Consider the following 55,951-nt stretch of genomic DNA (forward strand, 5'->3'; position numbering starts at 1 on the left):
GAGCAAGCTCTTAATCCATTCGCTCGACTTGCATGTATTAGGCACGCCGCCAGCGTTCATCCTGAGCCAGGATCAAACTCTCCAATAAAGTTAGTTTGTCTAGCATCTAAAAATAAAAATTGACGTTCACGTTGTTTGTTTCGTTCAGTTTTCAAAGAACTACTTGGTCGCTCATTTGCGACTTCCTTATGTTAACATCTTCGTTTTTCGATGTCAACTAAGTTTTTCAATTTCTTTTTTGTCGTTTTCTGCGTTTCCGCATCAGCGACGGTTATTAATATATCATGTGAAAAAATGAAATGCAACACCTTTTGAAAACTTTTTTTAAACCAACTACATTTCTTTTTTAATATCATATACTTAAACGAAATATCTCTTTCATTTCTAAGTAATTCCTACATATATTCTATATAAAGTCACTCTGCCAAAAAACGTTTCTTTCTATATAAACGTTTTATTCATATACCATATCATACAAGGAGGAATATACATGGACTACACCGACTTATTAATAAAACTAGGTCTCTCTGCTATTTTAGGATTCGCTATCGGTTTAGAGCGTGAATTAAAACGTAAACCACTCGGTTTAAAAACATGTTTAGTTATTTCTATTATTAGTTGCCTCCTAACCATTGTTTCTATTAAAGCAGCTTACAACTTACCACATACCGATCATATGAATATGGATCCACTTCGACTTGCCGCTCAAATCGTATCAGGAATCGGATTTTTAGGTGCCGGTGTTATTTTGCGAAGAGGAAACGATAGTATTGCGGGACTAACGACTGCCGCTATGATTTGGGGTGCTTCTGGTATTGGTATTGCCGTTGGAGCTGGTTTCTATATCGAGGCTATTTTCGGAATGTGTTTCCTTATGATTAGTGTAGAACTTATCCCATTAACTATGAAATTTGTAGGCCCTAGATCATTTCGTCAACGTGATATCGCAGTGAAACTTGTTGTACGAAATATGGACAATATCCCCATTGTAATTGAAGAAATAAAAGAAATGGATATAAAGGTTAAAAATATGAAGCTCAAAACATTAGAAAGCGGTTCTCACTACTTACATCTTAAATTATCTATTGATCAAAAGAGACATACTGCAGATGTTTACTATGCTCTCCAGCATCTTGAAAGTGTTCAGCAAACTGAAGTTGAAAGTATGTATTAATTATGAAACGAACTCTCTTTTTAATTGGAGAGTTTTTCTTTTTTCTATAATGGTAACAATGAATGTAGTCCTGCAAAATAAGGAGGAATACAAAATTGAAATCACGTCCGAACTTAGTAGATACATTTCGTGATTCCATTATTTTTCGTTTAATTTGTTTTATCGTTGTACTCACTGCTTTCTCCGGCTTTCTTATACATATATTAGAACCAGCTCACTTCACCACATGGTTCGACGGGGTTTGGTGGTCAATCGTTACAATTTTCACTGTTGGCTATGGTGACTTCGCACCGCATACAACGATAGGAAAGATTATCGGGATAGGAATAATTTTATTAGGAACCGGATTTTGTTCTTATTATATGGTTCTATTCGCTACTGAAATGATTAATAAACAATATATGAAGGTTAAAGGAGAAGAAGCCGCTACTTCTAGCGGACATATGATTATCGTGGGCTGGAATGAACGTGCCAAACATGTTGTGAAACAAATGCACATATTACAACCGAATCTTGATATCGTTTTAATTGATGAAACACTTTCTTTACTTCCAAAACCATTTCATCATTTAGAATTTATAAAAGGTTGTCCACATCACGATCAAACTTTACAAAAAGCAAACATTACAACAGCACATACAATATTAATAACGGCTGATAAAGAAAAAAATGAAAGCTTAGCAGATACACAGTCCATTTTAAATATTTTAACCGCAAAAGGACTTAACCCAAGCATTCACTGTATTGCTGAACTTCTTACTTCTGAGCAAATCCAAAATGCAACGAGAGCTGGCGTATCAGAAATTATAGAAGGAAATAAATTAACGAGCTATGTATTTACCGCTTCGCTTTTATTCCCTTCCATTTCAGGTGTTTTATTCTCACTCTACGATGAAATCTCTGATAATAAATTACAACTGCTGGAGCCCACACCTTCATGTATAGGACAAACTTTCGCTAATTGCAGCTACACTCTTTTAAAACAAAATATCCTCTTATTAGGTATAAAGCGTGATGAACAATATATGATTAATCCGGTTCATTCCTTTATTATCATTGAAAGTGACACACTCATTGTTATTCGCCATTAAAGAAATGCTTTTCTAGTTCTTGTACTAGCACTTTACCAATATCGACATACTTTCTTTTCACGTCTCCATCTGGATCTTTCGGCTGGGCAAACTGATCTAAGCTCGTCCCAGCAGCTAACGTATTTACTTCATCATCTAGTTCGTCTTGAAATACGTGCGAAATAATATAAGGCGTTTCAAGACGAACTATTACACCAGGCACATCTAATTCCCCATCCACCGCTGTAAATGGGACTCGTAAAAATTGATACCCATCTTCTTCGTCGATTTTATAGTCAAAGCACCCTTTATCGTAATCCCAATTGCCACCAACGCTATACCCAAGTGGTTTCATAACTTCTTCTAACTTATATAACGCATATGTATGTCCTTCTAACTTTGATTGAATCGGAATCAAGCCCATCCCTCCTAGACTTTTCCTTTAGCATACCCATTCTAGTTTGAATATACCGATGTACTTTTCAGTAAAATAATAAAAAGCGATCGGAGACCCGATCGCTTTTTATTATTTTAAACGCTCTTCTAATTCTGCTTTTAATTCTTCAAATCCTGGTTTTCCAAGTAAAGCAAACATATTTTTCTTGTACGCTTCTACTCCTGGTTGGTCAAATGGATTTACGCCTAATAGGTAGCCGCTCATCGCACATGCTTTTTCGAAGAAGTATACAAGGTAACCGAATGTGTACTCGTTTAGTTCTGGAATGTTTACGATTAAGTTTGGTACTCCGCCATCGCTATGTGCAAGTAATGTACCTTCGTATGCTTTTGTGTTTACGAAGTCTATCGTTTCACCAGCAAGGTAGTTTAATCCATCTAAATCGTTGTCATCTAATTCGATTTTTAGTTCATGTGTAGATTTACCTACTTTAAGAACTGTTTCGAATAAGTCACGACGACCTTCTTGAATGTATTGACCTAATGAGTGTAAGTCAGTTGAGAAGTTTGCTGAAGATGGGAAAATACCTTTTTGATCTTTTCCTTCACTTTCACCAAATAACTGTTTCCACCACTCAGAGAAATAGTGAAGTGCTGGCTCATAGTTAACAAGCATTTCAATCGTTTTCCCTTTATTGTATAGGGCATTACGAACTACTGCGTATTGGTAAGCTGGGTTTTCTTCAAGTTCTGATTTCGCGAAATCATTATGACCAGCAGCTGCACCGTTCATCATCTCTTCAATGTTTAGGCCACTTACTGCGATTGGTAATAATCCTACTGGTGTTAATACAGAGAAACGACCGCCAACATCATCTGGAATTACAAATGTTTCGTAACCTTCATTGTCAGCTAATGTTTTTAATGCACCACGCGCTTTATCTGTAGTTGCATAAATACGTTTGCGAGCTTCTTCTTTTCCATACTTTTCTTCTAATAATTTACGGAAAATACGGAATGCGATTGCAGGCTCTGTTGTTGTACCTGATTTGGAAATAACGTTAATAGAAAAGTCTTTACCTTCTAGTACGTCCATTAAATCTTTCATGTAAGTGGAGCTAATGTTTTGTCCAACAAATAGCACTTGTGGAGTTTTACGTTGTTCTTTAGAAAGCGTGTTATAGAAAGAATGGTTTAACATTTCGATTGCTGCGCGTGCTCCTAGGTAAGAACCACCAATACCTACAACAAGTAAAATGTCAGAGTCATTTTTAATTTTTTCTGCGCATTTTTGAATGCGAGCAAATTCTTCTTTGTCATATTGAAGCGGAAGCTCTACCCACCCAAGGAAATCGTTCCCAGCTCCAGTTTTTTCATGGATTGCATGATGCGTTACTTTCACTGCATCACGTAAATAAGTTAGTTCATTTTCACCGATGAAGGATAACGCTTTAGAATAGTCGAACGTTACATGTGTACTCATCTTTTTCCCTCCAATTATGTATATGTATTTCTGTATTCACTTTAGCGAAACTAAAGTTGTAAATCAAGCGATTCAACAATTGTAAACGTAACCATTATTTATTTTTTAGAAAAAGTTCATTTTTTGCATAAAAATTCGCATTTTTCGGTATAGATGTATATACATCCTTTTTTCGTACATTTTTCATGTATAAAAACAACAAAACTATACCATTCTATAAAGGAGTTAAATTTTCTTATTAACTCAGCGCTTGCTCACGCTTCATATTAAGGGGGACTTTTCATGAGTACTCTACAACGTATCGCATTAGTCTTCACTGTAATCGGCGCTGTTAACTGGGGACTGATCGGGTTCTTCCAGTTTGACTTAGTAGCAGCCATTTTCGGTGGACAAAACTCAGCCCTTGCACGTATTATTTACGGCATCGTTGGTATTTCCGGGCTTATCAATCTCGGCTTACTATTTAAACCATCCGAGAATCTTGGTACTCACCCAGAAACACATGAAATTCAATAGTCAGTATGTCTTTTTCGCCTCCGACATACGAATATGATTGCATGCAATCATATTTGCAAATATATATATCATAAGTCACAGTAAAAGAGGAACGCTCATATGCGTTCCTCTTTTACTTTATTACCTCCGATTCTTCAATCCATTCTGCTAGCTTTTCTCGCAGCGTATTAAATCCGTTCTCAGATGGATTCGGTATAAGAATTCGTCCTTGCTTTCTTTTCGCCGCTTTTAACGATAAACTCATTTTTCTGTGTTCTTCATCAATTGAAAGTACTTTTACTTCTACTGTATCTCCGACCTTTAAAAAGTCATGAATGTCTTTTACATACCCATTTGTGATTTCAGATATATGCACAAGTCCTTGTGTTTCTGCATCCAAAGCTACAAATGCACCGTAATCTTGAATTCCAGTTACTTTCCCTGTTACAACCACTCCCGTTGTATATTGTTCTGACATGTGAAACACTCCCATACGTTTACCATTTTCTCTACACTTGTAAATAGCAAAGCAGATGTATTTATTGTTAAATATCCGATTAGTGAGTAAGTATCCTAAGTAAAACACCGAGGATACTCCCACCTTATATTAGTAAATTATACCACTTTGATAGAACTCATTCAAAATTCACGAAAAAATTTTCTATAATACGTATAATTATCCAATATTAGGATAGAATGCTAACACATGGCTTTCTAGTATTCCCCCCCCTTTTATGGACAAAACGTATTGTGTTTTGTCCTTTTTTTATTCTCTATGAACCGTTCCATTCTCTTCATTGCTTCCATAAGTTGCTCAAGCGATGTTGCATATGAACAACGAATAAATCCTTCACCACTCCCGCCAAACACATTTCCAGGAACAACAGCCACTTTTTCTTCTAATAATAATTGTTCTGCAAATTCTGCTGAAGATAGTCCGGTTGAAGCTATAGAAGGGAAGACATAAAATGCCCCGCCTGGCACATGACATGTTAAGCCCATTTCATTGAAAGATGTCGTCATAAAATTACGACGTTTTTTATAGCTATCTCTCATTCGAATTACTTCATCATTTCCCCCGCGTAACGCTTCAAGTGCTGCAAATTGAGACATCGTCGGCGCACACATCATTGAATACTGGTGGATTTTGAGCATTAATTCTGAAAATTGCACAGGGGCTGCAATCATCCCAAGACGCCATCCCGTCATCGCAAACCCTTTTGAAAACCCTGAAATTAAAATCGTATGATCACGCATATTTTTAATACTCGCGAAACTCGTATATGCTTCGTCATATACGAGCTCTGCATAAATTTCATCAGATAACACGATTAAATTATACTTCTCAACAATAACTTCTAGCTTTTCTAATTCGGATTTATTTAACATTGCGCCTGTTGGGTTATTGGGAGAACAAAGTAATATTGCCTTTGTTTTCGTTGTAATAGCTGCTTCAATTTGCTCTGGTTGTACTTTAAACTCGTTTTCTAAAGTAGTCGCCACAGGAACTGGCACTCCTCCAGCTAACGTCACAAGCGGTGCATATGAAACGAAGCTTGGTTCAATAATGAGCACTTCATCATCAGGATTTATAATGGCGCGCATCGCTACATCTAACGCCTGGCTCGCTCCAACTGTAACAATAATCTCTTTATTTGGATCATAAGATACTGCAAATTGTTTTTTTAGATACTTTGCTATTTCTTGACGGAGCTCCAATAATCCTGCATTTGCTGTATATGACGTATATCCTTGTTCTAAAGAACGAATACATGCTTGCCTTACATTCCAAGGTGTAACAAAGTCAGGCTCTCCTACTCCAAGAGAAATAACCCCTTTCATATTTGCTGCTAAATCAAAAAACTTTCGAATCCCTGATGGTTGTAAAGATTCTGCTGTTCTAGATAGTTCAAATTGCTTCATGGTGTCACCACAATTCTCTTATCATCATCGTCTTTTTCATAAATAATTCCTTCATGTTTATACTTCTTCAAAATAAAATGTGTTGTCGTAGAAACGACAGATTCAATTGTTGCTAATTTCTCAGAAACAAACATCGCTACTTCTCCCATCGTCTTCCCTTCTAATGTGATAGAAAGATCATATGTCCCTGACATTAAATACACGGATTTCACTTCTGAATAGCGATAAATTTGTTCAGCAACTGCATCAAACCCAACGCCACGCTTTGGCGTAACTTTCACATCAATCATCGCCGTTAAACCCGTATGTTCTTTCACCTTCGTCCAATCAATATGTGTTACATAGTCCACGATAATCTTTTCACTTTCTAATTTCGCAACCATTTTTTTCGCTTCTTCTACTTCTATATTTAACAACTTCGCTAATGTATCTACAGATAAACGACTATTCTTTTCAAGACAAGCTAATAATTCTAATTCTTTCTCTGTCACCATATAAATCATCCTTCCTTTTAGTTTGTGTCTAAATTATACAAATACTCTTTCCAGTTTGAAAAGAAGATTTTTTTCGAGAATTATGTCAAAATAAAGTGAAACTTTAATCAGTGGAAAGATTCACCTCCACTGATTATTAACCTTCACCAATCGGGCTTTTACGGGCAGTTAATCTCCCACCTAACCTCTTTGTTTCAGCCGTTTTTTGAGGTGGGCGTCTTACTGCCCGTTAATAGCGGGGTAAAGTGAAACTTTAATCAGTGGGAGGGTTCATCCCCGCTGATTATTAGCACACACCAATCCGGGTAAAGAGGAAAGGGGATGGAACCGTGAAACCAAAAGTATATATTGCCGAACCAGTTCCAACATTTGTAGAAAACTATTTATCAGAACACTGTGATTTTGAAAAATGGGATCAAAATGAGAAAGTACCTCGTGATGTTCTATTAGAAAAAATAAAAGATAAAGATGGGTTATTAAATTTCGGATCTACTATAAATGAAGAGTTATTGCAGGCTGCTCCTAATTTAAAAGTAGTAAGTAACATTTCTGTTGGCCATGATAACTTTGATTTAAAAGCGATGGAAAAACAAAATGTTATCGGAACGAATACTCCATATGTGTTAGATGATACAGTAGCCGATCTCGTTTTCGCTCTTATGTTATCTGCTGGTCGCCGTGTTTGCGAACTCAATTCCTATGTGAAAAATGGTGAATGGAACGCTGAAATCGGAAAAGAGCACTTCGGACTAGATGTACATCATAGTACGATCGGCATTATCGGAATGGGACGAATTGGAGAAGCTGTCGCAAAACGAGCGAAATTCGGATTTGATATGAATGTTCTTTACTATAACCGTCGCCGTAAAGAAGAAGCTGAACAAAAATTTGATGCTACATATTGTGATTTACAAACTCTAATCAAACAATCTGATTTTATTATTCTCCTTACTCCATTAACAGATGAAACGTATCATCTTATCGGTGAAAAAGAATTTTCACTAATGAAAGAAACAGCAATTTTCATTAATGCTTCTCGCGGGAAAACAGTAGATGAAACTGCATTAATTCATGCGTTAACAGAAAAGAAAATATTTGCAGCCGGCATCGACACATTTACACAAGAGCCGATTCAAAAAGAGAATCCGCTCTTATCATTACAAAACGTTGTAACTTTGCCGCACATCGGATCTGCAACATTAAAAACTCGGCAGCAAATGGCAATGACCGCTGCTGAAAATTTAGTGGCAGGATTACAAGGAAAAACACCACCTAATATTGTGCGTGGGTAATTATAAATACGCGAAAGGCAAGATGACGATGTCATCTTGCCTTTTTTTGTTAACATATTTTGTTTCTTGCCTGGAGATGATATGAACAAAAATCAATGGAGTGACAAAAAATGAACCATGAATGCAAATGCCCTTACTTCACTTTTTCCACTCGCGGGACTACTATTCATTACGAATTGTATGAACATAATACTAAAAAAGAACGACCTACTTTCGTACTCGTTCACGGCTTCCTCTCTTCCTCATTTAGCTATCGACGACTCATTCCTTTACTAACAAAGGAAGGTACAGTAATTGCCCTTGATTTACCACCATTCGGAAAAAGTGATAAATCTCATCTCTTTAAATATTCTTATCACAATTTAGCAGCTATTATTATCGATTTAATCGAACATTTATCGCTCTCGAATATTGTATTAGTTGGTCATTCTATGGGCGGACAAATTTCACTCTTTGTAAACCGCCTGCGCCCTGAATTAATTTCAAAGACGATTTTACTATGTAGCTCTAGTTATTTAGCACGCGCAAACTTCCCTTTACTGTACTCCTCTTATTTACCGTTCTTCCACTTATACGTGAAGAACTGGATTATTCGAAGAGGCATCGTTCATAACTTAATGAATGTCGTTCATGACCATTCATTAATTGACAATGAAATGATGGAAGGCTATGCTGCTCCTTTTTATGATGATCGTATATTCCCTGCTTTAACTCGAATGATAAGAGACCGTGAAGGCGACTTATCTTCAACTGAATTACAAAAAATCGAAACCCCAGTATTACTCATTTGGGGTGAAAAAGATCGTGTCGTCCCTGTACATGTAGGACACCGTCTCCATAAGGACCTACCTAATTCAACTTTCATTTCTTACGAAAATACAGGGCACTTACTCCCTGAAGAAAAGCCCGATCATGTTTATGAAGAAATTATTGCGTTTGCGGCGCAATAAAGTGAAGCTTTAATCCGTGGTGGTTCCTATCCCCACGGATTATTAGCCTTCACCAATCGGGATTTTACGGGCAGTTTGGTTTCCCTCCTAGCTTCTTTGCTTCAACCGAATTTTGAGGCAGGAGTCTTACTGCCCGTTAAAACGGGATAAAGTGAAGTTTTAATCCGTGGGAAGTTCTATCCCCACGGATTATTAACCTTCACCAATCGGGATTTTACGGGCAGTTTGATTTCTCGCCTAACCTCTTTGCTTCAACCAAATTTTGAGGCGGGAGTCTTACTGCCCGTTAAAACGGGATAAAGTGAAGTTTTAATCAATCCAAACGAAAATAAACAAAAAGGCTGTCGTAAATTCCGACAGCCTATAATGAACAACTTCCGCCTTCTTTTAGTACGAGTAACTCTACTGCTAATTTTTCGCATTTTTCAAGTGCAGGTACTTCTTCAAAAGACATAAAGTATATATGTTGAATTTTCTTTGCGATGTATTTCGGATCATCAAACACACTTACGACGTTTACAACATCGCTCGCTTCTGTTTCATAAAACTCCGGTCCCATTTGAAACGGATCCCAATTTTTCACAACCTCAATCATTTTGTCATATGCACCCATCTACTTCCCGCCTTTTCACTTTTTAATGCTTTTCTTTATCGTATCATATCAGCTATTCTATAAGAAGAGTGAGAATTTTCATAACTTAACAGTTTGACAGAAGAAAGGAGCAAACATATGCAACTATTTCATAAAACGGTAAATCGGCGCGGAACACATAGTACAAAATGGGATACATATAAAAATGAAGAGCTCATCCACGCTTGGATTGCCGATATGGACTTTGAAGTACCAAAACCAATTCAAACTGCATTACAAAAACGCATAGAACATCCTATTTTCGGCTATACACTTCCTCCTGAAAATATTGGGGATATCATTTGTAATTGGACGAAAAGCCAATACAATTGGGAAATACAAAAAGAATGGATTGTATTTAGCGCAGGTATCGTTCCAGCTCTTAGTACGAGCATACAAGCTATAACGAAAGAAGGAGATGCCGTACTCGTACAACCTCCTATTTATCCACCATTTTTTGAAATGGTCAAAACAAATAATAGACAATTATGTGCGAGTCCCTTGTTTAAGCAAAATGGCATATATAAGATAGACTTCGAGCATCTAGAAACTCAATTTAAACAAGGTGTAAAACTAATGCTTCTTTGCAGCCCTCACAATCCTATCGGGCGCGTTTGGACGAAAGAGGAGCTAATAAAACTCGGTACGTTATGTACGCAGTATAATGTAACCGTTGTCGCGGATGAAATTCACGCCGATATTATTTATAGAGGCCATAATCATACACCGTTTGCTTCTTTATCTGAAGAATTGGCAGCACGCACTATTACTTGTATGGCTCCGAGCAAAACATTTAATATCGCTGGATTGCAAGCATCGATCATCATTATTCCGAATGAAAATCTCCGTAATGCCTTTATGTCTATCCAATATAGACAAGGATTCCACGGATTAAATACATTTGCTTATACAGCAATGCAAAGTGCCTATACAGAATGTAATGATTGGCTAAATGAAATTCGATTGTACGCTGAAGATAACGCTCAATTTGCTTGTGAGTATATTCAAAATCATATACCAGCTCTTTCTGTAGTTAAACCAGAAGGTAGTTTTTTACTATGGATTGATTGTTCCCACTTGGACCTTTCTCAAGATGAACGAACAGCATTGCTTGAAGAGAAAGGTAAAATCATCGTTGAGCCTGGTGAGAAATACGGAACAGGCGGGGAAGCCCATATCCGAATTAACATTGGCTGTCCTAGATCTGTTCTAGAAGAAATTTTAAACAGACTACACCATACATTCTCATAATAAAAAAGGAGGCTATCCCAAAATAATTTTGGGATAGCCTCCTTTTTTTCGATAAATCGATATAATTCCACTTACTATCATGCGGTTTTACAACAAAATCTACCATTCACGGTAGCTTCTATTTTTTCTTCATATCCGACGCTTTTTTTACGATAACACCGCAAGCAATTCGGCCACCAGATTTACCCGTTGGCTGTGTCATACCATCATCAGCGTTTTCTGTAATAATAATAGACGCTCCATCTTTTCTATGAATCGTCGTTTTTCCTTCTTCAAGCGTTATATGCGGTGCATCGATTTCTGCTTTAACCTTTCCAGAACCATCTGCAACTACGTTCGGTAAATCACCATTTTCCGCACCTTTCGGATTCAAGAGCCCATGTTTTTTATTATCCGGATTAAAATGATTCCCAGATGATTCGAAACTTGGCGCTTTACATTCTCCGATTTCATGTACATGTATCCCGTGTGGTCCTGGTGTAAAGCCTTCCGCTTTAATCGTAATTTTCACTCCACTTGTTTGCTGAGCTACTTTTGCAGTCCCAACTTCATCACCTGAAACATTATGTAATTTCACATCAATTTCTTTCGGCTTCCCTTGGTCACAACCCGCCATTAGAAATAATAAACAACAACTGAAAAAAAGCCGTCTTTTCATTCAATTCCCTCCAAAATACTTTCTGCCCTTAGATTGTCCGAGCATAGAGGGAAACATGCAAAAATGAATTACTGTTTCTTTTCAGCTAAAAGCTTTTCTTCTACTTTCTGTAATCGCTCTGCTTCTCGTTTTGATACACGAATAAACATACGCCACGTAGCAACCGCACCGATGATAAATAGAACGCAAACAATACCCGGAATAATATACTCCGTTTTATCTTCAGGAAAATATAAAGGCATCATACAGAACACTCCTTATCAGGGAATTTATGAAAAGAATTATCATCAGAATTTTCTGTTTTATCATCTTAAATTATAATTGAAGCCTGTCATATTCTCAAGGGGAGCGTTCCGAAAGCGAATGATTTCTTTGACTCCTTCGCGCACTTTCCTTACTATAAACTTGAGGTGAAAAATATGAGAGAAACATTTGAAATTGGTGAAATCGTTACTGGTATTTATAAAACTGGAAAATACATCGGCGAAATTACAAATAGCCGTCCTGGCAGTTACGTCGTAAAAGTATTAGCTGTTTTAAAACATCCAGTGCAAGGTGATTTACATAATGTAAATCAAGCTGACGTACCATTCTTCCATGAAAGACGCGCTTTAGCTTTTCGTGAACAGACGAACATTCCAGAGCAAATGGTGAAGAAATATGAAGGAGAAATTCCGGATTATATAGAATCACTAAAATTAGCATTAGAGACTCAAATGAATTCATTTTCTAAAGATGATTCACCTTTTGCGGTGCGAAGTCTAGAAACACTTCAGCAATTGAAGCAAGATTACAAACTTTAAAAAAACAAAACGACCAAATTACATGTTTTGCAATTTGGTCGTTACTGTGTACTCACTTTCTTTAACACTTTCGAAAAATCAACAAGTTCCCCTAATGTCGGAGGTGCTGGTTTGACTAAATACTCTTTATCTTTTTCTACTAACTTAAAAATATTATATGTCGTCATCGCATCATCAAGCGCACAATGATGCTTTCCTGTTCCTGCTTTTCCATAAGCCTCAATTGCTTTCCACAGCCCTGTTTGATTTCTCTCTCCAAAAAACTTCTTATACTCAAGCGATAAATCACGACACTGTCCAAAGAATGGAAATTCTACTCCCGCCATTTCGCAGTTTTGCTTTAAGACTTTCATATCCATATTTCCCCACGTTACAATTGTCGGTTTACACCTCTTTTCATATTCTGCAAGTTTCTCAACAAGTTCATGAAAAGAAATTCCTTTGTCCACTACTTCCTGTTTAATTCCTAAAAATTTTTTACATCGATCCGTTAAAGACGGAAATGTTTTCGGTCTAACATGCGATGAATACGTATCTTCCACCTTACAACCAACAACTGAAACGAGTCCGACCTCAATAATTTCCGGGAAAAAACCTTTTGGCTTTTTTCTATGCTGGGGCATCGTAAACTCAAAGTCTAAAAACAAAAATCGTTGTTCATCCATACGATCCCTTCCTTATCATCTTTGTCATTCCTTTCTATTTGACACTCCTACACGAACAAGCTCGAATGCTGATTCTATTTTAAATATTCAGATTGGATGTATCTTATATATATGTCAGATGCCCACAAATATTTTTAAAAATAAGAAAAAATGACCTATACAGAAAATATGACAAAATAAACCCTTTCATTTACATCCGCCATTTTTCTACTTTATAATGACGTTATGTGTGTTTCATCTAGTTAATTTTTTGACACACTAAGCAAAGTGAATGAAAGGAGATGAGATTTTTGCACGAAACAACGCAAGAACTCGCAAACTGGCAGTATTATTTCGCTATCGCAGTCTTTTTAATTACATATGCCATTATTATTTCTGAAAAAATTAACCGCGCTGTCATCGCACTTCTTGGTGCAGCATTCATGGTAATTGCAGGGGTCGTTGACCTACACAATGCCTTTACGAAACATATTGAATGGGGAACAATTACATTACTCATCGGTATGATGATCCTAGTGAACATTACAAGTAAGTCTGGGGTATTCCAATACGTTGCCATTAAAGCAGCTAAACAAGCACAAGGAAATCCAATTAAAATTTTAATTTCACTTTCCTTACTTACCGCGCTTGGCTCCGCATTTTTAGATAACGTTACAACAGTACTTCTTGTTGTTCCAGTTACTTTATCTATTACGCGCATCTTGCAAGTAAATCCTGTTCCATATTTACTTTCTGAAATTATTTTTTCAAATATCGGAGGAACAGCAACACTAATTGGTGATCCACCAAATATTATGATTGGTTCTGCAAATAAGCATTTAGATTTCAATGCTTTCTTATTCAACTTAGCACCTATCGTAATCATCATTATTGCTGTTACAGCAACAATGCTTTACTTCATGTACCGTAAACAATTAATTGCTGATCCTGTACAAATTAAAAAGTTAATGAGCTTAGATGAAAAACAATATATTAAAGACCCAGTATTAATGAAGAAATCTTTAACAGTACTTGGCCTTACTATTTTAGGCTTCATGACTCATTCTATTTTCCATATTGATGCAGCTATCATTGCCTTAACTGGTGCTACTGTACTTATGCTAATCGGTGTGAAAGAACATGAAATTGAAGAGGTATTCGCTAGCGTAGAATGGGTAACTATCTTCTTCTTCGCGGGACTATTCGTACTCGTTGGAGGACTTATCGACATCGGCCTTATCAAAACGTTAGCTCAAAAGGTAATTGGAATAACAGGTGGAGATATTTCTCAAGCATCTATCCTTATTCTATGGGTATCTGGTATCGCCTCTGCAACAATCGATAATATTCCATTCGTTGCAACAATGATCCCACTAATTAACGATATGGCAGTTGGGCTAGGTTTATCACCTTCTGACGCACAAATCGACGTACTATGGTGGGCGTTAGCATTAGGTGCTTGTCTAGGTGGAAACGGAACATTAATCGGTGCTTCTGCTAACGTAATCGTAGCCGGAATCGCAAGTCGTGAAGGACATAAATTCAGCTACATGGAATTCCTTAAAGTCGGCTTCCCAATTATGATCGTTTCATTAATCATTTCTCATATTTATATTTATTTACGCTACCTTATGTAGTAGAAAAAGCGCCCTGTTAAGCAGGGCGCTTTTTTATATCTCATTCAGTACCAATTTTTAGAAAATTCACTCGTTATACCTCATCGGCTCATTTCGAATAATGAATAAATGAATCGGCAAGAAAACCGAAAATGTGATTACATGAATAATCGTAAATAATATCGCATTCGTTCCATATCTGTCCAAAATAGCGTAAATGAGATAAATAGACAGTACAATCGACACAGCCGCTGCTAGCAGACTTATAATTGGTACATAATTAAAAATAAAGCATGCGACATATATACCGAATACTTTCCACCCTGCTTCTTCTTTCAAGAAATCCGGCAATTTATCTTTCGCTAAGTCACCCCATGTCTTACTATTTATAAAAGGAATAAAAGCAAGAACACCATCATTTGCACCATCATTTTTCGCCATCGTATAAAGTGCAAAAGCCGTTAACAAGTACGAAATAATTGCCCAAATTATTATAACAAGAATAAACGCAAAACTAAGAGCAAAGAAACCTGCTAGTACGCTTTGATCTTCCATCTTATCCTCTCCTCTCTCTTCTCAACATATTTCATTACATTGCAAGTTATGTTTTAAAATTCACCCAAACTCTTTGTATAATAAGAGAAGAAAGATAATAAGAGAGGAGCACATACCTATGCATCCATTTGTAAAAGCATTACAAGAGCATTTTACAGCTCATCAAAATCCCGAAAAAGCAGAACCGATGGCACGTTATATGAAAAATCACTTCCCATTTCTCGGTATTCAAACTCCCGAGAGAAGACAATTATTGAAAGACGTCATTCAAATACATACTCTCCCAGATAAAAAGGACTTCCAAATTATCATACGTGAGCTTTGGGACTTACCAGAACGTGAATTTCAAGCTGCCGCACTCGATATCATGCAAAAATATAAAAAACACATAAATGAAACTCATATCCCATTTCTAGAAGAACTTATTGTCACGAAATCTTGGTGGGATTCTGTAGATAGCATCGTTCCTACCTTTTTAGGTGGTATCTTTTTAAAACATCCAGAATTAATTTCTGCATATATTCCAAAGTGGATTGCATCAGAAAACATATGGCTACAACGTGCCGCTATTTTATTCCAACTGAAATATAAACAAAAGATGGACGAAGAACTCCTTTTCTGGATTATCGGACAACTACATTCTTCAAAAGAATTTTTCATTCAAAAGGCGATTGGCTGGGTCCTTCGTGAATACGCAAAAACAAAGCCAGATGTAGTTTGGGAATACGTTCAAAACAACGAACTCGCTCCATTAAGTAAACGCGAAGCAATTAAGCACATTAAGCAAAATTACGGAATAAATAATGAAAAACTAGGCGAGACTCTATCATAGATAGGCACGTTCCTCTATTGTGATTTAAAAAAGAACGTGTTAGAATATGTTCATTATTATTAATATAAGTAGCGATGACGGACTTATAAGTACTTGCACAAAAAGCGATTCAGGGATAGTGAAAGCCTGAAACCGCAAGGAAACGGCAGTCTCGAGCAATACGTGATGAAAGTGGATGTGTGAAATGCACATCAACTAGGGTGGAACCGCGGGTATATACAAGCTCGTCCCTAGGCATGATTGCCTAGAGACGAGCTTTTTTGTGCTTAAAAGCGCAAGCGGCTCGCTCAGAATGTGAGGAGGATGGAGCTTCTGACATAGAGGCGCTTTTTGCCTCGGCGGAAGAAGCGAAGCCACCGAACATTCTAGCCGCTGGAGCTGGATAATTTAAAAGCGGCAGCGGCTCGTTCAGAATCGCAGGGCACTTCAAACTCTCGACCTTGAAGCGTTTTTTGCTTCGAGCGAGAAAGCGAAATGACCGAACATTCTAGCCGCTGGAGCTGGATATCACCTAAAAGGAGATGCCCCGTTTCCAAAGTACCCATCACGTCATCGCAAATACGTTAACTTTCAAAAGGAGGATTTTATTATGTATTCAATGGAACAAGTTGTAAACTTAGCAAAACATCGCGGTTTCGTTTTCCCTGGTTCTGAAATTTACGGTGGTCTTGCAAACACATGGGATTACGGTCCACTTGGAATCGAATTAAAAAATAACGTTAAAAAAGCTTGGTGGAAAAAATTCATTCAAGAATCTCCACACAACGTTGGTTTAGATGCTGCTATTTTAATGAACCCAAAAACTTGGATCGCTTCTGGTCACGTTGGTAACTTTAATGATCCAATGATCGACTGTAAAAAATGTAAAGCTCGTCACCGTGCTGACAAGTTAATTGAAGATGCATTAGACACAAAAGGCATCGAAATGGTCGTTGACGGTCTTACTTTCGACCAAATGGCTGACTTAATGAAAGAACATGAAGTAAAATGTCCTGATTGCGGTAGTGAAGAGTTCACTGAAATCCGTCAGTTCAACTTAATGTTCAAAACATTCCAAGGTGTTACAGAGTCTAGCACAAACGAAATCTTCCTTCGTCCTGAAACAGCACAAGGTATTTTCGTAAACTTTAAAAACGTACAACGCTCTATGCGTAAGAAACTTCCATTTGGTATCGGTCAAATCGGTAAAAGTTTCCGTAACGAAATCACACCTGGTAACTTCACATTCCGTACACGTGAATTCGAACAAATGGAACTTGAATTCTTCTGTAAACCTGGTGAAGATTTAGAGTGGTTCGCATTCTGGCGTGAAACTTGTAAAAACTGGTTACTTTCACTTGGTATGACTGAAGAAAGCATGCGTCTTCGTGACCACGGTGAAGACGAATTATCTCACTACAGTAACGCAACAACTGATATTGAATTCAGATTCCCATTCGGTTGGGGCGAACTATGGGGCGTTGCATCTCGTACAGACTTCGATTTAAAACGTCACATGGAACACTCTAACGAAGACTTTAACTATATCGATCCACAAACGAATGAGCGTTACGTGCCATACTGCATCGAGCCATCTCTAGGTGCAGACCGTGTAACATTAGCATTCTTATGTGATGCATATGAAGAAGAGCAATTAGAAAACGATTCTCGTACAGTTCTTCGTTTCCACCCTGCTTTAGCACCATATAAAGCAGCTATCTTACCATTATCTAAAAAGCTATCTGAAGGTGCTACTGAAGTATTCGCAGAACTAGCTAAAGACTTCATGGTAGACTTTGATGAAACTGGTTCTATCGGTAAACGTTACCGTCGTCAAGACGAAATCGGTACACCATTCTGTATCACATACGACTTCGACTCAGTTGAAGACAAAGCTGTTACAGTACGTGACCGTGACACAATGGAACAAGTTCGTATGCCAATTAGCGAACTAAAAGGTTTCTTAGAGAAGAAAATCCAGTTCTAATTATAAAAAAAGAGGCAGCTCATAAGAGCCGCCTCTTTTCTATTTTTCACGTTTTTCTTTAATTGCTACTGTACATCTTGATATGCATAGTAAATCATCATTTTCATCAATGATGCGAATATCCCAAACCATTGTCGATTGTCCTCTATGTATCGGTGTTCCGATTGCTGTTACAATTCCATCTTGCTTTGAGCGAATATGATTTGCATTAATTTCTAATCCGAAACAAATACATTTTTCTTGATCAATTAAATTGTATGAACCAACACTTGCTACAGTTTCTGCTAATGCAACAGATGCACCGCCATGTAAAAATCCAAACGGCTGATGCGTACGTTCATCCACAGGCATCGTAGCAACTACTTTATCTTCTGTCATTTCTAACAACTCAATTCCAAGCGAATCCATTAAAGTTTTTGACATATCGTTTCCCCCTTTTCCTCACTTTTAATTAAATGTATATTTTTACCTATTTACTTTCAAACTACCTATAACACTTATATAAGGAGGTTTCACCTAAATGAAACAGAAATTTTGTATACTACTGCTTATGTTCTCCTTGCTCACTATTGTACCAAATTGTACGCATGCAGCCAAAGCATCCAACCTGACAATCGATGTTCAGACTGTAACGCAAAAAGGTAAGAAACCTTATATAGAATATCAAATTAACAGGCCTTTTTTTCACAATTTTTCTGATTCACAATTTCAAAATAAACTGAATTCCTATTACAAAAACTCTACTCATAAATTCAAAAACAAGTTGGAGAAAGAAGCAAAGAAATATTATAAAGAAACAGAAGGATCTAGCACACCCTTTCATCCATACGTTGCAAATGTTGACTATAAAGTACCTTTAAACAAACCACCTTTTCTCAGTCTATATGTGAATTACTATCAATATACAGGCGGAGCACACGGACTTTATACGTGGAAGGCAAATACATTTGATTTGAATGAGAGAAAATTATTACACTTAGACGACCTATTCCAACAAGAGGATAAATATAAAGAAATAATTCGCACAGAGATTGTAGGACAAATTAAACAAAATGAAAGCATTTATTTTCCTGATGCAGTCGAAAAAGTAACGAGCGCGAAAAAGTTTCACTACTTTTTAGAGACAGATAATCTCGTTATTTATTTTCCATTATACGAAATTGCTCCTTATTCAAGCGGAATCCCGCAATTTCGTATTCCATACACATTGCTTAGAGACTATTTAAAGCCTTCTTATCAAAATATTTTGATTGACAACAAGTAAATATTTTCGCTACGATAATGTTAATCTAAACATAACTGGAGGTTAACATTATGAAGAAGCTTCATGTTTTAGATTTAGCATTAGCTGCCATGTTCGTCGCTCTTATGGCTATTGGTGCAAATATTGTATCTTGGGCACCATTCCTGCAAATAGCGGGCGTTCCATTATCTATGCAACCATTTTTCGCAATTTTAGCAGGGCTTCTTCTTGGAAGTAGACTCGGGGCATTATCAATGACTGTTTACATGCTTGTTGGAGTAGCGGGTGCGCCAATCTTCGCTAACTTCAAAGCTGGGTTTGGAGCACTTTTAGATCCTACTGGTGGTTTTATTATCGCATTTATTATCGTTGCTTACGTATCAGGAAAACTAGTAGAACAAAAAGAACGACCAACATTCAGCACCTTTGCAATTGCTTCTTTCGTCGGAATCATTTTAACGTATATTATCGGTACTACTTATATGTACGGGGCAGTCAATATTTTCATGGGCGGTAATATGAGTTATAAAGCTGCCTGGATGATTATGATGTGGTTCGCAGTAAAGGATATTGCGTTTACAATTATCGGCGCTATTATCGCACCTCGCATATACTATGCTGTACGTCGTTCGGCTTATCAGCATTCTCATTCGACGATTTCATAATAAAAAGGAGTTGTTCCAATTGGAACAACTCCTTTTTATTATATTAAGACTCTTGCTTCATTTGCTCGTCTAAAATTTTCTTCATCATTACTAACATATCATCACGTAATTCTGGGTGTTGCAATGCCATTTCAATTGTTGTTTGAACAAATCCTAATTTTTCACCAACGTCATAACGCTTTCCTTCGAAGTCGTAAGCAAATACACGTTGAATTTCATTTAAGCTTTGAATTGCATCCGTTAACTGAATTTCGCCACCCGCTCCAACTTGTTGCTGTTCCAAGAACATAAAGATTTCAGGAGTTAAAATGTAACGTCCCATAATCGCTAAGTTTGAAGGCGCAGTACCTTGCGTTGGTTTTTCAACGAAATTACGAACTTGATAACGACGTCCCTCTTGCTCTAACGGATCAATAATTCCATAGCGATGTGTTTCTGCTTCAGGTACAGTTTGTACACCAATAACAGAAGAAAGTGTTTTGTCATACTCGTCTATTAATTGACGTAAACATGGTTTTTCAGCTTGAACGATATCATCGCCTAATAATACTGCAAACGGCTCATCACCGATGAATTTACGCGCGCACCAAACAGCATGTCCTAATCCTTTTGGTTCTTTTTGACGAATGTAATGGATATCTACCATTTTAGAAGAAGCTTGTACTTTTTCAAGTAACTCATACTTTTTCTTCTCTAATAAGTTTTGCTCTAATTCAAATGCGTTATCAAAATGATCTTCGATAGAGCGCTTTCCTTTACCAGTAACGATAATAATATCTTCGATGCCTGATTTTACTGCTTCTTCTACGATGTATTGAATTGTTGGTTTATCTACAATTGGAAGCATTTCTTTTGGCATTGCTTTCGTTGCTGGTAAAAAGCGTGTTCCTAATCCCGCTGCCGGGATAATTGCTTTTCTCACTTTTTTCATGACAAATACCCTCGCTTTTCATTCTAATTCTCTTAGTAAAGTGCAAATTTATAACACTCGCTCGTAATAATCCTCTACATCAAACAAAACTATAAGAAAAGAGGAGGCCGTTCTCCGTTCTCCTCTTTTCCTATCAGTAGCACTCTATTCTATTATAAACGATTCATAATATCTTCTTTAATAGTAAGTAACTTTTGTTCACTATTTTGTAAGGAATCAGCTTGTACACCAAAGTAGAATTTAATTTTCGGCTCTGTTCCAGATGGACGTAAGCAGAACCAAGAACCATCTTCTAATTGATATTTTAACACATTTGATTTCGGTAAGTGAATCTCTTCCTTATTTCCATCTTGTAACGTTGTAATGATGCTTTCCTTATAATCCTCAACTGCAACGACTGTTAAACCAGCTACTTCTTTCGGAGGATTCCCGCGGAATGTTGCCATCATCTTTTGAATCTGTTCGGCACCGTCTTTTCCTTTTAACGTTAACGATACAAGGTCCTCACGGAAGAACCCATACTTCTTAAATACTTCTAACAGACCACCATATAACGTTTTATCTTGTGATTTGTAGTACGCAGCTACTTCACATGCAAATAGGACTGATTGCACCGCATCTTTATCACGGCAGAATGGACGGATTAAATAACCATAGCTTTCCTCATAACCGAATTGGAATTCATATTGTCCGCTTTCTTCATACTGTTTAATTTTTTCACCGATAAATTTAAATCCAGTTAACGTATCAACTGTATCTAAACCGTATGCTTTTGCGATTGTACGGCCAATTTCAGACGTTACGATTGTTTTTAAAACAACACCGTTTTCTGGAAGAGTTCCGTTTTCCTTCTTTTGTGATAATAAGTAATCAAGCATTAACGCACCTGTTTGGTTACCAGTTAATACTTGGAACTCACCATCGTGATTGCGAACTGCTACACCTAGACGGTCTGCATCAGGATCTGTTGCGATTAACACGTCTGCACCTACTTTTTCACCGTCGCGAATTGCATACTCAAACGCTGCATGCTCTTCTGGATTTGGTGATTTTACTGTAGAGAAGTTTGGATCTGGTAACTCTTGCTCTTTTACAACTGTTACATCTGTAAATCCAACTTCTTCTAAACCACGGCGTACCGAAATATTTGATGTTCCATGTAATGGTGTAAAGACGATTTTTAAATCTTTTCCTACTTCTTTCACCATCTCTTTATTAATAATGACATTGTTCAATTCTGCCGCATATGCATCATCTACTTCTTGTCCAATTATATGTAATAAACCGTCAGCTTTTAATTGCTCAACATCAGCAACTTCAACTGTTAATTCATTCTCTACTGCATTTACGTAGCTAATTAACTCATCAGCTTCTTTTGGAGGCAACTGCCCACCATCTTCACCATATACTTTATAACCGTTATATTCGGGCGGATTATGGCTTGCCGTAAGAACGATTCCACTTACTGTATGTAAATGACGAACTGCGAAAGAAAGCACTGGTGTTGGACGTAGGCTTTCAAATACATATGTTGTAATACCTTGTGCACCAAGAGTAGCAGCTACTTCCATTGCGAATTCAGGTGATTTATGACGAGAATCATACGCGACAACAACACCACGTTTTTTCGCTTCTTCACCTAATTTTTCAATAAACCTAGCTAATCCTTTTGTTGCTTTACGAACTGTATATACATTTAAACGGTTCGTACCAGCACCAAGTTCACCACGCATACCACCTGTGCCGAACTCTAGATTTTTATAAAAGCTATCCTCGATTTTCTTCTCATCTTGCTTCATGTTTTCTAGCTGTTCTTTTAATTCTGCGTCTAATTCTGCATATGAAAGCCAGCGACTAAATTCTTGTTTCCAATTCATACTTCCATCTCCTCTCGCCTGTCGTACCTTCATTATATGAAAAAAACAACCTGCATCTCAATATTTTTTAAAATCTAGCAGGATTTTACTATAAATATTTGTATACACTATGGTTAAATACTCCACCAAAGGGAATGAGGATTATGCAAGAATGGGGCTTGTCAGAAGAGCTCAAAATAAAAACAAAGCAAATGATTGAAATTGCTGAAAAAGAATTATCAAACATGAGGCATGCAATCGATAAAGAAGATGAATGTATTTTATGTAAAATGGAAGATATTCATCATATGTTAGCGGATGTACAAACATTGGCAGCTACATACTATATTCAGGCGTATTTATCACCTTATACGGAAAGCTCACATTTTATCACAGTAGCTGTTCAACATTTAAGCGCCCGAAAACACGGTGCTCTTATTGTTGTGGAACGAAACGAGACACTTGAATCTTTCATTCAAACTGGAACAACATTAAACGCTCATTTAACCGCACCGTTACTTGAATCAATTTTTTATCCAGGCAACCCCCTTCATGACGGAGCCATTCTCGTTAAAAACAATCATATTGTCTCAGCTGCTAATATTCTTCCGTTAACGAAAAGTACAGAAATTGACCCTGAGTTAGGAACACGTCACAGGGCAGCAATTGGTTTATCAGAAAAAAGCGATGCACTTATATTAGTTGTCTCTGAAGAAACAGGGCGTACTTCATTCGCTTTAAGCGGGACGTTATATACGATTTCTTTATAAGATGAATCTTTCACTGTATGACAGTACAATAGTAAATGAAATTATATTAACCGTAACTCCAAATATATCGACTTACCGACAAAAACTGACATTAGTCATACCATATCAATAAGAAAATGCTGTCCCAAAAAAATTTGAGACAGCATTTTCTTCAAAAATTATTCTTCTCCAAAACGCTCAACAAGTGTTGCAAGTGTACGCACCATTGCACCTGTTGCTCCAGATGGTCCTAAATCATGTGCACCTGTTGTTTCAGATGTTCCAGCGATGTCTAAGTGTACCCATGGTGTTTCTTCTGCAAATTCACCAAGGAATGTCCCAGCCATAACCGCATGTCCTTCACGGCCTGGTGAGTTATTTAAATCCGCAAATTTACTGTTTTTGACACGTTCTTTATCACGTTCAAAAATCGGCAATTGCCAAATTGGTTCATCCGTTTCCATAGAAGCCTCTAACACTTGTTCAAACAATGCTTCATTATTTGTCATTGCCCCTGTTGTATGATTTCCAAGTGCAACAATTACACCGCCTGTTAATGTTGCAACATCAACTAAGTAATTTGCACCAAGTTTCTTCGCATACGTAATACCGTCAGCTAACGCTAGGCGACCTTCTGCATCTGTATTTAATACTTCAATTGTTTTTCCGCTCATAGATGTAATAACATCGTCTGGCTTAAACGCCGTACCACTTACAACATTGTCAGTTGATGGAATAACAGCAATTACATTTTGCTCGGGGCGAAGTTCACCGATGATCTCCATCGCGCCAAGAACAGCTGCAGCGCCGCCCATATCACCTTTCATACCAACCATGCCTTCCCGTGGTTTTAAAGAATAACCGCCTGTATCATATGTAATCCCTTTTCCAACAAATCCAATTACATCTTTCCACTCTTCTTTTCCTTTATAAATAAGAGCGATCATTTTTGGCGGTTCAGTAGATCCTTGGTTTACTGCAAGTAATGCACCCATACCAAGCTCTTCCATCTCTTCTTTCTCAAGAACCTTATAATCCATATCGTATTTTTCTGCTAATTCAACTGCATACTCAGCAAGCTTTGTCGCTGTTAATACGTTTGGCGGCATATTTACAAGCGTACGAGCTGAATTCGTTGCACGTCCATGTACGTATCCTACCGTTAATGCTGCTTCAATTTCTTGTGCATCTTCTGCTGTAATAGCCGTGAACTTCTCTAACTCTACACGATCCTTTTTATCTGATTTATACGTTTGTAATTCATATGTACCAAGACCTTGTACTTCTGCCGCAATATGAGCTACATCAATCGTATCTAATTTCTCTGTTACGAAAGAATCAAGTAAGATTGCTGCTTCTTTTACTTTTGCTGATTGTAACGATTTAAAAGCTTTACTAAGAGCTGCACGTAACGTTTCTGTTGTATATGACTCTTTCTTACCTAAACCAACAAAATAATAACGTTTAACATTCGTTTTTCCTAAGCTATGTACTTTTGAAATTGCTTTCTTCTTAGTTGAAAGTTCTTTTTCTTCTAATAAAACTTGTAACTGTCCTTCAAACGCTTTATCCAGTTCTTGTACAAAGCTACTCGTTTTATCTTCTTCAAATAAGGCAACAATTACCGCTTCATGACTTGCTAATTCTTTTTGTATTTGAAACATGTTCAGACCCCCTAAATTTCTCTACGTCCATTATAACTTTATTTTCGATAAAATGCGACAATTCTAAATTCTGTTATTTCATATAAAGTGAAACTTTAATCAGCGGGGGTTTTATTCCTCCCCACTGATTATTAACCTTCACCAATCGGGCGTTTACGGGCAGCTGGGCTCCCACCTAACTTCTTTGCTCCAGCTGAATTTTGAGGTGGGAGTTTTACTGTCCACAAATAGCGGGATAAAGATGCTATCTCCTATGGTGAAATAAGACAAGAAAAAAGTCTAGCGTTGTTACCACTAGACTATCTTTGTTTTAAATATTGTCCACGAAACACTTGCATCGTTTCGTCTTGATTTAACATCGTTAACTCTTCTTCCGAAAACTTACCATTTCCTATTTTCACTATATACACATTTACTTTTTTCTTACCCCATTGGCTATAAACATCTTTCACCGTATCATAATATAAATCGAGACGATTTCCTTTTATAGCACCGCCCTTATCAGCTACAACACCATATCCGTAACCTGGCACGAATAGAATTGTCCCAAGCGGAAATACGCGCAAGTCAGCAGCGATTGTGGAATATAAATCCCTTTTTGCTTTAACACCTGAATATGTAATGCCATACTCTGGATGCCCCGGCCTCTTTCCAGTTGACTCCATACCTGATGTATAACCAGTTGCAGTCATTTCTATAACACGATATTTAGACCAGTCATTTGCCTGTTCTAAAGCATTTATCACTTCTTTACTCGGAGCAACCTTTTTCTCAATTTCTGCTGCATGTACTTCTTTTGCACTTGTTTCTTCATATGATTTTATAATCTCTAATAAAGAAACTCCTGTGAAAGCCTTCCATGTTACGCATAATGCGAATGCAAGTAAACAAGTCATCATAATGCGAATACAATATCGTTTTAACATTTTTATATTCCACACTCCTTCATCGTTAATCATTCCCTATACGATGAAGGAATATGCAAAAAAATAATCTCCAAATTGATTGGAGATTAAAACATTTGATATCCGCTTTTCCGAAGTTTTTTAATTATGATTCCTGCTAAAGCAGCACCTACTAATCCAGTAGATAGAATAAACACATCTGCGTGTCCTAAATGCGATACACTTGTCCCAAATGAAGAAAATGTTTCTTTTGGCTTTGAAAAATAGTCCCATACACTCGCTTTATTAATAATAAGCATACAAATAATCGGATACACAATAACCATTACCCACGTAGCTCGCAAAATCATGTTGAGTAAAAATCCAATTCCAAAAAATAAAATAAAGAACAACATCATTGAAATAAGTAGTACCGGTATACTCACTTCTTCTCCCTCTCCTTCGCATACGCCGTAAACACATGATAAGCCGTATAACCAAATTGTTCTCCTGGATTTAATGTTTTGTCCATTTCAAAATGTGACTCTGCTCTTCCTTCTAATAAATATTTGATGAGTACAGAAGTATTTTGATCATCTGCAATATTTTCTGGATGTAAAAAAGCTACTTCCGACAATTCTTTCTCCTGTACGATAACGTCTTCTCCCTCTGGCTCTAAAAGAAAAATAATCATATTATCACTAATTTCATTATGAATAACACCTGAGCGAATACCAATAATCCCCTTTACATGAGCAACAATGCCTGTCTCTTCCAAAATTTCACGTTTCACAGCTTCATCAACAGTCTCGCCTTCATTAACAAAACCAGCAGGTAAAGACCATTGCCCTTTCAATCCACCGTATTTTTTCTTAACGAATAGCCATCTCCCATCTTTTGTAGCTACTAAGCCACTGACAGCTAACCACACTTTCCCTCGCTTCCCCATGATATAACCTCCTCCACCGAACGAACAGAATATTCTTTCTTTTTTATATATTATACTATATTTTCAATACGAAAAAAGCAGAAACAGCTCATAGCTGTTTCTGCTTTTTCTACTATATATTAAAAGAACTTCAATTTACCTTTTTTAAGAACTAATAAAGGTCCGCCTAGTAAGAATAAGTAACGGTTGTCGATTACTTTCTTCATGAATGAAGCTTTCCAACCTGTTAACTTTTTACCCATAACAACGCCCATTGCATCGTCATGACCTAATGAACATACAGATCCTTTATTATCAAATGCGAACTTTTTCATTTCGCCTTTGCCGCGAACTAACACAGTTAAATTGTGTGCAATGTTATAACCTTCTTGAATTGCAATCTGTGCTGTTGGTGGATATGGACGGTTAATCTCCTCATTGATGATTAACGCTGCGTCACCAACCATGAATACATCTTCATGACCTGGAGCGTGCATGTACTCATCCACTTTAATACGTCCGCGCATTGCTTCAAATCCAGACTCTTCCACAATACCGTTACCACGAACACCTGCAGCCCAAACTACAGTTTCAGATTTAAGAAGTTCAGCATCATCACCGTTTGCAACGATAATACCTTCTTCAGTTGCTTCCTTAATTGCTGTACCGATGCGGAATTCTACACCCTTTTTCTCAAGTTGTTTTACAGCGTACTCTACTAATGCTGGATCGAAACCAGGAAGTGCTGTTGGAGCAGCTTCTACACAGATGATACGTGCTTTTTCACGTGGAACATCGTACTCTTTGCAAAGTTCAGGAATACGGTTTGCAAGCTCACCTACGTACTCGATACCAGTAAATCCAGCGCCACCAACAACGATTGTTACTAATTCATCACGTTTTTCAGTCGCATATTGAGCGAATTTTTCTTCCATATGCTCACGAATTTGACGAGTTGCATTAATGTTAGTGATTGAGAATGCATGCTCTTTTAATCCTTTAATTCCGAACGTTTCTGATTCGAAACCAAGACCGATTACTAAGTAATCATACTCTAATTCACCATTTTTTAAGATAATACGTTTTTCAGCAGCTTTAATCTCTACTACTGTATCTTGTACAAAGTTCACTTTATTTGTATCGATAACGTCTTGAATATCTAGACAGATTTTATCATCTTGTAATGTACCAGCTGCACTCTCATGTAACCAAGTTGCTTGGTAGTGATAGCTGTTGTTGTTTACTAACGTAATTTCAGCTTCACTTACAGATAATGTTTTTTGCAGACGAACAGTCGTAATCATCCCGCCATAACCTGCACCTAAAACTACGATTTTTGGAGTCTTCACTAAATCACAACCCTTTTCTTTATATAATAGTAATAAAAAATAATACCAAGTACTAAAAACTCTATTTGTCAAGAATGTGGATTTTATCACATTCTATATCATAACAAAACGCAGTCAAAAAATCGTACGAAATTTGTCATAGAAATTTAACATAATACTTCCCTATATTAGTCGGTTTCATTCCATAATTCAAGCACCTAGAGAATTATCGATATTTTAAAATAACATAGCGTTTTCAAGGGTTTTTTAGCCTTTTTTTCATGTATTTTCCTTCCGTTATATTTTATAAGATTCTAAAACATCTATACGTAAACTTACTTATTATTCAGTCGTTTTCAGAAGTATTATTAACTGAAATATGCTATCATTTATTTGAAAGTGTCATCATTTGCAGGATTTTCGTGTACATATGAACAATATATGAAATCAATATTAAAATTCCATCTATAGGGGGAATGAAAGTGACAGAAAATCAAAAAGTTTACGACATAACGATTATTGGTGGTGGCCCAACAGGACTATTCACTGCATTTTATGGCGGAATGAGACAAGCAAGTGTAAAAATTATTGAAAGCTTACCTCAACTTGGAGGGCAATTATCCGCACTATATCCCGAAAAATATATTTATGATGTAGCTGGATTCCCAAAAGTGCGTGCACAAGAGTTAGTTGATAACTTAAAAGAGCAAATGAAGAAATTTGATCCAACTGTTTGCTTAGAAGAAGCTGTTGATACGCTTGAAAAACAAGCTGATGGTATATTTAAACTGGTTACAAATAAACAAACTCACTACTCTAAATCTGTCATTATTACTGCTGGTAATGGTGCTTTCCAACCACGCCGCTTAGAATTAGAAGGCGGGGTAAAATACGAAAAGAAAAACTTGCATTATTTCGTTGATGATATGAATAAATTTGCTGGAAAACGCGTCGTTGTATTCGGCGGCGGTGACTCAGCAGTAGATTGGACAATGATGTTAGAACCGATTGCGGACAAAGTTACAATTGTTCATCGCCGCGATAAATTCCGTGCACATGAACATAGCGTAGAAAGCTTAATGAATTCCCGTGCAGAAGTAAGCACACCTTACGTTCCAGTTGAACTCATCGGTGATGATACTATTGAACAAGTTGTTCTTCAGCACGTAAAAACAGAAGAAAAAGTTATCATCGATGTTGATGACGTAATCGTAAACTACGGCTTCGTTTCTTCGCTTGGTCCAATTAAAAATTGGGGCTTAGATATTCAAAAGAACAGCATCCTCGTGAACTCAAAAATGGAAACAAATATTCCTGGCATTTACGCTGCTGGTGACATTTGTACATATGAAGGAAAAGTAAAACTCATTGCTTGCGGCTTTGGTGAAGCACCGACAGCAGTAAACAATGCAAAAGCTTACTTCGATCCAAATGCAAAACTTCAACCGATGCATAGCTCAAGTATGTTTTAATATAGAACTGAAAAGAACTCCTTTTACATGAGAGGAGTTCTTTTCATACTCTCTCCTTTTCCCAACTAAAATACATTGCAATTTAATAAAAAACACTACTTCCTTCCAAAATATGTTACAATAAAAACAAGAACGTACGTTTCATTTAATGGAGGGAGGTTTTATGAATGAAAGAACCTATTATCGTAAAAAAAGAAGCTTTCCAAGCAATCGGTGTCTCTATTACAACGACAAACGAAAAAGAAGCATCGACTGAAGGAAGGATTCCAATGCTTTGGAATCGCTACTTCCAAGAACAAATCATGCATCAAATTCCAAATCAACAAACAAAAGAAACATTCGCTTTCTATTCAAACTACGAATCAGATGAAACTGGTACGTATCAATTTACGATTGGTATGCCCGTTTCTTCATTAGAAGACGTTCCTGAAAATATGACAGCTTTAACAATACCTGCTACTACGTATGCGGTATTTACAACGAGAAAGGGACCAGTTTCTGAAGTCGTTTGCGAAGCTTGGGAATATATTTGGCAATGGTCGAAAGAAAACAAACGTGCTTTTACAACAGACTTTGAGCTTTATGACGAAAGTGCAGTAGATCCAAATAACGTACAATTGGATATTTATATTGCTTTAGCTTAAAAAGAGATGCCCTTTGGCATCTTTTTTTGTCGTGAAATAGCCACTGTGCAAATTCATTATTATTGTCTACAATGAGAAAGGGCAGTATAGAACTATTAGAAATAGTATAAAACGATTGTTAATAGGTTTTTTAGTCTAAAATCAGTACATAGAAAGGAAGCAATATGGAGGAACTACAACAAAATAAATCTGCTTTAGAAGGAAGCGGAAAACCGTTATTAAAAAATACGAACTTCCTTTTTCTTTGGGCAGCTACTCTCTTTTCAAGTTTTGCTTTAGCCTTTTTTACTTTTTCACAAACATGGTACATAGCAAAAACATTAAACCTTGAGGCTTCACTCGGTATTGTTTTCGTGGCTCTTAGTGTTCCAAGGCTCATCTTTATGATTATCGGCGGAGCATTAGCTGATAAATTCCCGAAAAAAAACATTATGTTTTACTCTAATATTATTCGCGCTATTCTTGTCGCAACCATTCTCACCTGGTTCATCGTCGGTGATGTAACACTATATACATTTGCTTTGTTCGCTTTGTTCTTCGGACTTGCTGACGCTTTCTTCTGGTCAGCAGATGGATCTATTCTGCCTGAACTTGTAGAAAAAAGCCGTTTAACACAAGCAAATTCACTTACTCAAATGACAAACCAAGCATCTGTCATTTTAGGACCTGTACTTGGCGGTATTCTCATTAAATTTACGAACTATGAAACGATTTTTTCAATTACAATCCTGCTACTCATTATCGCTGCAATACTCGTTCAAAAAATACAATTTACCGTACCCGAAAAAAATGAAACAGACAAAGGCATGTTCACTTCTATTAAAGAAGGAATCTTATACGTAAAGGAATCACCATTCCTTTCAACTTTCCTGATTTGTAGCGCCTTTCTAAACTTATTTTTAATCGGTCCGATGCAAGTCGGTTTCCCGCTTTTTGTTAAAAACGTTCTGCACGGTGATTCACTTCAGTTTAGTTACTTAGAAGCATCTGTCGGCGGTGGAATGGCCATAGGTGCTATCATTGTCGGGTTAAAAAACATTAACCGCAGACGTGGTCTATTTTGTATTATCATGATGCTACTGTCTGGTGTATTCTTCCTAGCCATCAACTTTAGCACCGTACTTTGGCAAGCGTTATTAGCTGGAATGTTTTACGGTATTACAATTGCGATGGCTATCGTTCCACTTATGGCAATGATTCAATCAACAGTAAAAGAAGAAATGATGGGACGCGTTATGAGCTTACTCATGCTTTCATCGATGGGATTCATTCCGCTCTCTTACGCATTTACATCGCTTGCACTTGGGATTGGTATTCCAATTGTAACTGTTATGAAAAGCGGTGCAATCGCTGTTATCATCTTTGTACTATTTGTAGCAATTCGTGTTCCAGTTGTAAGAAAGTTCGATTAGCTACTTAGAGTCATGTATTATACGCATGACTCTTTTTTAAATGGATCGAATGACGGCAGAATCCGTCTTATTTAGTTGAAACTGATAACATTTAAAAACTTGCTTTTGATATGTATTAAACTCTTCTTTACTTCGAAATTCACTATATGGTTTCATTAAGTTATATAAGCTTCCCATTTCTATCACCTCATCTATAGGTAAGAGTCAGGAAGCGAAATTGGCGTGATATTTAATATTTTTTATTGGAGTTGAAAATATGATTGTAATTAGCGCTTGTTTAGGTGGCATTGCTTGTCGTTATGATGGTAACGATAATCTCGTTTCAAAAATAGAAGAGTTATTACAAAGGGAAGACACCATCCTCGTTTGCCCCGAAGTATTGGGCGGTTTACCGACACCTCGTCCTTCGGCTGAAATTATTGATGGTAATGGCGATGACGTTTTAGACGGGACAGCAAAATTAATGACAAAAGATGGAGAAAATGTCACGGATGCTTTCGTGCGTGGTGCTTATAAAGCATTAGAACAAATAAAAGATTTAAACCCAGAATATATAATTTTAAAAGAACGCAGTCCATCTTGTGGTAGTTCCACTATTTACACAGGGGAATTTAATGGCAATAAACAAATCGGTTACGGGGTAACAACTGCTTTATTTAAAAGACATGGATTTAAAGTCATTTCAGAAGAGGATTTTGAGAACGAAAAAAGGAATTGACCCTGTTCGTCAATTCCTTTTCTCTCTGTCTTATTTCACACCTAATTTTTCTTTCACTTTCGCAGGAAGCTCGTCCTTCTTCACTTCTTCCCAAGCAGATACACCTTTTTTATCTGAATGATATACACGTAAAAATGCTTCTTTACGAAGGTTTTTTTGAGCAGTAAATTCTAATTCTTTCTCTTTACCTTCTTTATCAAATCCAGTTAGTTTATATTGGTAATCTTTATATGGCTCACCATTATCAGATTTACCATTATACTCTTTTCCATCTACTGTAATTTGAACATAATACTCATCTTTACCCATACGGTTTAAATCACAACCAACTAATAGACTTGCAAATACAACTAAAATGCTAAAAAGTGCAATATATCTTTTCATTTCCTTCACCTCATGTGTTTTTCTTATATTGTTATCTTAAAGCCTAAGCTCTAAAGAAGAAATTCAAAAACATGACATGAACATTACACTTTTGTAAGATAATAAACTAAAACTTTAATCAGTGTTTTTTTCATTGAAAACGTTATTGGCACTCATCTAGCCTAGTCATGACAATCTATTAACGCCAATAACGTCTTCCACGCCAATTTTTCCACTTGTCACGAATCTTATCACGTAATTTCCTTATACCGCTTATTACACCCTCTATTACGCACTCTATTATGATATCTATTACAAGATAACTTACAAATCTAATTATAGGTTTAATCACATATCTCCCTACGAATTCAAAAATATCGTCAATCTTGCATCCCCTCCCGCCATTCCTATACAATTTCCACCTTTAACACGATCATTCTGGGGACTCTCTAAGACTTTATACAATCACTGACCACTTTACTGCAATTACTATCGTTGTAATCCATCTTCTACTACCTGCATAACAGTCCCATTCGGTTCGAAGATTACACGCAATGACCCTTCACCACCGTAACCTGTATAGATGTATACTGAATACGATTTATATTTCTCAATTATATAAGGTTGTCCAATCGTAGCCTTTACTTGATTCGCAGGTATACCTTTTTTGATTTTCAAATACTCATTGTAGCCTACTGTCGCCGCATCGTTATTTACATCTTTATACCACGGTGTGCGGTCGTTCTTTTCTTCATATTCCTTCGCAGGCTCTTCACTGCGTTTCGTAGATAACTGATTCTCTTTATCCGCATCCCTTATAGCAGTACGTTCAATATTCACAACATAGCCATACGTATTTAATTCAACCATAATTTCATATGTACCATCCGTATCCTTTTCAGTATAAAATACGCGTTTTTCATTGTTATTATAATGTTTAAGGTTCTCACCACCGTAGTCAATCTCGTTAAGAATATCCGTATATGTCATGCCTTCCTCAATCTTTTTAGCTTCGTCACTAGAAATATAACGCTTCTGTGACGATGTAGCGTCCTCATATTTAATGCTGTCACGTTTGCTCGTAGTCATAGGCGTTTCCTTCTGTTCTTTTAGTACTTCCGCTTCCGACTTCACTTGTTGCTTTGCTCCCGCTTTTGTTAACACGTCTGCATCGTTAGAACAAGCTCCAAATATTGATGCTGTAACCAACGTCATCCCTAATAACAGTACTTTCTTAAATGACTTCATTGTAATTCCTCCGGTAGTTTTTAATTTCTAGTAATCAGCGTATTTTAATTAATATGGAACGAGTCAATTCTATACAATTTGATATGGCCTTCACCTTCATGCATCCTCTTCATCCTTCTTCTTGCATATATTCACTATCTTTGTCATGCTCTTTTTCTTTTTTAACGGCAAAGAAAAGACCTTCCTAACGATTTGATTTCATCGCTAAGAAGGTCTTTATATGCAACCTACCCATTCAATTTCCGCTTAGAATAACGGAATGAAAAAACTTAGCACTCTTCCGGCTTACCAGCATTCGACGCTGTACGGAAAGATGATCCACATCCACATGATGCGATCGCATTTGGATTGTCAATTGTGAATCCGCCGCCAAGCATAGATTGTTTATAGTCAACTTTCACTCCCTTTACAATCGGGGCACTTTCTTTATCGATAACAAATTCAACACCGAAAAACTCAAGAACTGTGTCGTCTTCCTTTGGTTCTACTTCAAATCCTAAGCCGTAAGAAAGACCACTACATCCGCCGCCATGTACAGCAAGGCGCACGTACTTCTCTCCATCTTCAGCATCTTTTAACATATCTTTAATTTGAAAAGCTGCTTGTTCTGTTACTTCAATCATGAAATACACCATCCTTTCTGTTCTCATTCTATTATACATCTTTACGCTTCTATCTTGTACTCATACACTCCGCGGCAAATTATTTCCGCAGGTCCTTTCATTAATACATTTCCTTCTTCTGTCCATGCAATCATTAAGTCGCCGCCTGCTAAGTGAACTGTAATTTCTTTACCGTGTTCCATTTTCCCATTTAAAATTGCCGCAACGACAGCTGCGCATGCTCCTGTCCCGCAAGCTTGTGTTACACCAGATCCACGTTCCCAAACGCGGAAATTCATCTCTTCATCATTCAAAATCTCGATGAATTCAACATTCACTCGCTCTGGGAACATTTCATGCGTCTCAAGAACTGGTCCTAACGTTGTAAGAGGCGCTTTTTCTACATCATCAACAAAAATAACCGCATGCGGATTCCCCATTGAAACAGCTGTAAATGCATAACGGTGATTATTGTATAAGAAGTTTTCACGAATAAATGGTGTTTCTCCTTCACCAAGCATCGGTATCTCTTCACGTGTTAAACGAGGTGCCCCCATGTCGATTTTTGCTAATGTAACTTTGTCATCTTCTACCGTTACTTCTGCCGTAACAATACCAGCTAACGTTTCAATTGTGAAAACTTTACCTTCTACTAGTTTATGCTCATACGCATATTTCGCTACGCAGCGTAAACCATTTCCACAGCTCTTTCCTTCTGAACCATCATTATTAAACATGCGCATTTTTACTGGTGCCACGTCAGAAGGACAAATTAAAATCATTCCATCTGCACCAATACCAGTATTAATATTTGAAACCTTTTCCGCTACAAGTGCTAAATCTTCTTCTCTAATTTGTTCCTCAAACATATTTACATATATATAACTATTTCCAAGACCATGCATTTTTGTAAAAGAAAATTGACTCATTTTTATTCACTCCAAAAATAATTTATTATTTCAAGTATAAAATGCATGCTTTTAGAACACAATATGAATGTCCCCCGTTTCTCATATTTGACAGCGTTTTGGCAATAAGCCGTTCTTACACAGATCGTGTAAGAAAAAAGCCCTTCTAAAAGGGCCTTTTTTTTCGAAATAAACACTTCTAATTAAAGTGAAACTTTAATCAGTGGGGGTTTTGTTCATCCCCCACTGATTATTAGCCCTCACCAATCGGGCTTTTACGGGATAAATGAAAAAAGAAAAACGTTGCCTGTTTGCAACGCTTTAAAACATTGGATTTTCATCCATATAATCATATACATTATTTACAAGTTCTTCTACTGTTGCACCTTGTACAACTTCACCATTTACAAGTGCAAATGGACCTTCAAAACAGATGCCACAATATCCTAAACAACCATATTCCATTACGTCTAAATTAGGATCTTTTTCTAACTTTTCTAAAGCTGCTTGCGAACCGCTTGCAAGGTTACCTACACAAAATTCGATTAATGGTTTAATCAAAACTCTCCCCCCTGTATCTCTAAATAAATTACCATTTACTTTAGCAGGTATGTGCATACCTAATTTGCGAAACGGATAAGTAACCCACTCTACTTGTTACCATTCCACTTTATTTATAAGAAGAAAACTAAGCTGTTTCTTGTTGTTTTCGTTATATATTCTAAACTATTTAGTTACTTCACTATTTCACTTTACAATAGATAGTCTTCTTTATATAACATACTACTCATAATGAAATAGTAAATAGTAACTAGAAAATGAAAACAGTTTACTTTACTTTTCTTCTTATTGTACAACAGAGTATTCATTCATGCATTGTTATTTGTTCACAAATTCGATATAATTTGATTGTGTAAAGTCAAAATATTTTATTAATATAAAATTGTATGATTAGGGGATATTTCAACAGAAAAGGGGTAATCCATCATGAAACACCTCGTACTACTAGGTGGTGGCTACGGTGGAATGAGAATTCTGCAGCGGCTACTTCCAAGCAACCAACTTCCAGATGATGTACAAGTGACATTAATCGACAAAGTACCATATCATTGCTTCAAAACTGAATATTATGCATTAGTGGCGGGTACAATTTCAGAAACGCATATTCGCATACCGTTTCCTGAACACCCACGTCTCAATATTCAATACGGCACAGTAACAAATATTGACCTCGAAACGAAAGCCGTTCATCTCGATGGCGGTGAAACGATTCAATATGATGATTTAATTATCGGACTTGGCTGTGAAGATAAATATCATAACGTTCCTGGGGCGAAGGAATATACACATAGCCTACAATCAATTGAACAAACACGTAAGACATATGAACAATTAAATAGCTTAGAACCAAATGCAACAGTAGCTGTCGTTGGGGCTGGTTTAAGCGGCGTTGAAGTAGCAAGTGAACTTCGTGAGAGCCGTTCAGATTTAAAAATCTATTTATTTGATAGAAAAGATAGAATTTTATTCCCATATCCAGAGAAATTAAGTAGATATGTAGAAGAATGGTTTATAAAACATAAAGTTACCATTATACGAAACTCTAACATTACAAAAGTGGAACCAAATATTGTGTACAACCACGATGAACCACTTGAATGTGATGCAATCGTCTGGACAGCTGGTATTCAAGCAAATGAAGTTGTTCGAAATCTTCCGGTTGAACAAGATGGTAGCGGACGGGTTGTTTTAACAAAATATCACAATATTCCAAATAACGAGAACGTTTATGTTGTCGGAGATTGTGCAGCACTTCCACATGCACCATCTGCTCAACTTGCTGAAGGTCAAGGAGAACAAATTGTCCAAATATTATTAAAACGTTGGAATAATGAACCACTTCCTGATGAACTGCCTGTTATTAAATTAAAAGGTGTTCTTGGTTCTCTCGGCAAAAAACACGGATTTGGTTTACTAGCAAACCAACCATTAATGGGACGTGTACCAAGATTATTAAAATCCGGTCTTCTTTGGATGTACAAATATCATAACGGTTAATACTTTAAAGGCTGTCTACTATATGTAGGCAGCCTCTCTCTATTCATTTTTTAAAAAATAACTTTCTCAATATAGATTCACTATTTTTTCCATTTTAATATTAAAAAATATTGATGAAAAGTGTATGCTATATGTAAGAGTTATTTTATTTCATTTTATTATTTTCTTTAGGACCGAATACGTTCGGTCTTATTTTTTATGCTTTGAATACTACACATAATAGGAGGCATTTCATTTCACTGATGAACTTAACAAAACTAAATAATCGAATAGAAGTGAAAAAGAAAGAATTAATCCACCTCGTTGAAAAATATGGATTTGCTCACGATAAAGTCATTTCTTTTAGTCAGGACTTAGATCGTTTGCTAAACTTATTAACGAAGCTAAATACTTCCGTCTCAAGACGATCTAATCCTGCAAACAAAGAAAAAAGATGTTCCTTCTAAATAGATTTTATTTTTCTATTTTTCTCTCCTTTTGATACGATATAACTAGAATCAGAAAGGAGCAATTTATGTTTATATTAAAAGACATCAAATATAAAGATATTCTACACATTCCTTATTTACAGATTCAAAAAGAAAAAACAACTTGTATTATTGGTGAAAGTGGTAGTGGCAAAAGCACATTACTTCGTATGCTAAACGATTTACAATCGCCAACATCTGGCACAATTGAATATAACGGCAAATCTATTTTAGATTACCCTCCCATTCAATTACGCCGTGAAGTTGTCATGCTCGGACAAACTCCGCCTATTTTTGATGGAACAATTAAAGATAATTTATTAATGGGACTTCGATTTTCTGAAAAGCCATTTCCAAATGACGATGCCCTGCGGGACGCATTAACGACTGTTAGTCTAGATAAAAAATTAGAAGATAACGCCTCTTCTTTATCAGGTGGTGAAAAACAAAGACTTGCTTTCGCTCGCATTATACTAATGGATCCGCCCGTCTATTTATTAGATGAACCAACTTCGGCACTAGATGGTGACACAGAACGCCGCGTTATGAAACAATTTACTGAACTCGCAAGAGAAAAGAAAAAAACAGTTATCTTCATCACACACTCACAACAACTTCCAGAAGAAATTGCAGACGATATTATTGAAATTAGTAAAACAAACGGTGCAACTAGAAAGGAAGTGCTATCAATTGAAGGGCGTTATTGAACTACAAATTTGGCAACTTGCAGCTGCATATATTTTCATCCTTATTTTAATCGGGCTTGTGAAATTAAAAGGAATACCGCGTGAGAAACAAATTACAATTGCAACACTCCGTATGACTATTCAGCTCGTACTTGTTGCATATGTTCTTACATACATATTTGAAAATAGTAATCCGTTTTATACAATAGCTCTCATTACTTCTATTACTACTTTTGCGATTTTTAATATTTATAAGCGAATAAACCTTCCTATGTCAAAAGAATTAAAAAGAGTTGCTGCCATTTCCATGATTGCTGGATCAATTGGCCCTCTTCTACTATTTATCTTTGTCATTATCGGGCATGATCCTTGGTATGCTCCGCAATATATCGTTCCTATTGCCGGCATGTTAATCGGTAATGCTATGACAGGTATTTGCCTCGGGGCAAACACCTTTTTAAACAGTATGAAATCACAAAGAGATCATATCGAAGGTGCACTTATGCTTGGGGCAACTCCAAAACAAGCAGCTGCTCCGCTCATAAGAGACGCTTTCGATTCCGCTATTTTACCAACAATTAATTCCATGGTCGGAATGGGAATTATAAGTCTTCCGGGCATGATGACTGGGCAAATTTTATCCGGTGTATCACCATTTACAGCTATTCAATATCAAATTGCGATTATACTTGGTATTTCTGGAAGTACAGCTTTCTCTGTTATTATCTTCTTACAGCTTGGGTATAAAACGTTCTTTAATAAGCGGTGCCAGTTGAAAGAGGTTGAAGCACAATCATAAAAAAGACGCTCTGCAAGTTACTTACAGAGCGTCTTTTTTCTTTGCTAATCTTACGCTTTCTTAACGAACTGTGATTTTAACTTCATAGCTCCGAAACCGTCGATTTTGCAATCAATATCATGATCTCCATCAACCAGACGGATACTCTTTACTTTCGTACCGATCTTCACAACTGAAGAAGTTCCTTTTACTTTTAAATCTTTAATTACAGTAACAGCATCGCCATCTTGAAGAACGTTTCCGTTCGCATCTTTTACAACTTTTGCACCATCATTATTTTCAGCTTCCGCTTCTTGGCCCCACTCATGGGCACATTCTGGACATACGAAAAGAGCGCCATCCTCATACGTATATTCTGAATTACATTTTGGACAATTTGGTAAAGTAGCCATAAATTCATTTCCTCCGTTCATTATTTATACGTAAAAATCAAATCTGATTTTTACATCTCGATAAATAAAATTTGTATAGCATTTCTTTATACTGCCATAGTCTCACGTTATTGACAAGCCTACCTCAAATTCTCATTTTTTATTGTATTTTACAAAATTTCAAGTAGTATGGCGTTTCCAACAAACAAAAGAAGAACCTTTACAAGATTCTTCTTTTCCAAATAAACGAGTTTCTCTCTAGAAAAACCACATATTTTCTTCAACGTAAATTTGATACTCTTCTGCTTCTTCTTCACTTAACTTTTTATTATTTAAATAAATTTCTTGCCATTCAAAGTAATCATCATTTAAATATACAGCGAATTTAATTTTCACATTTTTCTTTTCTTCATAATCATAACCAGTAAATTCTACTACGTCATAATCTTTTTCTTTTTTAACGTACTTCCAATTTGGTTTGTCTGTGATAGACTCTAAAGCCTCTCCTTCAAGACTTAAGCGAACAACGTTTTTAATATTAGGTTCAGTCGGTAAATGAGCTAAACCGAAACTTATCACGCCAAATACCGCAATTACTATTGCTTGTAAACCAATCATAAGCCCTATATGAGCGCCGCCTTTTGATTGTAAATAATACTCTTTCTTATAATCAGGCACATCTTCTGCCTTATGTAAAATACGGATAACATGCTTATAATACAATCGATTCCCTTGCCATCCAGTAAACAGCATCGTCCCCACATATATTATAAAATCTATCCACATTGGTATATCAATAAAAGTAGCTGTAATTAAAGTAGGTACCGCTAATAACGTAAGTATAATAAATAACTGATACATTTTACGATAAGCTAACCAAAAGTGCGGGAAGATAAACGCTACCCAATTCCACGTATTTTCTTTCTCGGGATTGTTCACTTGTCCCCACTTAAAATCGTAATATGCTGTATTCTTTTGAACACCTTTATGTAGTTCTTGCTGGGAGATGGTTTCTTGTAAAACAGTTTCCTTCACGTACATCATCCTTCTCTTATTTCGATATAATTTTATTGTATATGTGCCAATCGAAGGAATCTAACAAAAAGTACATATATTTCACAAAAATGAACGGAAATCGAATATATTCCGACAATTATCGGTTTCATATTTCATTTTACTTTTAAATATATTAAAATACTTATGAATGATGCATTTAATACACTAAGTTAAATATTTTACATATTTTATAATAAAAAATGTTTCACATGAAACTTCCCATATTTCTTATTATTTTTCTATCATTTTCGATTAGGTTCAAATGTGGGCTTCATATGAAAAAACTAGTAGAAAACACAATTTGTTTTCTACTAGTTTTTTATCACAGTTCTACATATTTAGTCGCCTTTTATATCCTCCCTACGACTCCCAAGTAATATTCATTTCTTCAAATGACTCCTTACTAACTTCCAACCCTTCGCCATCATCCGTTCCAATCATCGCTACCTCTTCTTTAGACAACATAATTTCCTCGTTTGGATTTTGGATTTTTCTCTCATACACTAATTGTAAAAGCTCTATTTGTTCCTCTGTCAGTTCATACTCTTCTTCCAATCTTTCAATTGCTGATTCCGTATCAAGTAATGGGATTTCTAATAAGAATCCACCGTGTTCTCCCATCTCTTCAAATGAATCGATTGAATATGCACCGTTATCATCAATCCAAAATGCTGTTGTAATGAAAGGAACTGTTTCACCTTCTACTTCTTCTAATACGTATTGGAGTGCTTCCTCTTTCGCAATGTCTACTACTTTCGAAGGTGCCCCTTCAAAATAATTTGCCGCATCAATCCACTCTTCTATTCTCTCGCTATTCACATCTTGAAGACATACGATTGTGTACTTCGGATGAAAAGTAATTGTCCCTCGTCCGCCTTGACTATCTTGCACACTATAGTTAAAACCATCCCACGAACTTTCATGTGAGAAATCTGGATAATGCGCCACACTAATTGCACTCGCAATCGAATTAAAAATGCATCCTTTCCATAGTTATTCTTTACTTATATGAAAGTTATATTTACTCATTCTCTTCCCCCGTATATATATGTTTTTTAATATTATCTTTCGACTTCTCATTCCTTGTAAAGTACTTTTTCATTATCTAAAAATAGTAAAAGCACCCTTCATACAAAGGATGCTTTTACTGTTCACCTACCACTTTCGCCTACACTCCTCAATCACACTAAGCAAATACCTCTTCGTCATATCAGCCCGTCTCCAACTAGAGAGCTTTCGCTTTTCCTTTGGATTATGCCGCATCCGCTCTACTTCTCTTAATAAAGGCTCCCACTTATGAGAGTAAAGTTCCAACATATATTGCAATCCTCTATCTTTTGAAACAATTGTTTTATGATCTAACGTATATAAAATACGCCCCATCGTAACGACTGCTGATTCTACCCATTCTTCTATAAAAAATAAATAGGGCCGCTTCGCTTTTTCACTCCAGTATTGTTCTACATTATACTTCATCGTATTTACTACATCGTCCCATTTTATTTGAAAGGGAAGGTCTTCTGCTTCTTTCCCGGTAACTGTAATGCCTTGATTTTTCAATGTCCACCATGTGACCGCATTAATGTCCCAATAACCACTATCCGCTTTCCCCTCTGCACAATACACGTACTCATTCATTTCATGATTGTATTTCCCTAAGTCAGCAAGCGGAATATACATACCATCCATTCTTTTACCTAACGTATTTTTACTAAGTTTTTTATGCAGTTCTATAATTTGCTGTTTTTCAGCTTCATTCACGGAATCACTTATTACCGTAACAAAGTCCACATCGCTCGTTTCTATATGAAATGCTCCTAGCGCGATTGATCCGTAAATGTATACCCCGACTATTTTTTCATCCGAAAAAATTTCTTTTAATTCTACTATGTACTGCTCCATTAACTGTTTCACTTCTCCTGGTAAAGCATGTTTTATTCCATTCTCCACGTCGATCCCTCCAATAAAAAAAGCCTTCGCAAATTCGCAAAGGCTTCCTGATTTATAAATATTTCTCGATTTCTTCGTAAACATCCTTCAAACGAGGATTTCCTTCTCCAACAATTTCTCCATTTACAAGAACGACTGGATAAAATAAATCTTCCTCCACTACTCGCTCTGCGAATGCTTTTTTCTCTTCATCTTCTTGTTCTTCTTGAAAATCAATATACTCAAACTTAAATTTATTTTCTTGTCCTTCATATTTACGACCAATCGCCGCTTGTAACCACTCAAACGTTTCTGTTGAAGATGGCATTCCAACGCAGCTCGCACAAATTACTTTCGTCCCATACACTTGAACATTAACCATTTCTTCTCCCCCATTTCTCGTTCTAACAGTATATTCAGATGTCTTATTGCATAAGCACATCATTTTACAAATTTATTCTATACCCCTATACTGAAAAAACACGTTGTAAACATGATAAAATATTTCGACAATAAAACAAGAACAGAAAAAATAGATTTTCCCCTCTATCTTGATTATAATAAAACTGATGAAAGGAGTCGATAAAAATGGAAAACCCACATATGCAAGAACAAGTACTAGAAGTATTAGATAAATTACGTCCATTCTTACTTCGCGATGGCGGAGACGTTGAATTAGTAGACATTGAAGAAGGTATCGTAAAACTACGCCTTATGGGTGCATGCGGAAGCTGCCCAAGTTCTACAATCACACTAAAAGCTGGTATCGAACGCGCACTACTTGAAGAAGTACCAGGCGTTATTGAAGTAGAACAAGTATTTTAATTTAAAAGCAGAAGCGGCTCGTTCAGACTCGCTTCAAAAAAAAAGAGACCAAATTTGGTCTCTTTTTTGTACACAAACAAGACGTACTCCCCCTACACTATTAACATCATAAAACAAAATTGGAAATCCTTCTCAAAAAATGCGATAATTAATATATAGTGAATCGTTCACACATATAAAGCGAAAAACATAGGGGGGACGACGTATGCCAAAAATAGGGAGTACTTTTGTAACAATTCAAGAATTGGAACAGAAAAAAGAATATTTATTAAGTCTTTCACCCGTTATACCGACATGGAATACGAGCTATCAATTTTTATTTAAAGAAATACAACAAGAATTATTAAAAAAGGTAAACGAAAAAATTGAAAGACACCACATTATTTTAACTATATGTACAGATCAAAAAGTAGGAGCATAGCTTCTTATTATATAAAGATAGATACGGGTATCTTTTGTGGTATAAAAAAGAGACCTCAATTGGCCTCTTTTTTATACTTTTAAGATAGCCAATCTAATTTCCTAATGCCTAACTTATCAATAGGTAAACGAAATGACTCGTAAAAATGATTCATAAATTGCTCAGTGCGCTTCACATCGTGTAAAATGATTTCTAAACGAGCTCTATATATGCCTTTTTGTTCTTCGTTTCCTGTTTGATAATATCGTTCAACCGTTTCAAAGTAGTGAAGCGGGAACAGAAGCCTTGCGAATAATAAGCGCCAACCAAATGAAGAGAGCGAATAATTACGTTCATAATCTGTAATGAATTGAACTACCGTCTGCTCCCAATCTTTCTTCTTTTCTATCATCATATAGCGAATACATTCTGCTATATCCCTACTTGGGTGATCATATACCCAATCAAAAGGAAGTTTTAAGCGCTTCGTTTGATGCCATAATAGAGGTGTAAATCGTTCTTGGCAAATTGTTGCTGCGTCAGTTATTTGTGGTGTATCGTCCATTTCTGTATCGACAACGTATTGAATTGCATTTTCTGCAACTCCTAAGTAATACGGGAAGGATTCAATAAACAATTGATCGAATACGTCTGAAGGATGGTTCATCACTTGCGATTGCCAAAACCTTTCTAATTGGTCGAGCCTTTTTTCCCATAATGCTTTCCATTCACCAATGCGGCTTAATTGCTCAACTTCTTCCGGAAAGAATGCACCACGTTTATGAAATATAGAAAGCTCACTTCCTAATGATGTAGCATGTCGTTCTAACATACGCATACCTTTTAATAAGCAATAATTTTTTTCTTCTATCTCACTTACATAGTAGCCGTGTATAGTCGGAACGAAAGTCGAAACAGTTATATCCCCTTGCTGGTTCATATAATCACTGAGCTTTTTCATCTCTACAAGTACTTCTTCCTCCATTTCTCCAATTGGAACAAGTACATAAATTTTGTTGCGAATCCAAAAGCTTTTATAGGGGCCCAGGGGGATTAATTCTTTAACATGCATGTGATAATGCTCATAAATATGCTGAATCATCGCAGTCGCCACCTATGGTTTTTCTTTATATATATGAGCTTGTGCTCGCCTTTCATTCCTATGCACATGATAAAGCAACGAAACGTATACAAATACTAAAAAGAAAAAAAGGTGATAAACATGAAAGACTCAAATCAACTACAAGAAAGAGCATTACAACTATTACAAGAACGCGGTGTAACAATTGACGATATTGCTGAACTTGTTCATTTTCTTCAAAAGAAATACCATTCAAATTTAGAGATGTCAGAATGTCGCTATAACGTTGAGCGTGTACTATCAAAACGGGAAGTACAAAACGCACTTATTACAGGCATTGAACTTGATGTCCTTGCTGAAAAAGGACTATTAAGTCAACCGTTACAAGATATCGTAAAACGTGATGAAGGACTATATGGAATCGATGAAGTTATCGCACTTTCAATCGTCAACGTATACGGGTCAATTGGCTTCACGAATTTTGGATATATCGATAAATTAAAACCAGGCATTTTAGAATACTTAAATGATAAATCAACTGGAAAGGTGCACACATTCCTTGATGATATCGTTGGCGGTATCGCTGCCGCTGCTTCAAGTCGTTTAGCGCACCGTGCTGAGCATTCAGAATAAAGTTTCTAGGCCGTCAGTTTCATACTGACGGCCTTTCATATTCCATCAGTATAAACTCTCTTCCACGGCTCAAAAAAAGAGGTCCTACTTGAAATCCAATGTTTTTATATAGCCTAATCGCTCTCTTATTGAATGTCGCTACACTCAGTCGAAACATTTTCGAATTCAATTCCTTAGTAGCAAATGCTATTCCCGCTTGAAAAAACATTTCTCCCATCCCTTTCCCTGTTAAATCCGGCTTCATTCCAAGTCCGATATCTACTACATCTTCTCTCACATATAAATTGGCATCTCTTCCGCCCGGAACTTGTGCATTTTCTCCAAAACAAAAATAGCCGATGAATTCTCCCTTCTCGTCGCAGCAACCGTAATACGTCCCATCTAACAACTCTTCTATTACTTCAGCATCTCCTGACAAGCTATATAACGTATACGGCTCTTCATACTTCCACGTATTTATTTCTTTCGCTTCTGCCTCCGTTAACTTATGTATATCCATTCATCTCGCTCCTTATCAAATACTCTACTAATCTATATGTATTTACTCATTCATTTTCAATGATTGATTCTCCTTTAATCGTAATATGTATAATTACATACGCACACCCATTTAAAAAATGCTAAAATTTATTTAAATCGCTGTTGCTACACTTCTTGATTAAAGAAAAGACGTTAAAACGGAAATTAGCGTCTTATCAAACTCAAGCAATTGACACATTTTGTCATCATGAAAGACACTCGAAAGAGTGTCTTTTTTTCTATACCTGAGCAGGACCTGCTCATTTACAAAATTAATGCATAAATTAATATAACTCTTAAACGCATTATTCCCTTTCTATACGTTGCGACAGATTCGGATAATAAAAAGCACTCCAGCCAGAGTGCTTTTTACTTTCAAACAAGGAGGTTACATATATGGATAGTACCCTTGTATTTAACTTTGGTATCGGTATTGTTATCATTTTATTCGTCTTCTTTGTACTTTGTATGAGCGGGATATAGTAATCTTTTATGCTGATAACTCCTTTAAAGTATCACTCAATTTAAACTTTCTTAATTGTAATGAAGCAATCATCGCTGCCCCTGCTCCAAGTATCACACTCGCAAAAGCTAATATGAAAACTTGATTATACGGAATGATAATAACCGTTAATTCTAAACTTGATAACACAATATAACTAAATAAAATCCCGCCAAAAATGCCAATACAACCAGCTATCACTCCCAGTAAAGTCCCCTCTAATAAAACAATCCGTCTCATTTGCTTCGGAATAGCTCCTACCGCACGAATCATACTAATTTCAGCACGTCTTTCATGTAAACTTGAGACAATCGCATTCATTAATCCTATACCAGAAATAATGAAAACAATTACTACTAACAAGCGAATTAACATCATCATTTGCGATAATAACTGCTCCTGTTCTTTTAATAAATCATGGCTATTAATAACTTCTACGTTCTCTTTATTATTTGTAATTTGTTTTACTTGCTTCTTAATCGATTCAAATGATTGATTAGAATTTGTCATAATTTGAATCGCTTCATATCCTTGCACGTGAAACTTATCACGGGCCCATTGTTCATTCACCAAAATATCGAATCCTCTTAACCTTACTCCTTGCTCAATAATTGAAACGACTTTAATTGTTTGCTTTTCTTTTCCCTTACCTTGTACTTCAATCGTATCCTGCAACTGAAGTCCTAATTTTTTAGCCGTTTCCTTCGTAACGACTCCCTCTCCATCTTGTAATGGCTTATTTAAATCTCGTCCTGTAATCACTTTCGCTTTGGTTACTTTTTGATATGCAACAATATCATTCCCCACAACTTCCATCAAATCAGGTTCAAAATTATTTTTCCTCGCATATTCATACCACTCTTGATCCGCTTTTTTAAAATCATAATTTACAAGCTTCGCTGTAAAGTCAGTAGCATTTCCTACACTCGCCTCTATACCATCAATTTTTTTCACCTTCTCCATCCAACTAAATGGTAATGTTTCTATTCCTTGTGACTCTACTGGAATTCTTATTACTAAATCTGCTGGTAAATGTTTTTGTAATCCTTTTTTCATACCTTCATACATAGAATTTACATACATCGTGCCAACAAGTGCTAACATAAAACCAAATGCTAGTATAGCAACCGATACAGCTGCCTTATTCCGATAACGAATTACATTCCGGCTGCTAATCGTCGTTTCAATTCGTAATATCATTTGAAGTGGTTTTGCAATCACTGGTGCTATCATCCGAATAAATAACGGAATCGCAAATAACAAACCGACCGCAAATAAAAGTGCTCCTATCGCACTTGGATTAAAACCGATATACCGCTCTAATACGTTACCCGCTAGTCCAATAACAGTACCAATGATTAAAATGCTACAACTAAAAGCACTCCATCTTTTTTCTTTTTTCTCATTACTAGGAAGTCCTGGCCGAAGTGCTTGAACTGGTGGAATCTTTCTAACCATGAAAGCTGGTATAATAGCCCCTATTACTGACATAACAATCCCTAGTAAAAACGTAATGAGTAAAATTTCACCTGAAATCGAGAATGCTTCTTTCCCTGCACCCTCAATATTCACCCATTTATTAATAAATGATGCGGCGATTGTTTGCGTACCCGCTCCAAGAATAACTCCTGCTAGCGATCCGATTGCCCCAATACATAAAGCCTCTAATAAAACGACTAATATAATTTGATTTGGATTACTACCAAGTGCACGTAATAATGCCCATTGCTTAAATCGACTTCTGACAGATAAGAAGAAACTTCCCATTATTAAAAGGGCTACAACAAATAAAGCAATACCACCTAAACTAAAAATTAATGGCTTCATTACATTTAGTCGTTCAAATGCCTTATCTACATAAGTACGTTGGTCCACCTTTATATTTTCAATCTTTTTATGTACATCAAAAGCAATTGCTTTTTTCACATTTACATCTTGTACTTTCACTTGAACGAGATTGAATTGATTTAGTAAATTTAATTCTTTTTGAAGCCAATGGATTGGAAAATAAGCACTATGCCCCATTGACGCCATTAACGGTGGATTTAAAATACCAACAACTCTCACAGCCTTTTCACCATGCTGCGGGAATGGCAGTTTAATCGTATCTCCTACCCGTATATTTTCACGATCTGTATACCCTTTTGTCAGTGCTACTTCAGCACCTTCTTTCGGATATCGTCCTTCTAATATTTTATAAGAATGCATTTCTGGAGAATCTTGCTCAACACCCCAATAAGATGGCTTTCCCGATAGTTCTTTATAATGTGGAAAAGGATACGGTATAAGTGCTTTTGATATTTTTTCAGCATTTTCTAAGCCATCTATTCCTTCTAAACTTTCATTATTTAAATACATATCATTTTTTATATAGCCAAATTGTAAATTATAATCTCCATACCGACTTACTACTTGTTCCTTCACACTTTGCTCTACTGATTGATTACCTAGTAATAACATCGTCGCTAACATAACACCTAAAGCTGCACCGAGGGCAATCAACATATTTCGCAACCAATTTTGTTTCATCGATTTTATCGCATACTTAATTACCCATCGCATCACCTTTACCTCCTACTTTAAAGTGATGATTCATAATCTCTTGAATTTGAGTAACTTGTTGCGGGATATTTCGAAATTTCCATCCTTTACTTTCAGCATGCTCATGAATCACTTCACCATCTAATAAGAAAACAACTTTATCAGCATGGGCCGCTACGAATGGATCGTGCGTTACAATGACAGCTGTTTGCCCTAATTCATCACATGCATTGCGAAGTGCCGCGATAATATTTTTGCTATTTTCTGAATCCAATACTCCTGTTGGTTCATCAGCTAATATAATAGCTGGCTCATTTGCAAAAGCTCTTGCTATCGCAACCCTTTGCTGTTGCCCACCTGATAACTGTGCTGGTAAATGCTTTTCTTTTCCTTTCAATCCAACGAGCTCTAATAAACGATTTGCTGTCACCGTTGCCTTCTTTTGCGAAACATTATCTAATAGTAAAGGCAACCCTACATTTTCCTCCGCATTAAACACTGGAATTAAATTAAACTGTTGAAAAATAAAACCGATTTTATGCCTTCTAAATAAAGCGAGCTCTTTTTCTTTTAATGTTGAAATCTCTGTACCATCAACTCGAATACTACCTACCGATGGAATATCTAATCCACCTAACAGCTGAAGTAAGGTCGTTTTACCCGATCCACTTGCCCCCATAATACAAACAAAATCTCCTTTTTGAATTTGAAGATTAATATCTTTTAAGATCTTTACTATCCCCAATATCAAATGATTTTTCTAACCTTTCAATTTCAATAATATTCATCCCAATATCCCCTTCTCTCTATTTACCAATCTATATATTCTATTCAGAAATGCAAAATCCCTACTATTTTGTATTTTTTTGTCACATACTAATATTTATATTAACCGGTAGTAAGTGCCCGATTAGTGTGAGCAAATAATCAGTGCGGGATGGCCCACCCACCGATTAAAGTTTCATTTTATTTCTCATGTCAGAAAAGTTGATTCTCGCAACGAAAGTAACCATAATAGTTACACAAATATATAAAAACTATTCACATATCCACAAATAGGAGGAAGAACAATGAAACATGTAATCGTTTATGCACACCCGAATACAGAAAGCTTCAACCATGCAATTTTAGAAACTGTAAAAAGTGAATTAGAAGGAAAAGGGCATGAAGTGCGCGTTCGTGATCTATACGAATTAAATTTCAATCCAGTATTAGGTGCTTCCGATTTCACCTCATTTTCTCAAGGAAATACACCAGAAGATATTAAAGAAGAGCAAGAGCATATCTCTTGGGCTGATAGCATTACATTCATTTACCCCGTTTGGTGGGCAGGACTTCCTGCTATTTTAAAAGGATATGTTGACCGCGTATTTAGCCACGGCTTCGCTTATGCTTACGGTGAAAATGGCATTGAAAAGTTATTAAGCGGTAAAAAAGGATTATTATTATCTACAATGGGAAATACAAAAGAAGCATACACAGCAGGCGGTATGTTTGACGCAATGAAGAAAACAGCGGATGTTGGTATTTTTGAATTTACAGGCATTGAAACACTTGAGCATACATTCTATACGAGTGTTCCTTCTGTGGATGACAGTGTGCGTAAACAATATCTTGAAGAAGTTAAAGACGTTGTGAATCGTGCATTTTAATAAAAAACTCCGGTTATAACAACCGGAGTTTTTTATTTCATCATCAATTTCGGAATATATCTTTGAAGTATACTTTCTAATTCATTCATATCTTCCTGTCTAATAAGTAAATTTACATTATCATTCATTTTTTCTCGCCCGCGATATAAAAATATATTTTCTTTTGGATTTTCCCATGTTGATGTTTTATAGCCTTTTAATTCTTCGTATGAATAAAAGTTCAATCCGTCTATTACACCTTTTTCATATATTTGTACACTTTTAATCAGATGGATAGCTATTAAAGTCATAAAACAACTTACTACAGCATAACTACCTGACTGAACGAGAAACTGTTCAATTGTACCAATATCACCACTTACGTACTGAGCATATGTATACATACATTGTCCGATGAAATACGCCGGTCCAAGTGATGCAATCCAACGTCGTTTCACCCGAGGATATGTTGCAATAAGTTTTCCCGCGCTTTTTTTCATTGCATTTATTTTATATATCTTCCATAGAACAAAGAACAAAACACATAATGTAAAAACAAACATAATGCATGACATCCAGTACACTCTTATTCCCTCCCCTTTTATATCAATACATATAAATTCTACATTTTATATAACTGTAGTACATATGCAATTGTGCATAAAAAAACAGGCAACCTCTTCGGGTTACCTGCATTTCATTACATCTTCTCAATCCACTCCGTCAAGTTATGCACAACTTGCGTCGGTTGTACTTCGTATTCTGTTAACTTCTCCACAGTTGTTACTCCAGTGTGGACAAGAAGGGTATGCATACTAGCATTTATCCCCGCTAAAATATCTGTATCGTAGTTATCCCCAACCATTAAAGCTTCTTCTTTTCCTATGCCAAGCACTTTTAACGCTTGTTCCATAATGATGGATTCTGGTTTTCCGATAAAGATTGGATCTACACCTGTTGATACTGCAACAACTGATGTTAATGAACCGTTACCTGGTAATAACCCTCGCTCAGTCGGAATTGCAATATCCCCATTTGTGGAAATAAACGTTGCACCGTTACGCACAGCAAGACATGCTTTTGCTAACTCTTCATATGTGATATCGCGATCTAAACCAACAACGACGAAATCAGGATTTTCATCCACAAGTTCAAACCCTTTTTCCACAAGAGCAGCGTGTAAGCCCTCTTCACCAATCATATATACAGTTGCATCTTGTTTTCGTTCATAAATGAAGTTCGCTGTAGCCATACTCGTTGTGAATACTTGCTCCGCTTTCGCTGGAATATCGAAACGAACAAGTTTTTCTGCCACTTGTTCTGGTTTACGAGTTGAGTTATTTGTAACGAATAAATATGGAATACCGCGCTCCCCTAATGCTTTTACGAAGTCGCTTGCTTCTTCAATTTGCTCTTCACCGCGATACATTGTACCGTCTAAGTCAATTAAATAGCCTTTATACATCTGTTTGTCTCTCCTTCTATGCTAACGTTCTCATCTATCATACCACTCTTATATTAACCCCTTTTTCAAAAGAAAAAAACGCTTTACCCTAAAGCGTCCCATAACGTTCATTTTTTCTCTTTTATTTGGTACGAACAATTACAATCGCCCACGCACATGTTCGTTAACGTCTTCACATTTGCACCTGTAAATAACCGCTTGTACATATCTTTTTCATCTTCACACACTTGCGGAAATCTCTCTGCAATTTCCTTTAACGGACAGTTTTGTTTTTCAATTACGAAAGAATTTTCTCCATCTCTCTTTATTTGAACCATATAACCATTTTTCTCTTGCATAGCAGCTATTTCCTGTACTTTATACGCTAAATTACTTTGATTGCTTATCTTCTTTTGCAACTGCTCTTCCATTCGTTTCGTTCTCTCTTGTAAAACGTAACGAAGTATTTTTTCATCGCCCATTCGAGCTAAATCATCTAGTATTTCAATAGCAAACTGCTTATATTCTTTCGGGAATGTATCTTCTCCCTTTTCGCTTAATCCATACAAATAAGTTGGTCTTCCGACATGTTGCCTTACCATCTTAGAATAAATGAATCCATCTTTCTCAAGATTACTTAAATGTCTGCGGATCGCCATTTCTGTAATTTCTAAAACGTCAGCTAATTCTGCTACCGTATGCTCTCCCTTTACTTTCAACAATTGGACAATCTCGTCTTTCGTAGTGCGTGCTTCCCCCATGCTTCACCCTTCTCCCTTTTCCCTTTTCTTTCTCGCATATAATATAAGATCCCCAAAGGAATTCCCGGGGATCTTATAAGCACAATTATTCTGGTACAAATGCAGATACAGGCCCTAATTCCTTTTCTAAATAACTGTGAATATTCGCTGGGTATTTCTCTACCACGGCGATATGTTTTTGAATCGTCTTATATAATTCATCATGATTCATTTGAATATAATCTTGCGTAAGCATTTTTCGAAGAAGAATAATTTCTTTAATACGCGCTCCCTCTTCTCCACTTATAACTCTCTCGTCCATTAAAATATCAATAATATCTTCGTAACTTCCTGGATCGCGCATAATAAATCCATCAATCATCGCATTTCCTACATCTAATATACAATCGATAATAAGATGCGACATGCGCTCTAATGCGTAAAATTCAAACTCGGTTTCATATGTCTTTTTCTCTTGAAATGTATTTGTTGCTCGTTCTAAACATACTAGCATTTGTTCTATTTTCTTTCTGTCTACGAAGTACATGAATGTCACCTACCTGGAAATTAAAGCATTTACATTTTAATTGTAACGCTTTCTTCTGAAAAAATCGACAATTTTTCGAATTCACCTTTTCCTCGTTATTTGTTATAGTTATATTTGTATGATTTTTGAAATTGGAGGAATGCAACCTTGGAACGTGAACTCGCACTAGAAATTGTCCGTGTAACAGAAGCAGCAGCCTTAGCATCCGCACAGTGGATGGGCCGCGGAAAGAAAAATGAAGCAGATGATGCAGCAACTACAGCTATGCGTGATATGTTCGATTCAGTAAACATGGCAGGTACAGTTGTAATTGGTGAAGGAGAACTTGATGAAGCACCGATGTTGTATATTGGTGAAGAACTAGGAACAGGTAACGGTCCAGAAGTAGATATCGCTGTTGACCCATTAGAAGGTACAAACATCGTTGCGAAAGGCCTTGCAAATGCAATGGCAGTTATCGCAATTGCAGATAAAGGAAACCTTCTTCATGCTCCGGATATGTACATGGAAAAAATTGCGGTTGGTCCAAAAGCAGCTGGTAAAATTAGCTTAGATGATCCAATTGAAAAAACAATTGAAATTGTAGCAGAAGCAAATAATAAAAAAATTCGTGACCTAACGGTTATCATCCAAGAACGTGAACGTCATCAAGAGATTATTGACCGTGTTCGTGCAAAAGGTGCACGCGTAAAACTATTTGGTGATGGAGATGTTGGTGCATCAATCGCTACAGCTTTACCTGGGACAGGTATCGACTTATTCGTAGGTGTTGGTGGAGCTCCAGAAGGCGTTATTTCTGCAGCAGCATTAAAATGTCTTGAAGGTGAAATGCAAGCTCGCTTAGTTCCAATGAACGAAGAAGAAGAAGCTCGTTGTCGTGAAATGGGATTAGAAGATCCTCGTCAACTTCTTATGTTAGATGACTTAGTATCTGGTGATGACGCAATCTTCTCAGCAACAGGTGTATCTGCTGGTGAGTTATTAGACGGCGTGAAATTCCTTGGCGGAGATTTAGCTGAAACATATTCTATCGTTATGCGTTACAAAACAAGAACGGTACGATTTATTAAAACACACCACCATTTAGACCATAAACCACACTTAAACTTAGATATTTAATAAAGGAGCCATGTGTATGGAAGAACGTTTCTTTCTGTACGACGATACTGTCGCTACAAAAACTCGTTTCGTTAGCTTTATGGGAGAAAATGAGCGTCATGATTTAGCGCTTCTATACTCCGATCGTCATTACGGTAAAACGATAGTCCTTGATATGCAGAGTAACAAATTTGCTATCATCGGTCCTGACGATTTAAACGAACCAGGCTACTTAGAGCATGCATTTTCGATGTCTGAAGAAAATGCAGAAGAATTACGCTCATTTTTATTTGAACTTATATAATTTATCTGGTGCACCAGCTATTTTAGCTGGTGTTTTTCATTGTAATGATTTTGAATTTTCAATCTTTTATGTTATTATTAAGAATAAATCTATTTGGATAGAAAGGACGTTATCTACGTATGCCAACATTTACTTTGTAGTGGATCAGCAATTGGATAGCATTACTCTCAAAAAAGCACCGTGCTTTTTCAAGGGAGTAGTCTGCCCATTCCCATTACAAAGGAACGTGATACATCTGTAGTATGATGTTTACGGAGGTTCCTAAGGGAAGCTCCTTTTATTTTTGTCTACTTCTCATGTCTTCATACTACAAGACATCCAAATAGCTGTATTCCGTTCCTTTACCACTAATATAAGAGGTGAAGGAAAATGCAGAAAGTACAACTTTCTTGGAGTTTATATGAAAATGAGTTATCCACAATCGAAAAATATTGTAAAAATTGTAGGCGCACTACCCTTTTTACTGATACGA

General features: G+C 36.5%; 66 protein-coding genes, 1 rRNA gene and 1 pseudogene (1 of these 68 cut by a window edge). 29 read left to right on the forward strand and 39 right to left on the reverse strand.

From position 1 onward, the window contains the following. Positions 1-88, reverse strand: a 16S ribosomal RNA gene (locus BWGOE10_RS24430); the annotation flags it as partial. 402 nt (positions 89-490) lie between these two features. Here BWGOE10_RS24430 and BWGOE10_RS24435 point away from each other — a divergent pair. Then, entirely contained in the window at positions 491-1,174 is a 684-nt protein-coding gene (locus tag BWGOE10_RS24435; RefSeq protein WP_002145127.1) for an MgtC/SapB family protein, read from the forward strand. 95 nt (positions 1,175-1,269) lie between these two features. Next, the gene (locus BWGOE10_RS24440) at positions 1,270-2,265 is read left to right on the forward strand and encodes a potassium channel family protein (RefSeq protein ID WP_070145305.1); all 996 of its coding nucleotides are present in this window, start codon (positions 1,270-1,272) and stop codon (positions 2,263-2,265) included. Here the strand turns inward: BWGOE10_RS24440 and BWGOE10_RS24445 are convergent. Both BWGOE10_RS24445 and BWGOE10_RS24450 read right to left on the reverse strand, forming a co-directional pair. Further along, a complete protein-coding gene (locus BWGOE10_RS24445) occupies positions 2,252-2,662 on the reverse strand; it encodes a YugN-like family protein (RefSeq protein ID WP_070145306.1) in 411 nt (136 codons plus the stop codon). The two genes, BWGOE10_RS24440 and BWGOE10_RS24445, sit on opposite strands and share 14 nt — an antisense overlap. Positions 2,663-2,770: 108 nt before the next feature. Beyond that, positions 2,771-4,123 carry a glucose-6-phosphate isomerase gene (locus BWGOE10_RS24450; protein ID WP_070145307.1) on the reverse strand — a complete coding sequence of 451 codons (1,353 nt, stop codon included), beginning with the start codon at positions 4,121-4,123 and terminating at the stop codon, positions 2,771-2,773. Positions 4,124-4,405: 282 nt separating this feature from the next. Between BWGOE10_RS24450 and BWGOE10_RS24455 the strand changes: the two genes are divergently transcribed. Further along, positions 4,406-4,639, forward strand: coding sequence for a DUF378 domain-containing protein (locus BWGOE10_RS24455; protein ID WP_002034535.1), 234 nt, complete (start codon positions 4,406-4,408; stop codon positions 4,637-4,639). 112 nt (positions 4,640-4,751) lie between these two features. On the opposite strand, the gene yugI is transcribed toward BWGOE10_RS24455, so the two are convergent. From yugI to BWGOE10_RS24470, 3 genes are all read right to left on the reverse strand, one after another. Continuing rightward, positions 4,752-5,096 carry a S1 domain-containing post-transcriptional regulator GSP13 gene (gene yugI, locus BWGOE10_RS24460; protein ID WP_002015848.1) on the reverse strand — a complete coding sequence of 115 codons (345 nt, stop codon included), beginning with the start codon at positions 5,094-5,096 and terminating at the stop codon, positions 4,752-4,754. Between the two features lie 254 nt (positions 5,097-5,350). Further along, complete coding sequence (locus BWGOE10_RS24465) at positions 5,351-6,541, reverse strand: aminotransferase (RefSeq protein ID WP_070145308.1); 1,191 nt, start codon at positions 6,539-6,541, stop codon at positions 5,351-5,353. Then, complete coding sequence (locus BWGOE10_RS24470) at positions 6,538-7,035, reverse strand: Lrp/AsnC family transcriptional regulator (protein WP_070145309.1); 498 nt, start codon at positions 7,033-7,035, stop codon at positions 6,538-6,540. The genes BWGOE10_RS24465 and BWGOE10_RS24470 overlap by 4 nt, the downstream gene beginning before the upstream one ends. A 299-nt stretch (positions 7,036-7,334) precedes the next feature. Here BWGOE10_RS24470 and BWGOE10_RS24475 point away from each other — a divergent pair, with 299 nt between their 5' ends. Next, entirely contained in the window at positions 7,335-8,327 is a 993-nt protein-coding gene (locus tag BWGOE10_RS24475) for a 2-hydroxyacid dehydrogenase (protein ID WP_070145310.1), read from the forward strand. A gap of 110 nt (positions 8,328-8,437) precedes the next feature. Next, a complete protein-coding gene (locus BWGOE10_RS24480) occupies positions 8,438-9,277 on the forward strand; it encodes an alpha/beta fold hydrolase (RefSeq protein WP_002112576.1) in 840 nt (279 codons plus the stop codon). Between the two features lie 361 nt (positions 9,278-9,638). Here BWGOE10_RS24480 and BWGOE10_RS24485 read toward each other — a convergent pair whose 3' ends face one another. Continuing rightward, positions 9,639-9,890 carry a YugE family protein gene (locus BWGOE10_RS24485; RefSeq protein ID WP_002015854.1) on the reverse strand — a complete coding sequence of 84 codons (252 nt, stop codon included), beginning with the start codon at positions 9,888-9,890 and terminating at the stop codon, positions 9,639-9,641. Positions 9,891-10,007: 117 nt separating this feature from the next. On the opposite strand from BWGOE10_RS24485, the gene BWGOE10_RS24490 reads away from it, so the two are divergent. Beyond that, a complete protein-coding gene (locus tag BWGOE10_RS24490) occupies positions 10,008-11,159 on the forward strand; it encodes a MalY/PatB family protein (RefSeq protein WP_070145311.1) in 1,152 nt (383 codons plus the stop codon). A gap of 118 nt (positions 11,160-11,277) precedes the next feature. Here BWGOE10_RS24490 and BWGOE10_RS24495 read toward each other — a convergent pair whose 3' ends face one another. Next, the gene (locus BWGOE10_RS24495) at positions 11,278-11,817 is read right to left on the reverse strand and encodes a superoxide dismutase family protein (protein ID WP_070145312.1); all 540 of its coding nucleotides are present in this window, start codon (positions 11,815-11,817) and stop codon (positions 11,278-11,280) included. Positions 11,818-11,885: 68 nt separating this feature from the next. Beyond that, positions 11,886-12,062 (reverse strand): hypothetical protein, encoded by a 177-nt coding sequence (locus BWGOE10_RS33005; protein WP_000982763.1) that lies wholly within the window; start codon positions 12,060-12,062, stop codon positions 11,886-11,888. 174 nt (positions 12,063-12,236) lie between these two features. Between BWGOE10_RS33005 and BWGOE10_RS24500 the strand changes: the two genes are divergently transcribed. Next, positions 12,237-12,620 (forward strand): kinase-associated lipoprotein B, encoded by a 384-nt coding sequence (locus BWGOE10_RS24500; protein ID WP_070145313.1) that lies wholly within the window; start codon positions 12,237-12,239, stop codon positions 12,618-12,620. A gap of 41 nt (positions 12,621-12,661) precedes the next feature. On the opposite strand, the gene kapD is transcribed toward BWGOE10_RS24500, so the two are convergent. Next, positions 12,662-13,285, reverse strand: coding sequence for a 3'-5' exonuclease KapD (gene kapD, locus BWGOE10_RS24505; RefSeq protein WP_070145314.1), 624 nt, complete (start codon positions 13,283-13,285; stop codon positions 12,662-12,664). Between the two features lie 290 nt (positions 13,286-13,575). Here kapD and BWGOE10_RS24510 point away from each other — a divergent pair, with 290 nt between their 5' ends. Then, on the forward strand, positions 13,576-14,901 hold the full coding sequence (locus tag BWGOE10_RS24510; protein ID WP_070145315.1) for an ArsB/NhaD family transporter: 1,326 nt from the start codon (positions 13,576-13,578) through the stop codon (positions 14,899-14,901). Between the two features lie 66 nt (positions 14,902-14,967). On the opposite strand, the gene BWGOE10_RS24515 is transcribed toward BWGOE10_RS24510, so the two are convergent. Then, a complete protein-coding gene (locus BWGOE10_RS24515; protein WP_070145316.1) occupies positions 14,968-15,435 on the reverse strand; it encodes a hypothetical protein in 468 nt (155 codons plus the stop codon). A gap of 118 nt (positions 15,436-15,553) precedes the next feature. On the opposite strand from BWGOE10_RS24515, the gene BWGOE10_RS24520 reads away from it, so the two are divergent. The 3 genes from BWGOE10_RS24520 to BWGOE10_RS24525 all read left to right on the forward strand — a co-directional run bounded on the left by BWGOE10_RS24520 (position 15,554) and on the right by BWGOE10_RS24525 (position 18,233). Next, on the forward strand, positions 15,554-16,267 hold the full coding sequence (locus tag BWGOE10_RS24520) for a DNA alkylation repair protein (protein WP_070145317.1): 714 nt from the start codon (positions 15,554-15,556) through the stop codon (positions 16,265-16,267). Between the two features lie 260 nt (positions 16,268-16,527). Continuing rightward, complete coding sequence (locus BWGOE10_RS33760) at positions 16,528-16,653, forward strand: hypothetical protein (protein WP_257209060.1); 126 nt, start codon at positions 16,528-16,530, stop codon at positions 16,651-16,653. A 203-nt stretch (positions 16,654-16,856) separates the two neighbouring features. Next, positions 16,857-18,233 carry a glycine--tRNA ligase gene (locus BWGOE10_RS24525; RefSeq protein WP_070145318.1) on the forward strand — a complete coding sequence of 459 codons (1,377 nt, stop codon included), beginning with the start codon at positions 16,857-16,859 and terminating at the stop codon, positions 18,231-18,233. A 39-nt stretch (positions 18,234-18,272) separates the two neighbouring features. Here BWGOE10_RS24525 and BWGOE10_RS24530 read toward each other — a convergent pair whose 3' ends face one another. Continuing rightward, the gene (locus tag BWGOE10_RS24530) at positions 18,273-18,656 is read right to left on the reverse strand and encodes a hotdog fold thioesterase (RefSeq protein ID WP_002145111.1); all 384 of its coding nucleotides are present in this window, start codon (positions 18,654-18,656) and stop codon (positions 18,273-18,275) included. Positions 18,657-18,753: 97 nt separating this feature from the next. On the opposite strand from BWGOE10_RS24530, the gene BWGOE10_RS24535 reads away from it, so the two are divergent. Then, a complete protein-coding gene (locus tag BWGOE10_RS24535; protein WP_070145319.1) occupies positions 18,754-19,497 on the forward strand; it encodes a DUF3298 and DUF4163 domain-containing protein in 744 nt (247 codons plus the stop codon). Between the two features lie 50 nt (positions 19,498-19,547). Further along, positions 19,548-20,141 carry a biotin transporter BioY gene (locus BWGOE10_RS24540; RefSeq protein ID WP_002160036.1) on the forward strand — a complete coding sequence of 198 codons (594 nt, stop codon included), beginning with the start codon at positions 19,548-19,550 and terminating at the stop codon, positions 20,139-20,141. Between the two features lie 43 nt (positions 20,142-20,184). Here BWGOE10_RS24540 and galU read toward each other — a convergent pair whose 3' ends face one another. Together galU and BWGOE10_RS24550 are read right to left on the reverse strand one after the other, a co-directional pair. Continuing rightward, on the reverse strand, positions 20,185-21,072 hold the full coding sequence (gene galU, locus BWGOE10_RS24545) for a UTP--glucose-1-phosphate uridylyltransferase GalU (RefSeq protein WP_070145320.1): 888 nt from the start codon (positions 21,070-21,072) through the stop codon (positions 20,185-20,187). A gap of 152 nt (positions 21,073-21,224) precedes the next feature. Next, positions 21,225-22,949: a phospho-sugar mutase gene (locus BWGOE10_RS24550; RefSeq protein WP_070145321.1), complete on the reverse strand. Its 1,725-nt coding sequence runs from the start codon at positions 22,947-22,949 to the stop codon at positions 21,225-21,227. Between the two features lie 143 nt (positions 22,950-23,092). Here BWGOE10_RS24550 and cdaS point away from each other — a divergent pair, with 143 nt between their 5' ends. Beyond that, positions 23,093-23,698, forward strand: coding sequence for a sporulation-specific diadenylate cyclase CdaS (cdaS, locus tag BWGOE10_RS24555; protein ID WP_070145322.1), 606 nt, complete (start codon positions 23,093-23,095; stop codon positions 23,696-23,698). 158 nt (positions 23,699-23,856) lie between these two features. Here the strand turns inward: cdaS and pepA are convergent, their stop codons facing one another. From pepA to BWGOE10_RS24580, 5 genes are all read right to left on the reverse strand, one after another. After that, complete coding sequence (gene pepA / locus BWGOE10_RS24560) at positions 23,857-25,341, reverse strand: cytosol aminopeptidase (protein ID WP_070145323.1); 1,485 nt, start codon at positions 25,339-25,341, stop codon at positions 23,857-23,859. A gap of 299 nt (positions 25,342-25,640) precedes the next feature. Next, on the reverse strand, positions 25,641-26,267 hold the full coding sequence (locus BWGOE10_RS24565) for a 3D domain-containing protein (RefSeq protein WP_070145496.1): 627 nt from the start codon (positions 26,265-26,267) through the stop codon (positions 25,641-25,643). 86 nt (positions 26,268-26,353) lie between these two features. Next, positions 26,354-26,671 (reverse strand): YuiB family protein, encoded by a 318-nt coding sequence (locus BWGOE10_RS24570; RefSeq protein WP_002089308.1) that lies wholly within the window; start codon positions 26,669-26,671, stop codon positions 26,354-26,356. Then, positions 26,668-27,174, reverse strand: a complete 507-nt coding sequence (locus BWGOE10_RS24575) for an NUDIX hydrolase (protein ID WP_016096628.1) — start codon at positions 27,172-27,174, stop codon at positions 26,668-26,670. Before BWGOE10_RS24575 ends, BWGOE10_RS24570 begins: the two co-directional genes overlap by 4 nt. A 119-nt stretch (positions 27,175-27,293) precedes the next feature. After that, complete coding sequence (locus tag BWGOE10_RS24580) at positions 27,294-28,502, reverse strand: NAD(P)/FAD-dependent oxidoreductase (RefSeq protein ID WP_002112603.1); 1,209 nt, start codon at positions 28,500-28,502, stop codon at positions 27,294-27,296. Between the two features lie 461 nt (positions 28,503-28,963). On the opposite strand from BWGOE10_RS24580, the gene BWGOE10_RS24585 reads away from it, so the two are divergent. The 3 genes from BWGOE10_RS24585 (at position 28,964) to BWGOE10_RS24595 (ending at position 32,009) form a co-directional block, all read left to right on the forward strand. Then, positions 28,964-29,953, forward strand: coding sequence for an NAD(P)/FAD-dependent oxidoreductase (locus BWGOE10_RS24585; protein ID WP_070145324.1), 990 nt, complete (start codon positions 28,964-28,966; stop codon positions 29,951-29,953). A 167-nt stretch (positions 29,954-30,120) separates the two neighbouring features. Continuing rightward, positions 30,121-30,597: a GyrI-like domain-containing protein gene (locus BWGOE10_RS24590; protein WP_070145325.1), complete on the forward strand. Its 477-nt coding sequence runs from the start codon at positions 30,121-30,123 to the stop codon at positions 30,595-30,597. Positions 30,598-30,761: 164 nt separating this feature from the next. Next, complete coding sequence (locus tag BWGOE10_RS24595) at positions 30,762-32,009, forward strand: MFS transporter (RefSeq protein ID WP_070145326.1); 1,248 nt, start codon at positions 30,762-30,764, stop codon at positions 32,007-32,009. 36 nt (positions 32,010-32,045) lie between these two features. Here the strand turns inward: BWGOE10_RS24595 and BWGOE10_RS33010 are convergent, their stop codons facing one another. Next, positions 32,046-32,186: a hypothetical protein gene (locus BWGOE10_RS33010; protein WP_171903140.1), complete on the reverse strand. Its 141-nt coding sequence runs from the start codon at positions 32,184-32,186 to the stop codon at positions 32,046-32,048. Between the two features lie 79 nt (positions 32,187-32,265). Between BWGOE10_RS33010 and BWGOE10_RS24600 the strand changes: the two genes are divergently transcribed. Further along, on the forward strand, positions 32,266-32,727 hold the full coding sequence (locus tag BWGOE10_RS24600) for a DUF523 domain-containing protein (protein ID WP_070145327.1): 462 nt from the start codon (positions 32,266-32,268) through the stop codon (positions 32,725-32,727). Positions 32,728-32,757: 30 nt separating this feature from the next. Here BWGOE10_RS24600 and BWGOE10_RS24605 read toward each other — a convergent pair whose 3' ends face one another. The 6 genes from BWGOE10_RS24605 to BWGOE10_RS24630 all read right to left on the reverse strand — a co-directional run bounded on the left by BWGOE10_RS24605 (position 32,758) and on the right by BWGOE10_RS24630 (position 36,409). Further along, positions 32,758-33,111 (reverse strand): YxeA family protein, encoded by a 354-nt coding sequence (locus BWGOE10_RS24605; protein WP_070145328.1) that lies wholly within the window; start codon positions 33,109-33,111, stop codon positions 32,758-32,760. Between the two features lie 178 nt (positions 33,112-33,289). Next, positions 33,290-33,475, reverse strand: coding sequence for a hypothetical protein (locus BWGOE10_RS33575; protein ID WP_070145497.1), 186 nt, complete (start codon positions 33,473-33,475; stop codon positions 33,290-33,292). 104 nt (positions 33,476-33,579) lie between these two features. Next, a complete protein-coding gene (locus BWGOE10_RS24615) occupies positions 33,580-34,338 on the reverse strand; it encodes a hypothetical protein (RefSeq protein WP_070145329.1) in 759 nt (252 codons plus the stop codon). A 269-nt stretch (positions 34,339-34,607) separates the two neighbouring features. Continuing rightward, positions 34,608-34,961, reverse strand: a complete 354-nt coding sequence (locus tag BWGOE10_RS24620) for a HesB/IscA family protein (RefSeq protein WP_000573823.1) — start codon at positions 34,959-34,961, stop codon at positions 34,608-34,610. A 41-nt stretch (positions 34,962-35,002) separates the two neighbouring features. Next, entirely contained in the window at positions 35,003-35,869 is an 867-nt protein-coding gene (gene dapF / locus BWGOE10_RS24625) for a diaminopimelate epimerase (protein WP_070145330.1), read from the reverse strand. A gap of 300 nt (positions 35,870-36,169) precedes the next feature. Beyond that, positions 36,170-36,409, reverse strand: coding sequence for a YuzB family protein (locus BWGOE10_RS24630; protein ID WP_002015892.1), 240 nt, complete (start codon positions 36,407-36,409; stop codon positions 36,170-36,172). A 426-nt stretch (positions 36,410-36,835) separates the two neighbouring features. Between BWGOE10_RS24630 and BWGOE10_RS24635 the strand changes: the two genes are divergently transcribed. The 4 genes from BWGOE10_RS24635 to BWGOE10_RS24650 all read left to right on the forward strand — a co-directional run bounded on the left by BWGOE10_RS24635 (position 36,836) and on the right by BWGOE10_RS24650 (position 39,858). Further along, complete coding sequence (locus tag BWGOE10_RS24635) at positions 36,836-37,906, forward strand: NAD(P)/FAD-dependent oxidoreductase (RefSeq protein WP_070145331.1); 1,071 nt, start codon at positions 36,836-36,838, stop codon at positions 37,904-37,906. 242 nt (positions 37,907-38,148) lie between these two features. After that, entirely contained in the window at positions 38,149-38,352 is a 204-nt protein-coding gene (locus tag BWGOE10_RS24640) for an aspartyl-phosphate phosphatase Spo0E family protein (RefSeq protein ID WP_070145332.1), read from the forward strand. 68 nt (positions 38,353-38,420) lie between these two features. Further along, positions 38,421-39,080, forward strand: a complete 660-nt coding sequence (locus tag BWGOE10_RS24645; RefSeq protein ID WP_070145333.1) for an ATP-binding cassette domain-containing protein — start codon at positions 38,421-38,423, stop codon at positions 39,078-39,080. After that, positions 39,064-39,858, forward strand: a complete 795-nt coding sequence (locus BWGOE10_RS24650; RefSeq protein WP_070145334.1) for an ABC transporter permease — start codon at positions 39,064-39,066, stop codon at positions 39,856-39,858. The genes BWGOE10_RS24645 and BWGOE10_RS24650 overlap by 17 nt, the downstream gene beginning before the upstream one ends. A 50-nt stretch (positions 39,859-39,908) precedes the next feature. Here BWGOE10_RS24650 and phnA read toward each other — a convergent pair whose 3' ends face one another. The 5 genes from phnA to BWGOE10_RS24675 form a co-directional block, all read right to left on the reverse strand. Further along, positions 39,909-40,250 carry an alkylphosphonate utilization operon protein PhnA gene (gene phnA / locus BWGOE10_RS24655; RefSeq protein WP_070145335.1) on the reverse strand — a complete coding sequence of 114 codons (342 nt, stop codon included), beginning with the start codon at positions 40,248-40,250 and terminating at the stop codon, positions 39,909-39,911. A gap of 237 nt (positions 40,251-40,487) precedes the next feature. Further along, a complete protein-coding gene (locus BWGOE10_RS24660) occupies positions 40,488-41,273 on the reverse strand; it encodes a DUF2628 domain-containing protein (protein WP_171903142.1) in 786 nt (261 codons plus the stop codon). Positions 41,274-41,645: 372 nt separating this feature from the next. Continuing rightward, positions 41,646-42,263, reverse strand: coding sequence for a hypothetical protein (locus BWGOE10_RS24665; protein ID WP_236736006.1), 618 nt, complete (start codon positions 42,261-42,263; stop codon positions 41,646-41,648). A 177-nt stretch (positions 42,264-42,440) separates the two neighbouring features. Continuing rightward, the gene (locus BWGOE10_RS24670; RefSeq protein ID WP_070145498.1) at positions 42,441-43,235 is read right to left on the reverse strand and encodes a nucleotidyltransferase domain-containing protein; all 795 of its coding nucleotides are present in this window, start codon (positions 43,233-43,235) and stop codon (positions 42,441-42,443) included. A gap of 52 nt (positions 43,236-43,287) precedes the next feature. Continuing rightward, the gene (locus tag BWGOE10_RS24675; RefSeq protein WP_070145337.1) at positions 43,288-43,596 is read right to left on the reverse strand and encodes a DUF1462 family protein; all 309 of its coding nucleotides are present in this window, start codon (positions 43,594-43,596) and stop codon (positions 43,288-43,290) included. Between the two features lie 206 nt (positions 43,597-43,802). Here BWGOE10_RS24675 and BWGOE10_RS24680 point away from each other — a divergent pair, with 206 nt between their 5' ends. Next, positions 43,803-44,039: a NifU family protein gene (locus BWGOE10_RS24680; protein ID WP_000431159.1), complete on the forward strand. Its 237-nt coding sequence runs from the start codon at positions 43,803-43,805 to the stop codon at positions 44,037-44,039. Between the two features lie 205 nt (positions 44,040-44,244). Further along, complete coding sequence (locus BWGOE10_RS24685; protein ID WP_002068096.1) at positions 44,245-44,460, forward strand: hypothetical protein; 216 nt, start codon at positions 44,245-44,247, stop codon at positions 44,458-44,460. 79 nt (positions 44,461-44,539) lie between these two features. Here BWGOE10_RS24685 and yutH read toward each other — a convergent pair whose 3' ends face one another. Next, complete coding sequence (gene yutH / locus BWGOE10_RS24690; RefSeq protein ID WP_070145338.1) at positions 44,540-45,541, reverse strand: spore coat putative kinase YutH; 1,002 nt, start codon at positions 45,539-45,541, stop codon at positions 44,540-44,542. A 120-nt stretch (positions 45,542-45,661) separates the two neighbouring features. Between yutH and BWGOE10_RS24695 the strand changes: the two genes are divergently transcribed. Then, positions 45,662-46,153 carry a phosphatidylglycerophosphatase A gene (locus BWGOE10_RS24695; protein WP_070145339.1) on the forward strand — a complete coding sequence of 164 codons (492 nt, stop codon included), beginning with the start codon at positions 45,662-45,664 and terminating at the stop codon, positions 46,151-46,153. A gap of 19 nt (positions 46,154-46,172) precedes the next feature. Here BWGOE10_RS24695 and BWGOE10_RS24700 read toward each other — a convergent pair whose 3' ends face one another. The 3 genes and pseudogenes from BWGOE10_RS24700 to BWGOE10_RS24710 all read right to left on the reverse strand — a co-directional run bounded on the left by BWGOE10_RS24700 (position 46,173) and on the right by BWGOE10_RS24710 (position 50,503). Beyond that, positions 46,173-46,652 carry a GNAT family N-acetyltransferase gene (locus BWGOE10_RS24700; protein WP_070145340.1) on the reverse strand — a complete coding sequence of 160 codons (480 nt, stop codon included), beginning with the start codon at positions 46,650-46,652 and terminating at the stop codon, positions 46,173-46,175. 510 nt (positions 46,653-47,162) lie between these two features. Further along, positions 47,163-49,736, reverse strand: coding sequence for an FtsX-like permease family protein (locus BWGOE10_RS24705; protein WP_070145341.1), 2,574 nt, complete (start codon positions 49,734-49,736; stop codon positions 47,163-47,165). After that, positions 49,720-50,503, reverse strand: a pseudogene (locus tag BWGOE10_RS24710) (ABC transporter ATP-binding protein). Before BWGOE10_RS24710 ends, BWGOE10_RS24705 begins: the two are co-directional and overlap by 17 nt. 282 nt (positions 50,504-50,785) lie before the next feature. Here BWGOE10_RS24710 and BWGOE10_RS24715 point away from each other — a divergent pair. After that, entirely contained in the window at positions 50,786-51,367 is a 582-nt protein-coding gene (locus BWGOE10_RS24715) for an NAD(P)H-dependent oxidoreductase (RefSeq protein ID WP_016120993.1), read from the forward strand. A gap of 32 nt (positions 51,368-51,399) precedes the next feature. On the opposite strand, the gene BWGOE10_RS24720 is transcribed toward BWGOE10_RS24715, so the two are convergent. The 4 genes from BWGOE10_RS24720 to BWGOE10_RS24735 all read right to left on the reverse strand — a co-directional run bounded on the left by BWGOE10_RS24720 (position 51,400) and on the right by BWGOE10_RS24735 (position 54,077). Continuing rightward, entirely contained in the window at positions 51,400-51,930 is a 531-nt protein-coding gene (locus tag BWGOE10_RS24720; RefSeq protein WP_070145343.1) for an iron ABC transporter substrate-binding protein, read from the reverse strand. Positions 51,931-52,046: 116 nt separating this feature from the next. Continuing rightward, a complete protein-coding gene (locus BWGOE10_RS24725) occupies positions 52,047-52,811 on the reverse strand; it encodes a TIGR01457 family HAD-type hydrolase (RefSeq protein ID WP_070145344.1) in 765 nt (254 codons plus the stop codon). 107 nt (positions 52,812-52,918) lie between these two features. Beyond that, positions 52,919-53,551 carry a helix-turn-helix transcriptional regulator gene (locus BWGOE10_RS24730; RefSeq protein WP_070145345.1) on the reverse strand — a complete coding sequence of 211 codons (633 nt, stop codon included), beginning with the start codon at positions 53,549-53,551 and terminating at the stop codon, positions 52,919-52,921. 85 nt (positions 53,552-53,636) lie between these two features. Beyond that, entirely contained in the window at positions 53,637-54,077 is a 441-nt protein-coding gene (locus tag BWGOE10_RS24735; RefSeq protein WP_070145346.1) for a DUF86 domain-containing protein, read from the reverse strand. Positions 54,078-54,224: 147 nt separating this feature from the next. On the opposite strand from BWGOE10_RS24735, the gene glpX reads away from it, so the two are divergent. The 3 genes from glpX to BWGOE10_RS24750 all read left to right on the forward strand — a co-directional run. Then, entirely contained in the window at positions 54,225-55,196 is a 972-nt protein-coding gene (glpX, locus tag BWGOE10_RS24740) for a class II fructose-bisphosphatase (protein ID WP_070145347.1), read from the forward strand. 16 nt (positions 55,197-55,212) lie between these two features. Next, the gene (locus tag BWGOE10_RS24745) at positions 55,213-55,479 is read left to right on the forward strand and encodes a DUF3055 domain-containing protein (protein ID WP_002124268.1); all 267 of its coding nucleotides are present in this window, start codon (positions 55,213-55,215) and stop codon (positions 55,477-55,479) included. A gap of 369 nt (positions 55,480-55,848) precedes the next feature. Next, positions 55,849-55,951: the 5' end (the start) of a cytoplasmic protein gene (locus tag BWGOE10_RS24750; RefSeq protein ID WP_070145348.1), read on the forward strand. 395 nt of this gene lie beyond the right edge of the window; only the first 103 of its 498 coding nucleotides appear in the window; the start codon lies at positions 55,849-55,851; its stop codon lies beyond the right edge, outside the window.

The sequence above is a fragment of the Bacillus mycoides genome (assembly GCF_001757995.1).
GTDB lineage: Bacteria > Bacillota > Bacilli > Bacillales > Bacillaceae_G > Bacillus_A > Bacillus_A mycoides_B.

What these genes read in the sequence shown, in the direction of transcription:
- BWGOE10_RS24700 (WP_070145340.1), bottom strand. Translation starts at nt 46,652, where the DNA reads ATGGATATACATAAGTTAACGGAGGCAGAAGCGAAAGAAATAAATACG.
- BWGOE10_RS24620 (WP_000573823.1), bottom strand. Translation starts at nt 34,961, where the DNA reads ATGATTGAAGTAACAGAACAAGCAGCTTTTCAAATTAAAGATATGTTA.
- BWGOE10_RS24485 (WP_002015854.1), bottom strand. Translation starts at nt 9,890, where the DNA reads ATGGGTGCATATGACAAAATGATTGAGGTTGTGAAAAATTGGGATCCG.
- BWGOE10_RS24525 (WP_070145318.1), top strand. Translation starts at nt 16,857, where the DNA reads ATGTATTCAATGGAACAAGTTGTAAACTTAGCAAAACATCGCGGTTTC.
- BWGOE10_RS24530 (WP_002145111.1), bottom strand. Translation starts at nt 18,656, where the DNA reads ATGTCAAAAACTTTAATGGATTCGCTTGGAATTGAGTTGTTAGAAATG.
- BWGOE10_RS24735 (WP_070145346.1), bottom strand. Translation starts at nt 54,077, where the DNA reads ATGTACTTCGTAGACAGAAAGAAAATAGAACAAATGCTAGTATGTTTA.
- BWGOE10_RS24705 (WP_070145341.1), bottom strand. Translation starts at nt 49,736, where the DNA reads ATGCGATGGGTAATTAAGTATGCGATAAAATCGATGAAACAAAATTGG.
- BWGOE10_RS24680 (WP_000431159.1), top strand. Translation starts at nt 43,803, where the DNA reads ATGGAAAACCCACATATGCAAGAACAAGTACTAGAAGTATTAGATAAA.
- BWGOE10_RS24500 (WP_070145313.1), top strand. Translation starts at nt 12,237, where the DNA reads ATGAGAGAAACATTTGAAATTGGTGAAATCGTTACTGGTATTTATAAA.
- BWGOE10_RS24725 (WP_070145344.1), bottom strand. Translation starts at nt 52,811, where the DNA reads ATGTATAAAGGCTATTTAATTGACTTAGACGGTACAATGTATCGCGGT.
- pepA (WP_070145323.1), bottom strand. Translation starts at nt 25,341, where the DNA reads ATGTTTCAAATACAAAAAGAATTAGCAAGTCATGAAGCGGTAATTGTT.
- phnA (WP_070145335.1), bottom strand. Translation starts at nt 40,250, where the DNA reads ATGGCTACTTTACCAAATTGTCCAAAATGTAATTCAGAATATACGTAT.
- BWGOE10_RS24540 (WP_002160036.1), top strand. Translation starts at nt 19,548, where the DNA reads ATGAAGAAGCTTCATGTTTTAGATTTAGCATTAGCTGCCATGTTCGTC.
- BWGOE10_RS24600 (WP_070145327.1), top strand. Translation starts at nt 32,266, where the DNA reads ATGATTGTAATTAGCGCTTGTTTAGGTGGCATTGCTTGTCGTTATGAT.
- kapD (WP_070145314.1), bottom strand. Translation starts at nt 13,285, where the DNA reads ATGGATGAACAACGATTTTTGTTTTTAGACTTTGAGTTTACGATGCCC.
- BWGOE10_RS24435 (WP_002145127.1), top strand. Translation starts at nt 491, where the DNA reads ATGGACTACACCGACTTATTAATAAAACTAGGTCTCTCTGCTATTTTA.
- BWGOE10_RS24615 (WP_070145329.1), bottom strand. Translation starts at nt 34,338, where the DNA reads ATGAAGTCATTTAAGAAAGTACTGTTATTAGGGATGACGTTGGTTACA.
- BWGOE10_RS33005 (WP_000982763.1), bottom strand. Translation starts at nt 12,062, where the DNA reads ATGATGCCTTTATATTTTCCTGAAGATAAAACGGAGTATATTATTCCG.
- BWGOE10_RS24490 (WP_070145311.1), top strand. Translation starts at nt 10,008, where the DNA reads ATGCAACTATTTCATAAAACGGTAAATCGGCGCGGAACACATAGTACA.
- dapF (WP_070145330.1), bottom strand. Translation starts at nt 35,869, where the DNA reads ATGAGTCAATTTTCTTTTACAAAAATGCATGGTCTTGGAAATAGTTAT.
- BWGOE10_RS24515 (WP_070145316.1), bottom strand. Translation starts at nt 15,435, where the DNA reads ATGGAAGATCAAAGCGTACTAGCAGGTTTCTTTGCTCTTAGTTTTGCG.
- yugI (WP_002015848.1), bottom strand. Translation starts at nt 5,096, where the DNA reads ATGTCAGAACAATATACAACGGGAGTGGTTGTAACAGGGAAAGTAACT.
- BWGOE10_RS24605 (WP_070145328.1), bottom strand. Translation starts at nt 33,111, where the DNA reads ATGAAAAGATATATTGCACTTTTTAGCATTTTAGTTGTATTTGCAAGT.
- BWGOE10_RS24465 (WP_070145308.1), bottom strand. Translation starts at nt 6,541, where the DNA reads ATGAAGCAATTTGAACTATCTAGAACAGCAGAATCTTTACAACCATCA.
- BWGOE10_RS24685 (WP_002068096.1), top strand. Translation starts at nt 44,245, where the DNA reads ATGCCAAAAATAGGGAGTACTTTTGTAACAATTCAAGAATTGGAACAG.
- cdaS (WP_070145322.1), top strand. Translation starts at nt 23,093, where the DNA reads ATGCAAGAATGGGGCTTGTCAGAAGAGCTCAAAATAAAAACAAAGCAA.
- BWGOE10_RS24745 (WP_002124268.1), top strand. Translation starts at nt 55,213, where the DNA reads ATGGAAGAACGTTTCTTTCTGTACGACGATACTGTCGCTACAAAAACT.
- BWGOE10_RS24715 (WP_016120993.1), top strand. Translation starts at nt 50,786, where the DNA reads ATGAAACATGTAATCGTTTATGCACACCCGAATACAGAAAGCTTCAAC.
- BWGOE10_RS24480 (WP_002112576.1), top strand. Translation starts at nt 8,438, where the DNA reads ATGAACCATGAATGCAAATGCCCTTACTTCACTTTTTCCACTCGCGGG.
- BWGOE10_RS24595 (WP_070145326.1), top strand. Translation starts at nt 30,762, where the DNA reads ATGGAGGAACTACAACAAAATAAATCTGCTTTAGAAGGAAGCGGAAAA.
- BWGOE10_RS24640 (WP_070145332.1), top strand. Translation starts at nt 38,149, where the DNA reads ATGAACTTAACAAAACTAAATAATCGAATAGAAGTGAAAAAGAAAGAA.
- BWGOE10_RS24450 (WP_070145307.1), bottom strand. Translation starts at nt 4,123, where the DNA reads ATGAGTACACATGTAACGTTCGACTATTCTAAAGCGTTATCCTTCATC.
- BWGOE10_RS24660 (WP_171903142.1), bottom strand. Translation starts at nt 41,273, where the DNA reads ATGATGTACGTGAAGGAAACTGTTTTACAAGAAACCATCTCCCAGCAA.
- BWGOE10_RS33010 (WP_171903140.1), bottom strand. Translation starts at nt 32,186, where the DNA reads ATGGGAAGCTTATATAACTTAATGAAACCATATAGTGAATTTCGAAGT.
- BWGOE10_RS24635 (WP_070145331.1), top strand. Translation starts at nt 36,836, where the DNA reads ATGAAACACCTCGTACTACTAGGTGGTGGCTACGGTGGAATGAGAATT.
- BWGOE10_RS24695 (WP_070145339.1), top strand. Translation starts at nt 45,662, where the DNA reads ATGAAAGACTCAAATCAACTACAAGAAAGAGCATTACAACTATTACAA.
- BWGOE10_RS24495 (WP_070145312.1), bottom strand. Translation starts at nt 11,817, where the DNA reads ATGAAAAGACGGCTTTTTTTCAGTTGTTGTTTATTATTTCTAATGGCG.
- BWGOE10_RS24645 (WP_070145333.1), top strand. Translation starts at nt 38,421, where the DNA reads ATGTTTATATTAAAAGACATCAAATATAAAGATATTCTACACATTCCT.
- BWGOE10_RS24590 (WP_070145325.1), top strand. Translation starts at nt 30,121, where the DNA reads ATGAAAGAACCTATTATCGTAAAAAAAGAAGCTTTCCAAGCAATCGGT.
- BWGOE10_RS24470 (WP_070145309.1), bottom strand. Translation starts at nt 7,035, where the DNA reads ATGGTGACAGAGAAAGAATTAGAATTATTAGCTTGTCTTGAAAAGAAT.
- BWGOE10_RS24675 (WP_070145337.1), bottom strand. Translation starts at nt 43,596, where the DNA reads ATGGTTAATGTTCAAGTGTATGGGACGAAAGTAATTTGTGCGAGCTGC.
- BWGOE10_RS24575 (WP_016096628.1), bottom strand. Translation starts at nt 27,174, where the DNA reads ATGGGGAAGCGAGGGAAAGTGTGGTTAGCTGTCAGTGGCTTAGTAGCT.
- galU (WP_070145320.1), bottom strand. Translation starts at nt 21,072, where the DNA reads ATGAAAAAAGTGAGAAAAGCAATTATCCCGGCAGCGGGATTAGGAACA.
- BWGOE10_RS24455 (WP_002034535.1), top strand. Translation starts at nt 4,406, where the DNA reads ATGAGTACTCTACAACGTATCGCATTAGTCTTCACTGTAATCGGCGCT.
- BWGOE10_RS24730 (WP_070145345.1), bottom strand. Translation starts at nt 53,551, where the DNA reads ATGGGGGAAGCACGCACTACGAAAGACGAGATTGTCCAATTGTTGAAA.
- yutH (WP_070145338.1), bottom strand. Translation starts at nt 45,541, where the DNA reads ATGATTCAGCATATTTATGAGCATTATCACATGCATGTTAAAGAATTA.
- BWGOE10_RS24565 (WP_070145496.1), bottom strand. Translation starts at nt 26,267, where the DNA reads ATGTTAAAACGATATTGTATTCGCATTATGATGACTTGTTTACTTGCA.
- BWGOE10_RS24535 (WP_070145319.1), top strand. Translation starts at nt 18,754, where the DNA reads ATGAAACAGAAATTTTGTATACTACTGCTTATGTTCTCCTTGCTCACT.
- BWGOE10_RS24550 (WP_070145321.1), bottom strand. Translation starts at nt 22,949, where the DNA reads ATGAATTGGAAACAAGAATTTAGTCGCTGGCTTTCATATGCAGAATTA.
- BWGOE10_RS24520 (WP_070145317.1), top strand. Translation starts at nt 15,554, where the DNA reads ATGCATCCATTTGTAAAAGCATTACAAGAGCATTTTACAGCTCATCAA.